At 64.8% G+C, this 45,446-nt stretch carries 43 protein-coding genes and 1 pseudogene; 19 read left to right on the top strand and 25 right to left on the bottom strand.

Annotated elements, in window-relative coordinates:
- Positions 1-94 precede the first annotated feature (94 nt).
- On the bottom strand, positions 95-1,375 hold the full coding sequence (locus tag AC5ZFO_RS42030) for a multidrug effflux MFS transporter (protein WP_282520532.1): 1,281 nt from the start codon (positions 1,373-1,375) through the stop codon (positions 95-97).
- A 301-nt stretch (positions 1,376-1,676) separates the two neighbouring features.
- Positions 1,677-3,506: an aminopeptidase P family protein gene (locus tag AC5ZFO_RS42025; protein WP_282520533.1), complete on the bottom strand. Its 1,830-nt coding sequence runs from the start codon at positions 3,504-3,506 to the stop codon at positions 1,677-1,679.
- A 187-nt stretch (positions 3,507-3,693) separates the two neighbouring features.
- Here AC5ZFO_RS42025 and AC5ZFO_RS42020 point away from each other — a divergent pair, with 187 nt between their 5' ends.
- On the top strand, positions 3,694-3,873 hold the full coding sequence (locus AC5ZFO_RS42020) for a hypothetical protein (RefSeq protein WP_028147633.1): 180 nt from the start codon (positions 3,694-3,696) through the stop codon (positions 3,871-3,873).
- A 177-nt stretch (positions 3,874-4,050) separates the two neighbouring features.
- On the opposite strand, the gene AC5ZFO_RS42015 is transcribed toward AC5ZFO_RS42020, so the two are convergent.
- Complete coding sequence (locus tag AC5ZFO_RS42015; protein ID WP_282520534.1) at positions 4,051-4,938, bottom strand: 50S ribosomal protein L11 methyltransferase; 888 nt, start codon at positions 4,936-4,938, stop codon at positions 4,051-4,053.
- Between the two features lie 163 nt (positions 4,939-5,101).
- On the opposite strand from AC5ZFO_RS42015, the gene AC5ZFO_RS42010 reads away from it, so the two are divergent.
- Complete coding sequence (locus tag AC5ZFO_RS42010; protein WP_404979767.1) at positions 5,102-5,257, top strand: Flp family type IVb pilin; 156 nt, start codon at positions 5,102-5,104, stop codon at positions 5,255-5,257.
- Positions 5,258-5,553: 296 nt separating this feature from the next.
- Here AC5ZFO_RS42010 and AC5ZFO_RS42005 read toward each other — a convergent pair whose 3' ends face one another.
- Positions 5,554-7,164, bottom strand: a complete 1,611-nt coding sequence (locus tag AC5ZFO_RS42005) for a phytoene desaturase family protein (protein ID WP_282520536.1) — start codon at positions 7,162-7,164, stop codon at positions 5,554-5,556.
- Between the two features lie 177 nt (positions 7,165-7,341).
- On the opposite strand from AC5ZFO_RS42005, the gene AC5ZFO_RS42000 reads away from it, so the two are divergent.
- Entirely contained in the window at positions 7,342-9,621 is a 2,280-nt protein-coding gene (locus tag AC5ZFO_RS42000) for a fused MFS/spermidine synthase (RefSeq protein ID WP_282520537.1), read from the top strand.
- Positions 9,622-9,731: 110 nt separating this feature from the next.
- On the opposite strand, the gene AC5ZFO_RS41995 is transcribed toward AC5ZFO_RS42000, so the two are convergent.
- Positions 9,732-10,715 carry a glycerophosphodiester phosphodiesterase gene (locus AC5ZFO_RS41995; RefSeq protein WP_282520538.1) on the bottom strand — a complete coding sequence of 328 codons (984 nt, stop codon included), beginning with the start codon at positions 10,713-10,715 and terminating at the stop codon, positions 9,732-9,734.
- Positions 10,716-10,857: 142 nt separating this feature from the next.
- Here AC5ZFO_RS41995 and AC5ZFO_RS41990 point away from each other — a divergent pair, with 142 nt between their 5' ends.
- A complete protein-coding gene (locus AC5ZFO_RS41990) occupies positions 10,858-12,120 on the top strand; it encodes a zinc-binding metallopeptidase family protein (RefSeq protein ID WP_282520539.1) in 1,263 nt (420 codons plus the stop codon).
- Positions 12,121-12,122: 2 nt separating this feature from the next.
- Here AC5ZFO_RS41990 and AC5ZFO_RS41985 read toward each other — a convergent pair whose 3' ends face one another.
- Positions 12,123-12,902 (bottom strand): L,D-transpeptidase, encoded by a 780-nt coding sequence (locus tag AC5ZFO_RS41985; protein WP_282520540.1) that lies wholly within the window; start codon positions 12,900-12,902, stop codon positions 12,123-12,125.
- Positions 12,903-13,244: 342 nt separating this feature from the next.
- Here AC5ZFO_RS41985 and AC5ZFO_RS41980 point away from each other — a divergent pair, with 342 nt between their 5' ends.
- Positions 13,245-13,568: a hypothetical protein gene (locus tag AC5ZFO_RS41980; protein ID WP_282520541.1), complete on the top strand. Its 324-nt coding sequence runs from the start codon at positions 13,245-13,247 to the stop codon at positions 13,566-13,568.
- A gap of 114 nt (positions 13,569-13,682) precedes the next feature.
- Here AC5ZFO_RS41980 and AC5ZFO_RS41975 read toward each other — a convergent pair whose 3' ends face one another.
- Both AC5ZFO_RS41975 and AC5ZFO_RS41970 read right to left on the bottom strand, forming a co-directional pair.
- Entirely contained in the window at positions 13,683-14,444 is a 762-nt protein-coding gene (locus AC5ZFO_RS41975; RefSeq protein ID WP_282520542.1) for an ABC transporter permease, read from the bottom strand.
- Positions 14,441-15,364, bottom strand: coding sequence for an ABC transporter ATP-binding protein (locus AC5ZFO_RS41970; RefSeq protein WP_231143124.1), 924 nt, complete (start codon positions 15,362-15,364; stop codon positions 14,441-14,443). The genes AC5ZFO_RS41975 and AC5ZFO_RS41970 overlap by 4 nt, the downstream gene beginning before the upstream one ends.
- 286 nt (positions 15,365-15,650) lie before the next feature.
- Between AC5ZFO_RS41970 and AC5ZFO_RS41965 the strand changes: the two genes are divergently transcribed.
- Positions 15,651-16,367, top strand: a complete 717-nt coding sequence (locus tag AC5ZFO_RS41965) for a hypothetical protein (protein WP_496123668.1) — start codon at positions 15,651-15,653, stop codon at positions 16,365-16,367.
- A gap of 118 nt (positions 16,368-16,485) precedes the next feature.
- On the opposite strand, the gene AC5ZFO_RS41960 is transcribed toward AC5ZFO_RS41965, so the two are convergent.
- Positions 16,486-17,337 carry an alpha/beta fold hydrolase gene (locus AC5ZFO_RS41960; RefSeq protein WP_282520544.1) on the bottom strand — a complete coding sequence of 284 codons (852 nt, stop codon included), beginning with the start codon at positions 17,335-17,337 and terminating at the stop codon, positions 16,486-16,488.
- A gap of 129 nt (positions 17,338-17,466) precedes the next feature.
- On the opposite strand from AC5ZFO_RS41960, the gene AC5ZFO_RS41955 reads away from it, so the two are divergent.
- Positions 17,467-18,087, top strand: coding sequence for a CGNR zinc finger domain-containing protein (locus tag AC5ZFO_RS41955; protein ID WP_282520871.1), 621 nt, complete (start codon positions 17,467-17,469; stop codon positions 18,085-18,087).
- Positions 18,088-18,115: 28 nt separating this feature from the next.
- Here the strand turns inward: AC5ZFO_RS41955 and AC5ZFO_RS41950 are convergent, their stop codons facing one another.
- Both AC5ZFO_RS41950 and AC5ZFO_RS41945 read right to left on the bottom strand, forming a co-directional pair.
- Entirely contained in the window at positions 18,116-19,294 is a 1,179-nt protein-coding gene (locus tag AC5ZFO_RS41950; protein ID WP_282520545.1) for a cytochrome P450, read from the bottom strand.
- Positions 19,295-19,313: 19 nt separating this feature from the next.
- Complete coding sequence (locus AC5ZFO_RS41945; RefSeq protein ID WP_282520546.1) at positions 19,314-20,522, bottom strand: ABC transporter substrate-binding protein; 1,209 nt, start codon at positions 20,520-20,522, stop codon at positions 19,314-19,316.
- Positions 20,523-20,632: 110 nt separating this feature from the next.
- Here AC5ZFO_RS41945 and AC5ZFO_RS41940 point away from each other — a divergent pair, with 110 nt between their 5' ends.
- On the top strand, positions 20,633-21,112 hold the full coding sequence (locus AC5ZFO_RS41940) for a MarR family winged helix-turn-helix transcriptional regulator (RefSeq protein ID WP_282520547.1): 480 nt from the start codon (positions 20,633-20,635) through the stop codon (positions 21,110-21,112).
- Positions 21,113-21,121: 9 nt separating this feature from the next.
- On the opposite strand, the gene AC5ZFO_RS41935 is transcribed toward AC5ZFO_RS41940, so the two are convergent.
- Positions 21,122-21,799 (bottom strand): TetR/AcrR family transcriptional regulator, encoded by a 678-nt coding sequence (locus AC5ZFO_RS41935; RefSeq protein WP_282520548.1) that lies wholly within the window; start codon positions 21,797-21,799, stop codon positions 21,122-21,124.
- A gap of 172 nt (positions 21,800-21,971) precedes the next feature.
- Here AC5ZFO_RS41935 and AC5ZFO_RS41930 point away from each other — a divergent pair, with 172 nt between their 5' ends.
- A complete protein-coding gene (locus tag AC5ZFO_RS41930) occupies positions 21,972-22,835 on the top strand; it encodes a DUF3313 domain-containing protein (protein ID WP_282520872.1) in 864 nt (287 codons plus the stop codon).
- A 906-nt stretch (positions 22,836-23,741) separates the two neighbouring features.
- Positions 23,742-24,689, top strand: a complete 948-nt coding sequence (locus AC5ZFO_RS41925) for a LysM peptidoglycan-binding domain-containing protein (RefSeq protein ID WP_282520549.1) — start codon at positions 23,742-23,744, stop codon at positions 24,687-24,689.
- A 183-nt stretch (positions 24,690-24,872) separates the two neighbouring features.
- Here AC5ZFO_RS41925 and AC5ZFO_RS41920 read toward each other — a convergent pair whose 3' ends face one another.
- Together AC5ZFO_RS41920 and AC5ZFO_RS41915 are read right to left on the bottom strand one after the other, a co-directional pair.
- Positions 24,873-25,946, bottom strand: coding sequence for a tartrate dehydrogenase (locus AC5ZFO_RS41920; protein ID WP_166343692.1), 1,074 nt, complete (start codon positions 25,944-25,946; stop codon positions 24,873-24,875).
- 21 nt (positions 25,947-25,967) lie between these two features.
- Positions 25,968-27,266, bottom strand: coding sequence for an MFS transporter (locus tag AC5ZFO_RS41915; RefSeq protein ID WP_282520550.1), 1,299 nt, complete (start codon positions 27,264-27,266; stop codon positions 25,968-25,970).
- Positions 27,267-27,422: 156 nt separating this feature from the next.
- Here AC5ZFO_RS41915 and AC5ZFO_RS41910 point away from each other — a divergent pair, with 156 nt between their 5' ends.
- Both AC5ZFO_RS41910 and AC5ZFO_RS41905 read left to right on the top strand, forming a co-directional pair.
- Positions 27,423-28,340, top strand: a complete 918-nt coding sequence (locus AC5ZFO_RS41910; RefSeq protein ID WP_282520551.1) for a LysR family transcriptional regulator — start codon at positions 27,423-27,425, stop codon at positions 28,338-28,340.
- A gap of 38 nt (positions 28,341-28,378) precedes the next feature.
- Positions 28,379-29,203 carry an aspartate dehydrogenase gene (locus AC5ZFO_RS41905; protein ID WP_282520552.1) on the top strand — a complete coding sequence of 275 codons (825 nt, stop codon included), beginning with the start codon at positions 28,379-28,381 and terminating at the stop codon, positions 29,201-29,203.
- 3 nt (positions 29,204-29,206) lie between these two features.
- On the opposite strand, the gene AC5ZFO_RS41900 is transcribed toward AC5ZFO_RS41905, so the two are convergent.
- Positions 29,207-30,511, bottom strand: a complete 1,305-nt coding sequence (locus tag AC5ZFO_RS41900; RefSeq protein ID WP_282520553.1) for a PQQ-dependent sugar dehydrogenase — start codon at positions 30,509-30,511, stop codon at positions 29,207-29,209.
- Between the two features lie 356 nt (positions 30,512-30,867).
- Between AC5ZFO_RS41900 and AC5ZFO_RS41895 the strand changes: the two genes are divergently transcribed.
- From AC5ZFO_RS41895 to AC5ZFO_RS41885, 3 genes are all read left to right on the top strand, one after another.
- Entirely contained in the window at positions 30,868-31,431 is a 564-nt protein-coding gene (locus AC5ZFO_RS41895; protein WP_282520554.1) for a nucleotide exchange factor GrpE, read from the top strand.
- 323 nt (positions 31,432-31,754) lie between these two features.
- Positions 31,755-31,961: a hypothetical protein gene (locus AC5ZFO_RS41890; RefSeq protein WP_166343682.1), complete on the top strand. Its 207-nt coding sequence runs from the start codon at positions 31,755-31,757 to the stop codon at positions 31,959-31,961.
- 292 nt (positions 31,962-32,253) lie between these two features.
- Positions 32,254-32,460 (top strand): DUF2934 domain-containing protein, encoded by a 207-nt coding sequence (locus AC5ZFO_RS41885; RefSeq protein ID WP_282520555.1) that lies wholly within the window; start codon positions 32,254-32,256, stop codon positions 32,458-32,460.
- A gap of 524 nt (positions 32,461-32,984) precedes the next feature.
- Here the strand turns inward: AC5ZFO_RS41885 and AC5ZFO_RS41880 are convergent.
- The 8 genes from AC5ZFO_RS41880 to AC5ZFO_RS41845 all read right to left on the bottom strand — a co-directional run bounded on the left by AC5ZFO_RS41880 (position 32,985) and on the right by AC5ZFO_RS41845 (position 40,042).
- Positions 32,985-33,362, bottom strand: coding sequence for a hypothetical protein (locus AC5ZFO_RS41880; RefSeq protein ID WP_282520556.1), 378 nt, complete (start codon positions 33,360-33,362; stop codon positions 32,985-32,987).
- Positions 33,363-33,598: 236 nt separating this feature from the next.
- On the bottom strand, positions 33,599-34,225 hold the full coding sequence (locus tag AC5ZFO_RS41875) for a methyltransferase family protein (protein ID WP_063981571.1): 627 nt from the start codon (positions 34,223-34,225) through the stop codon (positions 33,599-33,601).
- Between the two features lie 28 nt (positions 34,226-34,253).
- Positions 34,254-35,285 carry an NAD-dependent epimerase/dehydratase family protein gene (locus AC5ZFO_RS41870; protein WP_282520557.1) on the bottom strand — a complete coding sequence of 344 codons (1,032 nt, stop codon included), beginning with the start codon at positions 35,283-35,285 and terminating at the stop codon, positions 34,254-34,256.
- A gap of 29 nt (positions 35,286-35,314) precedes the next feature.
- Positions 35,315-35,851: an Mpo1 family 2-hydroxy fatty acid dioxygenase gene (locus AC5ZFO_RS41865; protein WP_049802979.1), complete on the bottom strand. Its 537-nt coding sequence runs from the start codon at positions 35,849-35,851 to the stop codon at positions 35,315-35,317.
- A 151-nt stretch (positions 35,852-36,002) separates the two neighbouring features.
- On the bottom strand, positions 36,003-36,659 hold the full coding sequence (locus tag AC5ZFO_RS41860) for an OmpA family protein (protein ID WP_282520558.1): 657 nt from the start codon (positions 36,657-36,659) through the stop codon (positions 36,003-36,005).
- Positions 36,659-37,075, bottom strand: coding sequence for a hypothetical protein (locus AC5ZFO_RS41855; RefSeq protein WP_085399497.1), 417 nt, complete (start codon positions 37,073-37,075; stop codon positions 36,659-36,661). The genes AC5ZFO_RS41860 and AC5ZFO_RS41855 overlap by 1 nt, the downstream gene beginning before the upstream one ends.
- 88 nt (positions 37,076-37,163) lie before the next feature.
- Positions 37,164-37,451, bottom strand: coding sequence for a type II toxin-antitoxin system HicB family antitoxin (locus tag AC5ZFO_RS41850; RefSeq protein WP_496123667.1), 288 nt, complete (start codon positions 37,449-37,451; stop codon positions 37,164-37,166).
- Between the two features lie 8 nt (positions 37,452-37,459).
- A complete protein-coding gene (locus AC5ZFO_RS41845; protein ID WP_496123666.1) occupies positions 37,460-40,042 on the bottom strand; it encodes an ATP-dependent helicase in 2,583 nt (860 codons plus the stop codon).
- A gap of 237 nt (positions 40,043-40,279) precedes the next feature.
- Here AC5ZFO_RS41845 and AC5ZFO_RS41840 point away from each other — a divergent pair, with 237 nt between their 5' ends.
- Entirely contained in the window at positions 40,280-40,453 is a 174-nt protein-coding gene (locus AC5ZFO_RS41840; RefSeq protein ID WP_008556598.1) for a DUF1328 domain-containing protein, read from the top strand.
- Between the two features lie 82 nt (positions 40,454-40,535).
- Here the strand turns inward: AC5ZFO_RS41840 and AC5ZFO_RS41835 are convergent, their stop codons facing one another.
- Complete coding sequence (locus AC5ZFO_RS41835) at positions 40,536-41,030, bottom strand: thioesterase family protein (RefSeq protein WP_282520561.1); 495 nt, start codon at positions 41,028-41,030, stop codon at positions 40,536-40,538.
- An 84-nt stretch (positions 41,031-41,114) separates the two neighbouring features.
- Between AC5ZFO_RS41835 and AC5ZFO_RS41830 the strand changes: the two genes are divergently transcribed.
- From AC5ZFO_RS41830 to AC5ZFO_RS41820, 3 genes are all read left to right on the top strand, one after another.
- Positions 41,115-42,539 (top strand): FAD-binding oxidoreductase, encoded by a 1,425-nt coding sequence (locus AC5ZFO_RS41830; RefSeq protein WP_496123665.1) that lies wholly within the window; start codon positions 41,115-41,117, stop codon positions 42,537-42,539.
- A gap of 89 nt (positions 42,540-42,628) precedes the next feature.
- Positions 42,629-43,975, top strand: a complete 1,347-nt coding sequence (locus AC5ZFO_RS41825) for a Spy/CpxP family protein refolding chaperone (RefSeq protein WP_282520563.1) — start codon at positions 42,629-42,631, stop codon at positions 43,973-43,975.
- 111 nt (positions 43,976-44,086) lie between these two features.
- Complete coding sequence (locus AC5ZFO_RS41820) at positions 44,087-44,449, top strand: hypothetical protein (RefSeq protein WP_496123664.1); 363 nt, start codon at positions 44,087-44,089, stop codon at positions 44,447-44,449.
- A gap of 160 nt (positions 44,450-44,609) precedes the next feature.
- Here AC5ZFO_RS41820 and AC5ZFO_RS41815 read toward each other — a convergent pair.
- Positions 44,610-45,374, bottom strand: a pseudogene (locus AC5ZFO_RS41815) (SulP family inorganic anion transporter); the annotation flags it as partial.
- Positions 45,375-45,446 lie beyond the last annotated feature (72 nt).

The following is a 45,446-nucleotide window of genomic DNA, read 5'->3' as shown; positions in this document are numbered from 1 at the left end:
CAAGGCCTTCTCTCCTGACGTCTTCAGCCTCAAGAGCCGATAACGCAACAGGCCCACAAGGGGAGAAGGAAGAAAGCGTCGCCCAGCGCGCTCCTCACATCATCCCGCTCTCTTCCTCTTCCGCCTGCTCGATCAACTCCTCGCTCACCACCAATTCGCGGCGGGGGACGACGAAGATCATCATGCAGGCGCAGAGCAGCGAGATCGCCAGTACCGCAGAGGTCAGCGGCAGCGTGGTCGCGGAGTGGCCGCCGAGATAGGCGCCGAACTGCGACATCAGCGCGCCGATGCCCTGCTGGAGGAAGCCCATCGCGCCTGACGCGGTGCCGGCGGCTTCAGGGCGGATGCTGATGGCGCCGGCGGCGGAATTCGCCATCACGAAGGCATTGCCGACCATCACGATCATCTGCGTGCCGAATAGCCACGCCGGTGCCTCGTTCCAGCCGGTGAAGCTCCAGAGCAGGTTCAACAGGCTGCCGCAGAGTTGCAAGGCCAGCCCGAACCAGATCAGCTTCTCCAGCGAGTGCCTGGGCGCGAAGCGCACGCAGAGCAGATTGCCGACGAGATATGCAAAGCCGGTGGTTGCGAACCAGGCGCCGTATTCGGCGCTGGTCCGGCCCATCTGCGTCACGACGATGTAGGGGCCGCCGCCGGCGAAGGTGAAGATGATCTGCGACGCCAGCACCTGGCACATCACATAGCCGATGAAGGCGCGACTCTTGATCAGGGTGCCGACGTCGCTGCGAAAGCCGCCGCTGCCGACGGCGCGATCGCGGCGGGTCTCGGGCAGCGCGATCGCGATGCCGATTGCGACCGCGATCGCGCCGATCGTGACGGCGTAGAAGATCGCCCGCCAGCCGAATGCGGTCTCGATCAGGCCGCCGGTGAGCGGTGAGACCATTTGGCCGATCATGAGTGCTGCGATTACGAGGCTGATCATGGAGGCGACGCGGTCGCGCTCGTAGATATCGCGGATGATGGCGCGGCTCACCACCATGCCGGAGGCGCCGCCGAGCGCCTGGAAGAAGCGCGCTGCGATCAGTTGCGGCAGGGTTTCGGCGAAGATGCAGGCGATGCTCGCCGCGACCATCAGCGCGAGACCGCCAAGCAGCACCGGACGCCGGCCGAACTTGTCCGACAGCGGTCCCATGATGAGCTGCGACAGTGCGATGCCGACCATGTACAGCGATACCGTCATCTGCGCGATCGAGATGTCGCGGCCGAACGTCGTCGCCAGCACGGGCAGCGCCGGAACCAGGATGTAGAGCGAGATCGGCGCGATCCCGGTCATGACGACCAGCAGCAGCAACACCACGCGCGAGGTCGCGATGTTTTTCGTCGCCGCGTCCGGCGGCCTGCTGATCATGCCGTGCATAGTCGTCCGTCTTTCGAAGTCGAATCGACTGTAGCGTGCTCGCACAAGACGGATATCGGCGTTTCGGAATGCGGCTATTCGGATTTCGGGACGGTTAGGATGAGGGCACGATGGCGACCGATTGGGCGCGTTGCTGGTGCCACATCACAGGTGTCATTCCCCGCGAAAGCGGGGAATCCAGTACGCCGCGGCTTCTCCGCATACGTTTGCTGCCTCGGGAATACTGGATGCCCCGCTTTCGCGGAGCATGACAATCATGGTGGCGAAGGAGCCGTGCGCAAATCGCGTGGCGCTATGCGCGCTACGCCTTCAGCTCCGCCGTGGCCTGATCGAGCCAGGCCTTCGTCGTCTCGTCCAGCGCCGGCCGCACCTCGGCGCGAACGCGCGCGTGGTAGGCATTGAGCCAGTCGAGCTCGTCCTTGCCCAGCATCGCGACATCGATCAGCCGGCGGTCGATCGGCGCCAGGGTCAGCGTCTCGAACGCGTTCATCGGTTTTTCCGCGCCCTCGATGTCGGCGGCGACCACCAGCTCGAGGTTCTCGATGCGGATGCCGAAGCCGTCGGTCTTGTAATAGCCGGGCTCGTTGGAGAGGATCATGCCGCGCTTCAGCGGCGTCGTGCCGAGCTTCGAGATCCGCGCCGGTCCTTCGTGCACACTGAGATAGCTGCCGACGCCGTGGCCGGTGCCGTGCTCGAAATCGATGCCGGCGGCCCAGAGATATTGCCGCGCCAGCGTGTCGAGCTGCGCGCCGGTGGTGCCGTCGGGAAACACCGCGCGCGCGATCGCGATGTGGCCGCGCAGCACGCGGGTGAAGCGGTCGCGCATCTCGCCGGTCGGTTCGCCAACGGCCATGGTGCGGGTGACGTCGGTGGTGCCGTCTTCATATTGCGCACCGGAATCGATCAGCAGCAGATCGCCCGGCGCGATGCGCCGGTTGCTCTTGCGGGTGACGCGGTAGTGCACGATGGCGCCGTTCGGACCGGTGCCTGATATGGTCGGGAACGAGACGTCCTTCAGCGCGCCGGTGTCACGGCGGAACGTCTCAAGCGCCTCGACCGCATCGATCTCGGTCAGCTTGCCGCTCGGTGCCTCGCGGTCGATGAAGCCGAGGAAGCGCGCCAGCGCCGCGGCATCGCGGCGGTGCGCCGTCCGTGTGCCCTTGATCTCGGTCGCGTTCTTGACGGCCTTGAGCAGTGCAATCGGATCGCTGCCGCGCACCGGCTTGCCGCCGGCGCTTGCGATCAGCCGGCTGAGCGCGTCGGCCGCGGTGGCATTGTCGAGTGCGATCGCGGCGCCGCTCTTGGCCAGCGCCATCAGCGTCGGCGCCATCGCATCGGGCTGGCGCACGTCGGCGGACTGCTCAAGATGGTCCCGCGTCAAATTGGAGAGTTTTCGGTGGTCGATGAACACGGTCGGCCGGCCATCCTTCGGCACCAGCGCGTAGGACAGCGGCAACGGCGTATGGGCGACGTCGGCGCCGCGGATGTTGAAGGTCCAGGCCACGGCGTGGCTGTCGGAGAGCACCAGCGCGTCGACGCCGAGCTTGGCGATCTCGCTTTTGATTTGCGTGATCTTCTCGGCCTCGGCGATCCCGGCATTTTGCAGGCTGTGCACCGCGACCGGGGCCAGCGGCGGCTGCGGCCGGTCCTGCCAGATCGCGTCCACCGGGTTGTTGTCGACCGCGACCAGCTCGGCGCCGGCCTTGGCGCAGGCTGCGGCGAGGCGCTCGGCTGCCGAAGAAGTGTGCAGCCACGGATCAAATCCTAGGCGGTCGCCGGCCTTCAGGTGCGTCGACACCCAGCTCTCCGGCGGCGGATCGATCAGCGATTCCACCGCCCAGGCCTTTGCGTCGACCTGCTTGGCCGCCTGGATCGTGTAGCGGCCGTCGACGAAGATCGCGGCCTCATGCGTCAGCACCACCGCCAATCCCGCCGAGCCGGTAAAGCCGGTCAGCCAGGCCAGCCGCTCTTCCGAGGGGGGCACATATTCGTTCTGCTGCTGGTCGGCGCGTGGAACGACGAAGCCGGTCAGCTTGCGGCGGGCGAGTTCCTCGCGGAGCGCGGCAAGGCGCGCCGTCAATGCGACGCCGGCCTCGGGTTCTTCGAATGTCTGGAAGTGTGCTTCGAACATTGGCTCAGTTTAGGATCATGAGGACTGGTCCGCAATGTAGACGCATTTGGGGGCGGCATTTGGCACGGACTGTGCTTGAAAATGTTCCATTCGAATTGAGTGGAGTACAGGATGCAGCAGTTGCGCTTCGTCCGGATAACAAGGAAATTCGAGCAGGTGGTTCATCTCAACGGCGAGGGGACACACGATGCCAGCGTTCATGTTTGAGAAGATTTCGCCGCCGGCCCACCGCGCCCCGGCCGCAACGACACCGAAGAAGCCGCGCGGCCTCATCAGCCAGATGATCGACCGTTTCGCCGAGCGCCGCGCCAGGCGTGCCCTGCAGGGCAAGCGCGCGACACGTCGGGACGAGAAGCCGGCGGAGTAGCGGCGGTGTTCGTTCGCCTCGCCCCGCTTGCGGGGAGAGGTCGGATTGCGAAGCAATCCGGGTGAGGGGGACTCTCCGCGAGTCCAACTCTCACCGTCGCTGCGGAGGCAGCCCCTCACCCCAACCCTCTCCGCGTAAGAACGGGGCGAGGGGGCGCAGTACCGCCGCGGACGCGGTTCACCCCACCTTCCGCAGCAACAAGCTGCTCCACCCCTCGATCCGCAGGTGCCGCACCGGCACGAGGCCGCGTGCGCGGTAGGCGGCGATCACGGCGGGGGCCTGGTGGGTCAAGAGGCCGGAGAGGATGACGCGCGCGCCGGGCGCGAGGTGCCGCGCCATCGGGCCGGCCAATTGCCTTAACGGGTTGGCAAGGATGTTGGCCAGGACCAGGTCGAACGGGCCGCATCTGGCAAAGTCCGGCGCGGCAAATCCGGTCGCGCGGATCACCCGCACCTGGTCGCCGGCGTGGTTCAGCGTCGCGTTCTCGGCCGCCACCCGCACCGACGGCGGGTCGATGTCGGAGGCGAGCACCTCGCGATGCAGCGCTTTCGCTGCCGCGATGGCCAACACGCCGGTGCCGGTGCCGAGGTCGAGCAGGCTCCTCGGCCGGGAACTCTTCAGGACGTGGTCAAGCAACAGTAAACAGCCCCGCGTGGTGCCGTGGTGGCCGGTGCCGAAGGCGAGCGCTGCCTCGATCTCGATGGCAAGCTTGTTCGGCGCCACGCGGTCGCGGTCGTGGCTGCCGTGCACGACAAAACGCCCGGCCGGCACCGGGACGAGATCTTCGAGGCTCGCCTTGACCCAGTCCTTGGCTTCGACAATGTCGAAGATGAGCGTTTCGGCGATGTCGTTTCCTGCAGTCGTTGCAACGAGTTCGCGCAGCCATGCCTGATCGGGCGCCGCGGCGAAATGGAGCGTGACGTCCCACTGTCCGTCCGGCCGCTCGAAGGCGGCGACCGCCGCATCGCCGTCGAAAAAGACCTCCGTGAGCACGTCGACGACGCGCTTGGCCGCGGCCTCGGTGCCGATCGAAAAGCAGGCGCGATGAGTGGGAGAAAGCTGCATCCTAGGGTTCCGTCAGTTCAATTTTTGGGACTTTTGTTCCCAATTTTCCACATAACTTGCAGGTTCCGATTTAACCTGACTGCAGGTTGTATCCCGTACATTTCCGGGTGTTGGATTCAGCCAACGCATCTTGGAATTGAAACGGAGGCGAGTCTTGAAGAGCATGGTTTTGAAGTTCTGGTCGGACGAATCCGGTGCAACCGCGATCGAATACGGTCTGATCGCAGCGGGCATCGCGCTGGCGATCATCACCGTGGTGAACAGCCTGGGCACCAGCATGAACGACAAGTTCGGTTCGATTAGCAGTTCCTTGAAGTAATTTCCGCCTCCCATTTTCCGGCGGGGGCTGTTTTTCTTTAGAGGCTGTTACCTGACGATTGCCCGCACGGGGAATTGCCCCCCGGCGGGCGAGGTCGTTTTGGGGGCCCGGAATGCCCACAGGCCCTCCACTCGTTTCCCCAAAGTTGTCCACGGCTTTATCCCGCCACTCATCCCCAGCTTTTCCACCGCCTTTTACGCGGCTCGCCGGGCCTGCCGCGCGCAGGCTGCCCACTGCTTTCTCACAGCGTTGCCAACAGACTTGCCAACAGCCTGTCCACAGCTCTTTCCACAGACCTATCCACGGCTTCCGAACGGCGAGCGGTGATCCCTCAAGATCGCCTGCGCAGCGTTATGGCCGGGGGCGCCGGTGACGCCGCCGCCGGGGTGGGCGCCGGAGCCGCAATGATAGAGGCCCTTCAGCGGACCGCGATAGTCGGCATGGCCCAGCATCGGCCGGGCCGAGAACAACTGGTTCAGCGTCAGCGCGCCGTGGAAGATGTCGCCTCCCAACAGGCCGAATTGCCGTTCGAGGTCGAGCGGGGAGAGCATCTGGCGGCCGAGCACGCTTGCCGCGAAGCCAGGTGCGTATTTGTCCACTGTCGCGATCATGAGATCGGCGACCTCCTCGCGATGGTCGTCCCAGGATTGTCCGTCGGGCAGTTCGGGCGCGACGTGTTGGCAGAACAGGCTCGCGACGTGTTTGCCCGCCGGTGCGAGCGTGTCGTCGAGCGTGGAGGGGATCAGCATTTCGACGACAGGCTCCCGGCTCCAGCCTAGCGCGCGCGCGTCGAGATAGGCGCGGTCCATGTAGCCGAGGCTCGGCGCCAGGATGATGCCGGAGGTGAGGTGATCGCCGTCGCCCGGGAGCGCGGTGAAGGAGGGCAGGCGGTCGAGCGCCACATTCATGCGGAAGGTGCCGGAGCCGTTCTTCCAGTGCCGGATGCGGGCGAGAAAGTCGGCGGGCAGCGCGTCGGCCGCGATCAGCCGCGTATAGAGCAGCTTTGGATTGACGTTGGCCGCGACATATTTCGCGCGAATGATCGAGCCGTTGTCCAGCACCACGCCCACGGCGCGGTCGCGCTCGACGATGATCTCGCGCACACCCGCATCCGTGTCGATCGTGACGCCGCGGCCCTGCGCGGCGCGCGCCATCGCCTGCGTGATCGCGCCCATGCCGCCGATGGCGTGGCCCCAGACGCCCTTCTTGCCGTTCACCTCGCCGAAGGCGTGGTGCAGCATCACATAGGCCGAGCCCGCCGCGTACGGGCTGGCATAATTGCCGACGATGGCATCGAAGCCGAACAGCGCCTTGACCAGATCGTGCTCGAAGCGCTCGTCCAGCATCTCGCCGGCCGAGCGGGTGAAGAGGTCGAGCAGGCTGCGGCTTTGCTCCAGCGTCAACCCACGCAGGATGTTGGCGCTCTGGAACGCGTTCACCGCTTCGCGGATCGCGTTCGTGCCAAAACCGTCGAGCAGGTTCGGCGGCGCACGCAGCACGAACTGCCTGAGCACGTCGGCGATGTCTTCCAGCTCGCGCGAGAACCCTTCGAGCGCGCTTGCGTCATGCGTGCTCAGCCGCGCGACGGACTCCTTGGTCCGCCCCTCGCCGGTGAGCAGATAGCTGCCGTCGGGCGCGGGCAGAAAATTCTGGGCGCGCCGCTCGACGATCCGCAGGCCCTGTTCAGCGAGGCCCAAGTCGCGGATCACCTGCGGATTGAGCAGGCTCACCGTGTAGGCGGCGACCGAGTTGCGGAATCCGGGGTGAAACTCCTCCGTGACCGCGGCCCCGCCGACCACCTTGCGGCGCTCGACGACGCGCACGCGCAGGCCGGCCATCGCGAGATAGGCCGCGCAGGTAAGGCCGTTATGGCCAGCGCCGATGATGATGACGTCGGTTTCGGTCATGAAGGATTCAAAATGTTCCACGGTCATTCCGGGATGGTCCGAAGGACCAGACCCGGAATGACATCTGTATATCAAGCAATCGTCGCTGCAACATCACGAGACCCTTTATTGCCCGTTCATGCGCCTTGTGCTCCATTGCGCGCGTCCGGCGCCCGCCGGAGTTCAGCCGGAGCTTCCATGGATTCGATCGTGCAACCCGCCGCCACGGAGCAGCCGTCCTCGTCGCGCAATCGGCTGCTGCTGACGGTCTACACCGCCGCGATCTTCGTCAGCGCGCTGCTGCTGTTCTCGGTGCAGCCCTTGTTCGCCAAGATGGTGCTGCCGCGGCTCGGCGGCTCGCCGGCGGTGTGGTCGGTGGCGATGGTGTTCTTCCAGTCGCTGCTGCTGGCGGGCTATGCCTATGCGCATCTCTTGATGCAAATCAGGAATCGCATCGTTCCGGTCGCGGTGCATCTGGTCTTGCTGATCGCAGCCTTCGCCACGCTGCCGCTCGGCATCGCCACCGCCTACGGCGATCCACCGGCCTCCGGCTATGCATTCTGGCTGCTCGGCCTGTTCGTGGTTTCGATCGGCCTGCCGTTCTTCGCGCTCGCCGCCAACAATCCGCTGCTGCAGGCCTGGTTCGTCCGCACCGGCCATCCTGCCGGACACGATCCCTATTTCCTCTATGCCTCCTCCAACATCGGCAGCTTCCTCGCGCTGTTGTCCTATCCGTTCCTGCTGGAGCCGATGTTCACGCTGCACACGCAGAACCGGTTCTGGACCCTTGGCTATGGCCTCCTGATCCTCCTGATTGCCGCCTGCGGCGCGCTGCTGCTGCGTTCGCCGAAGCTGGCCGTGGTCGACGCAAAAGTCGAGGACGTCAATGCGCCCGCGCCGGACCTGGTGACGCGGCTGCGCTGGATCTTCCTCGCCGCGGTGCCGTCCGGCCTGCTGATCGCCGTCACAGCGCACATCTCGACCGACGTCGCGGCGGCGCCGTTGCTCTGGGTGCTGCCGCTGTCGCTGTATCTGCTCACCTGGGTCGTGGTGTTCCAGTCGCGGCCGCTGCTGCCGCACAAATGGATGCTGATGCTTCAGCCGGTCGCGATCGCGGGCGTCATCGTCCTGCTGGCCTTCGGCGGCGAACAGAATCTGCTGCTGACCCTCGGCGGCCACCAATTGTGCTTCTTCGTCATCGCCATGGCCTGCCATGGCGAGCTGGCGCGGACACGCCCGGCCGCCAAATATCTCACGGGTTTCTATGTCGCGCTGTCGTTCGGCGGCATGGTCGGCGGACTCTTTGCCGGCCTCGTTGCTCCATTCACCTTCTCCTGGATCGCCGAATATCCGATCCTGGTCGCGCTGGCCGCGCTGTGCCGGCCGCCGGCAAACGAGCGGCTGGCGGGCATCGTCAGATGGTACTGGCTGGCACTCGCCGTGCTCGCAGTGGCGCTGGTGGCGCCGTCTTACACGACCGGCGATCTCTCGACCTGGTTCGAGGATCATCGCGTCTGGGTCGCGGGAGCCGTAGGCGTGCTCGCAGCACTTCTGGCGCTCGCGCTCAACGCCAGCCGCTGGAAGATCTTCGCCACCGCCGCGCTCGCGCTGGCGTTGATCCGGGCCTATCCGGCGGACGAAGGCCGCGTCACGACGGTGCGCAGCTTTTTCGGCGTGCACAAGATCGTGGTGACGCCTGGCGGCTATTTCCATGTGCTGATGCACGGCACCACGATCCACGGCGCCGAGCGCTTCCGCAACAATGACGGCACGCCGGTCGTTGGCCGGCCCGAGCCGATCACCTACTATCACAAGGACGGCGGCATCGGGCAAGCCATCACCGCGATCCGCGAGCGCAAGGGCGCGCCGCTGAAGGTCGCCGCAATCGGCGTCGGATCGGGCACGCTCGCCTGCGCCGCCGAGCCCGGCGAAACCTGGACCTTCTTCGAGATCGACCAGTCCATGGTCGACGCGGCGAGCGACCCGAAGAACTTTCGCTACATATCGAGCTGCATGCCGGGCCTGAAGCCGGTGATCGGCGATGCGCGCCTCACCTTCGCGAAAGAGCCCGACGGCGCTTATGACCTGATCATCGTCGACGCCTATTCGTCGGATGCGATCCCGATTCATCTCGCCACCGAAGAGGCGATGAGTATCTACAAGGACAAGCTGGCGCCGCACGGCGCTGTGGTGATGCATGTCTCCAACCGGCACCTCGATCTCGAGACCGTCGTGGTCAGTATCGCCGATGCCAACGATCTGAAGAGCTGGGTCTTCAACGAGGACTCGGGCCGCGATGGCGACTATATCTTCTCGACCGACGTCGTCATCTCCGCGCGCGAGGACGCCGATGTCGGCCGGCTCGCCTCCTCCAAGTCATGGGAGCAGACCGAAGCCGACGACCGGGTGCGGGTCTGGACCGACGACTATTCCAATATTCTGGGCGCGCTGTACCGGCGGTTGAGGGACGGGGAGTAGGGACGTCTTCGTAGCCCGGATGGAGCGAAGCGCAATCCGGGGGCGTTTCCGCGTGGCGACACTGCTCCCGGATTTCGCTGCGCTCCATCCGGGCTACAAGGGGAAGGCTTCTACGGCACGACCGGCGTTCCCGCCGGCAGCGCAATTCCCTTCTCGCCCGCGACTTGCCGCAGCAGGTCCGGCCTGTCCGAGATGATGCCGTCGACGCCGAGCTCGATCATGCGCGCCATGTCCTCACGCTTGTTGACGGTCCAGACCACGATGTGCAGTCCGAGCGTGTGTGCCTCCGAGACGACCGCCTCGGTCACGTCGCCGAAATAGGGCGACCAGACCGTGCCGCCCGCAGCCTTGATCGTCCGCGGCAGCGAGCCGCCGTGATCGGCCGGGCTGAAACCCGCCGTCCAGTTCGTCGCCTTGTCCAACGACACCGTCTGGCCCGAGCCGCGCTGGAGCGTCAAATACACCGTCGGAATGTTGGGCGCCTGTTGCTGGACGAACAGCAGGGTCCGCCAGTCGAACGACTGGATCATGACGCGATCGGAAAACCCCTCGGCCTCGATCAATCCGAGCAGCTTTACGACAAAGCCTCGCGGATCGAGCGATTCGTCCGGATGGTTTGGATCGATCTTGGTCTCGATATTGAAACGCACGCGCGTGTTGCCGGCCTTGCGCACCAGCGCGAACAGCTCGCCCAGGGTGGGAATGCGTGTTCCCGGCACGGCCCGCTGGTCGGGGAATTGCTTCGCGTAAGAACTGTCGGGGCGGATCTGGCCGACGTCATAGGTCCTGACGTTGGCCAACCGCAGCTTCACGAACGGCGTGCCGGGCGCGGCGACATAGGCGCCACCTGCATCGCGCGCGAGGTCGGGATTGAGCCCGCGTTCATGCGAGATGACGACCTCGCCATCGGCGGTGACGCCGACGTCGAGCTCCAGCGTATCCACGCCCATCGACAGCGCGTTCGCGAAAGCCGGCAGGGTGTTTTCCGGCAACAGCGCGCGCCCGCCGCGATGCGCTTCGAGATCAAAGGCCATGGCTTGTCCCGCAGTGAGAACCGAGAGCACGATCAGGATTGTTGCGGCACGTGACGACATCAGGGTTCGCAGCCCGGGTGAAAGGAGGAGCTTATGAAATCTTCGCCCGGTTCGTCCAGCGTCGCGGTCGACTTGTGCTTGACGGCAGCCGGGGAAGGCGGAAACTGGCTCTCAAAAAACAACGGTTCAGGGAGCCATTCCTATGCGGCTTATCTTCATCGCAACGATGGCGGTTCTCATGGTCGGACAGGCGATGGCCAAGGATGTGCTTTCGGGTGCGAGCCTCTATGAAGATGTGGCGCGCTATGCATCCTTCGGTCTGCACCGCTTCGGCTCCGCGGGCGATCGCGCGACGGCCGACTGGATCGCCGGCGAGATGAAGCAGGCGGGTTTCGAAATCAGCTTCCAGCCCGTCGTGCTCGGGCGGCAATATGTCGTCGAGCGGGCCAGCGCCGAAGCTGCCGGCATCTCTGTCGAGGCGACGCCCTTCTGGTGGCCGCCGGAAGACAAGGCCAGCTTCCATCTCGCCGCGCCGCTCGCGCGCGATGGCGATGTCACCGGCAAGATCCTTCTGCTCGATCTGCCGTTCGATCGCGGCGCGTATCTGGGGCCGACCCATCGTGCGGCGATCGCGGAAGCCGCGGCAAGGAAGCCGGCGGCCATCCTGCTGATGATCGGCAATCCCGCCGACGACCGCTTCGCCTATAACGTCACGCAGGAGGATGCGCCCTGGCCGGTGCCGGTGATCGTGGTCGGTGCGGCATCGCGAGCGGTGTTCGAGCGCGCGCTCGCCTCAGGCGCGCCTGTGACCTTCGACGTCAAGGGCCATTACGAGCGCGATGTAGTCGGCCGCAATGTCATCGCCGAGATCGGAGCCGGCCGTGGGCCGGTCATCGTCGTCTCCACGCCGATGACCGGCTGGTACTCGTGCGTCTGCGAGCGCGGCCCCGGCATCGCCAACTTTCTCGCGCTGGCGCGCACCGTCGCCGCCGAGAAATGGCCGGCGCATCTTGTTTTCATCGCCACCGCCGGCCACGAGATCGGCCATGGCGGCATGGAGCTGTTCTTGAAGCACGGAGCGCCGTCACCGAAGGACACGCTGGCGTGGATTCATTTCGGATCGTCGAACGCCTGCTATGCCTTCGCGGAAGGCGCCCGCACCAATCGGCCCGAGCAAGAGCGTTATCTCGTGCTGAGCAAATCCGCCGTCGCGCTGACCGACGAGGCTTTTGCAAAAGTCGAGGCCAAACGCCTAGTGACGGAGAAGCAGGCGGTCGGTGAGCTGCGCGACGTGCATGCGGCGGGTTACGCCAATTTCCTCGGCATGGCTGGGCGCCATCGGACGTTTCATACGCCGTCCGACGATCTCGCCGCGACCGGGCCCGAGATCCTCGAGCCGGTCGCGCGCGCCTTCGTCGATGCTGCGCGAAAGATCGTCGAACGCGGCAACGCCGCGTTCCGGTAGCGTCAGTTCTGATAGTAACCGCGCGGCTGATAGTATTGCCGGGGCTGTGGCTGATAGTAGCCCTGCTGGCCGTAGCCTTGATTGTAGTACTGCTGCGGCTGCTGCTGTTGATAGACCTGCGCGTCATACAGCGGGCGGCTGGCCGAGCGCGGCGCGGGATAGCGCGTGCCGTTGTCACTGCCGTCGGCCGGATAGATGTAATTGTCGTCCTGCGGCATGTAGCGGCGGGCGGGCTGCGCCGGCGGTGCGAGATTCACGGGATCGCCCGAGGTGGCGTACTGCTCTTCGGCCGGCTGCGGAGCGCGGGCCACCGCAGTATTGGCGCGGCCGCGCGGATTGCGGGCCAGAGCCACCTGGGCCGAGCCGGTCAGCGTCACCGTGGTGTTGAGCACGCCCTGCTGCTGCACCAGCGCGTACAGCGTCGAGGCATTCTGGCGCGACAGCCGTACGCAGCCGTGCGACGCCGGCGAGCCGAGCCGGCCGACCGAGTCGGTGCCGTGGATGGCGTGCCCGACCTTGGTGAAGAAGATCGCGTGCGGCATCGGCGCGTCGTCGAATTCCTTGGAGTAGTGATCCTCTTCCATCCGGAAGGCCCGGAAGGCGCCGCCCGGCGTTTCGCGCGAGGGGATGCCGGTCGACACCGGCCAGTGATAGCGCGCGACGCCGTCGACGGCGACGGTCATCTGCTGATTGTCCTTGTCGACGGTGATCTCGACCTTGGCCTGCGCGGCGCCCGCGCTCAAAAACATCAACGAGGAAAAAGCGATGAAAAAGGAACGCATCTGGAAACGCATTTGAGGGAAACGCATTTGAGTTCTGGCCTCCGGCCTGTTCACGCTAGGCGCCGCGGCTCTCCGTCCCCCGGCGTGCAATATGCCTGCAATCCGGCTTTCGTTCCAGCGGACTGGCCGTCCATCGTTAACGCGATGCCGGGCGTAAGCAAGGCCGCTTTGTGCCGCGCGGCTGGCGGCGGCGCTGACATTTTCGCGAGCGTGCCAAGCAGTCACAACGCCGACAATTCGTCACAAAGGCGCAACCATTCGGCCGCTTCAGGCGTTGATCCTGGCTGCCCTCGACGGGCGGCTTCCGCTGCCCTTTCCCCTTTAATTCCCTTGGGACCGAAGATGAACAAAGCCCGTATCGCCGCCGCGCAATTGCCGGCCGGTTTGCCCGTCCGCCTGCTGTTCGCAGCCGCCGCCATCCTGCTCGCGCTGTTGTCGCTGCCGCAAGCCGGCCACGCCCAGGGCATCGTGCGCGGCGCCCAGGAAGGCTCCTACGAAGGCAACCGGATCGCCGGGCCTGTCGGTGGCGTCGTTGGCGGCGCGGTCGGCGCCGGTGTTGGCGGGGCCGTGGGTGCGGTGGAGGGCGTGTTCGGCATTCCGCATCACCGCCATTACCGCTGCCGCGGCTACTATGACGGCTACCATCGCTTCCACTGCTACCGGTGAGTCCACCGTCGTCATTCCGGCGCGCCCGAAGGGCGAGCCCGGAATCCATTCATCCACCAACTCTGCCGCCTGATGGATTCCGGGCTCGCGCTACGCGCGCCCCGGAATGACAGCTCAGTTCTTCAGCCGGTAACCGGTGCGGAAAATCCACCAGATCACGGCGAGGCAGATCAACAGGAACGCCGTCGTCATGCAGATGCTGACGGACACGCTGACATCCGCGATCTCGTAAAAGCTCCAGCGGAAGCCGGAGATCAGATAGACGACCGGGTTCAGCAGCGCCACCGAGCGCCAGCCTGCCGGCAGCATGTCGATGGAATAGAAGCTGCCGCCGAGGAAGGTCAGCGGCGTCACCACCAGCATCGGGATCATCTGCAGCTTTTCGAAGCCGTCGGCCCAGATGCCGATGATGAAGCCGAACAGGCTGAACGTCACCGCCGTCAGCACCAGGAAGGTCAGCATCCAGATTGGATGGTGGATATGGAGCGGCACGAACAGGCCGGCTGTCGCCAGGATGATGAGGCCCAAAATGATCGACTTGGTCGCGGCTGCGCCGACATAGCCCAGCACGATCTCGACATAAGAGATCGGCGCGGAGAGAATTTCGTAGATCGTGCCGGTGAATTTCGGAAAGTAGATGCCGAACGAGGCGTTGGCGATGCTCTGCGTCAGCACCGAGAGCATGATCAGCCCCGGCACGATGAAGGTGCCGTAGCTGACGCCCTCGACCTCGCTGATGCGCGAGCCGATCGCAGCACCGAACACCACGAAATAGAGCGAGGTCGAGACGACAGGCGAGACGATGCTTTGCAGCAGCGTACGCCAGGTGCGCGCCATTTCGAACAGATAGATGGCGCGGATGGCGCGATGATTCATGACGTCCTCACGAGGTCGACGAAGATGTCCTCGAGCGACGATTGCGTCGTGTCGAGATCGTTGAAGCGGATGCCGGCATTGCGGAGGTCGCTGAGCAGGCTGGTGATGCCGGTGCGCTCGCCCTTGGTGTCGTAGTCGTAGACGAGCGTCGCGCCGCCGTCGCAGAGGTCGAGCTCGTAATGGCTGAGGCTGTCCGGCAGCGTCGTGACCTTGCCCTGCAGATGCAGCGTCAGCCGCTTCTTGCCGAGCTTCTCCATCAACGTCGCCTTGTCCTCGACCAGCACGATCTCGCCCTTGTTGATGACGCCGATGCGGTCGGCCATCTCCTCGGCTTCCTCGATGTAGTGCGTGGTCAGGATGATGGTGACGCCGGATTGCTGCAGCGTGCGCACCACCTCCCACATGCCCTTGCGCAGCTCGACGTCGACGCCGGCGGTCGGCTCGTCCAGGAACAGGATCTGCGGCTCGTGCGACAGCGCTTTTGCGATCATCACGCGGCGCTTCATGCCGCCGGAGAGCGTGATGATCTTGTTGTCCTTCTTGTCCCAGAGCGAGAGGTCCTTCAGCACCTTCTCGATATGGGCGGGGTTCTTCGGCTTGCCGAACAGGCCGCGGGAGAAGCTCACCGTCGCCCACACGCTCTCGAAGGCGTCGGTGTGCAATTCCTGGGGCACGAGGCCGATCAGCGAGCGGGCCTTGCGGTACGAGGTCTGGATGTTCTCGCCGCCGACGAGGACCGTGCCTTCGCTTGGGTTGGCGATGCCGCAGATGATCGAGATCAGCGTGGTCTTGCCGGCGCCGTTGGGGCCGAGCAGCGCAAAAATCTCGCCGCGCTTGATGTCGAGATTGACGTTCTTGAGCGCCTTGAAGCCGGACCCATAGGTCTTCGACAAATTGGCGACGGAAATGATGGAGGACATGATGGCCGCAGGCTGAAAGGTAAGGACTGGGGAGGGGAGGCTGGAACCGTCCCGGGAGGAGGTCAGCGGAGCCCTGAAATAGGAATGCACTTGCCCGGCCGCAATTGGCTGGGGAAAAATGGTCTCAAAACAGGCCCTTCGGTGGTGGGTTTCGGGAAAGTGTTGCGCGATGGTCACGGGCTGCGGCTAAGATTGCCGCTCACGCGCCTCTTTGTTGCGTCTGCGAGCGCGCCGTGGCTACGATTCCGGCCAATCGCAAAGCGTATTGTCCCCAGGGAAAAGATCGATGAGACCGAACGGCCGTCACACCGCCGGCGCCAGCCAATTGTCCGCCCTCCGTGTGTGGGCGATCTGCCTGCTCCTGCTGTCAGCTGTTGCCATCAGCCCGACCACCGCCAGGGCCGCGCCCAGCCAGGCCGCCGCCACGACGCATGTCTACCTGCTCCGCGGCGTGCTCAACATCTTCTCGCTCGGCCTCGACACGATCGGCTCCCGCCTCCAGGCGCAGGGCATCCAGGTGACCGTCGCGAACTTCGTGTCCTGGTCCTCGCTCGCCGATGAGGCCGCGGCCAACTACAGGGCCGGTCGCGTCAAGACCATCGTCCTGGTCGGCCATTCCTCCGGCGCGACCGCGCTGCCGGACATGATCGCCAAGCTCAACCAGCTCGGCGTTCCCGTGAAGCTCGCGATCGGCCTCGATTCCGTGTTCAAGACCAGGCTGTCGACCGGAGCCGAACGCTACATCAACATCTATATCGGCGACGGTCCCGGTGAGCCAGTGCGGGCCGCGTCTGGCCTGCGCGGCAAGCTCGACAATGTCGACGTGCGCGGCACCGGCGTCGGCCACATCTCGATCGACAAGAACGAGGCGATCCAGCGCCGCGTCATCGGCGAGATCGACGCCGCCATCATGCGCTCGCGCGCACCGGCAGCTCCGGTCGCCGAGCCCGCCACACCGCGGCGGGCGCGCTCGGCGGCGGCGGCGGCTCCGGCCAGGAACTGAGGCGGTTTGCGCGACCGGCTGCTGTCCGTCGCGCAGCGATCTTTCCGTATTGGCCGGCAAGCGCAGAGATCGCGAGGGGCGGGAGTGAGCGTGTGCGCGTCATCCCCGCGCTCCCTCGTCATCTCATGAAGGCGCGAATGGTGTCCGCGATCTCACTTGAATGCGTTTCCAGCGCGAAATGGCCGGTGTCGAAGAACCGCACCTCGGCGTTGGGATTGTCGCGCTTGAAGGCTTCGGCGCCGGGCGGGATGAAGAACGGATCGTTCTTGCCCCAGACTGCGAGGAACGGCGGCTTGTGGGTGCGGAAATAGTTTTGGAATGACGGATAGAGCGCGACGTTGCTCTTGTAGTCGCCGAACAGGTCGAGCTGCACCTCGTCAGAACCCGGTCGCGCCAGATAGAAATTGTCGAGGTTCTGGCCGTCAGGCGACACCATGGTCGGATCTGGAACGCCATGCGTGTACTGCCAGCGTGTCGTCTCCGGCGTGAGGAAGGCGCGGAGCGCGTCGCGGTTCGCCGGCGAGGGATCCTGCCAATAGGCCTTGATCGGGGTCCAGCCGTCGCTGAGGCCGTCCTCATAGGCGTTGCCATTCTGCGAGATGATGGCCGTGATCCGCTCGGGGTGGCGCAGCGCCAGCCGGAAACCGGTCGGCGCGCCATAGTCGAAGACGTAGACCGCAAAGCGATCGAAGCCGATCACTTCGGTGAAGCGCTCGATGACGCGCGCGATATTGTCGAAAGTATAGGCGAAGGTTTCGCGTGAGGGCATATCGGACTGGCCGAAGCCGGGCAGGTCCGGCGCCACGATGTGAAACTTGTCCGCGAGCAACGGGATCAGATCACGGAACATGTGGCCGGCACTCGGGAATCCGTGCAGCAACAGCAGCTTTGGCCCATCCGAAGGACCCGCCTGGCGATAGAAAACCTTGAAGCCATCGACGTCCGCGGTGCGATACGTGGTCGGGGACATGACCGTTCTCCGTGAGATTAGTAACCTGTATAACGCCAATGAAAAGGTTACATACTACGAGTAACTTGTCAAACGCCATATAAGAGGTTACGCATGTTCGGCCACCTTCAGATCGGCTGGGACCGCTCCATGAACAGACCGCCTGCCGTGTTCATCGCCGACGCGCTCGGCCTCGATTTCCTGAATTCAGTCGCGACGCCGGTCGATACGCCCGTCGATTGGCTCAACGATGGTGATGGTCTGTTCGACTGGCTGGCGCAGGCGGGGCTGGTGCCGACAAACGAGTTGGAGGCGCTGAGGGCGCGTGCGATGCCGGGCGAGTTGGACAAAGTCGCCGATGAGGCCAGGGCCTTGCGCGAGTGGTTCAGGGCTTTCGTTCGCAAGCATGCAGGCCGGCCGCTCGCGGTAGATGCGTTGCGCGAGCTCGGTCCGCTGAACAGCCTGCTGGAGCGCGACGAAGCCTTCAGTCGTATCGAAGCACGGGACGACGACGGCAATCAGTCCCTCGCGCTACGGATGACGCGGCGCTGGGAATCACCTGAATCCCTGCTGCTGCCGCTCGGCGAGGCAATGGCGAAATTCGTCTGCGATGAAGACTTTTCCGACGTGAAGGCGTGCGAGGGTCATAACTGCACGATGCTGTTCGCGGACCACACCCGCAGGCGGGCGCGGCGATGGTGCGCGATGGCGATCTGCGGCAACCGCGCCAAGCAGGCCGCACACCGCGACCGGCTCAAGAGCAGACATTGACCGAGGGCAGCGCCATATGCGGCGCAGCCTAGGCAGCCGTCACGCGGACCGGCATGCTCTCCAGCCCACGCAGGGAATTGTTGAGCCTGCGTCTGGGCTCTGCCGTGAGCTCGATGGTCTTCACGCGCCGTGCGAGCTCGCCGAAGATCAATTCGCCTTCCAGACGTGCGATCATCTGCCCGACACAGGCGTGAATGCCGGCGCCGAAGCCGACATGTCCGGTCGCACTCCGTTCGACCTCGAAGCGGTCCGCGTTGTCCCAGCGCGCGGGATCGCGGTTGGCTGAGGCCATGAACAGCAGCACCTTGCGGTGCGCTGGGATCACGCCGCCACGCGTCTCGACCTCGCGCGAAGTGGTTCGGAAGAACGTCTGCACCGGTGAGTCGTAGCGCAGGCCTTCCTCGAAAGCGTTGCGCGCCAGCTCCGGCTTGTGGTGTAGCTTGCGATATTCATCCGGGTGTGTGGCGAGTGCCAGCAGGGTATTGCCGATGCCATTGACGGTGGTGTCGATCCCCGCGGTGAGGAACGGCCGCACCAGGTGCGTTGCTTCGTGCTCGGTGATCTCGCCGTCGTCGGCCGCCTGGTAGATCATCATGCCGAGCCCGTCGGGCTGCAGCGCGTCCCGAGCGCAGCATTCCATGATCCAGCTCTGTGCGGCGAGGCCCGCCTTGCGCGATGTGGCCAGCATCTCGTTCTCCGGGCCAAAGCTGTCGAACACGAACGTGCTCCAGGCCAGCAATTTCTCGCGGCCATCCGGCCGGATGCCGATCGCATCCGGAAACACTTTCATGGGATAGGCCTCCGCAAGATCGGCCACGGCATCGAAGGTGCCTTTGTCGATCAGCTCCGAGACCTTCCTCTCCGCCTCCTGCTGAAACGTCTCGCGCAGCTTCCTTGCGACGCCCGGAGACAGGGTGCGGCCGAGGACGCGGCGGCCCTTGTCGTGATCGGGAGGATCGATCTGGAGTGTCAGCGGCTTCGGCAGGGCAGGATTCATCCCGTGAAGCCCGACGCCCTCGCCGCTGATGAAGGTCTTCCAGTCCTTCAGCGCCGCCTCGACCCCAGCATAGCCCGCCATGGCCCACACGTCGTAACGCGCGAGAGTGAACACGGGCCCCAGCGCACGCAAGGTTTCGTAGGCAGGATACGGATCGATCAGGAAATCAGGTGCAAACGGGTCGGCCTGGCTACACGCGATGCCGGTCATCGTGAACTCCTGATGCTGCTTATTGACTGGAGAGTGGACACTTGCCTTCGCGCTCCGAGCGGAATGCGTCCTCGCCCTTGATCGTGGCGACGACCTTCAGCAGGTCCCAGGCCGAACTCGACTCCTCGGGCGCCTTGACCTGGAGCAAATAGAGCGGATGGATTTTGCGTCCGTCCCTCCGGATGTAACCTTTGCCGAACAGCGGATCGTCCGTCGGCATCTCCTTCATCGCGGCAACGACGGCCTTGCCGTCCTTGGCGCCGCCGGCCTTGTCGACCGCCTTGAGGTAGTGAATGACCGAGGCATAGACGCCGGCCTGCATGTCGTTGGGATAGGCCTTCGAGGGAATGCGCTCGGCGAAGCGTTTGGCGAAAGCCCGCGTGCCGTCGTTCAGATCCCAGTAGAACGGGTTCATGATCTGCGCACCCTGCGCAAACTTCAGTCCGAGTGAGGGAAGGCCATTCATCCCTAGGATCAATCCGACCAGCTTGTGGTCCTTGGTCAGCCCGAACTCGGCGGCCTGCTTCATCGAGGTGATGGTATCGTCGCCGGCATTGGCGAAGCCGACGACGTTCGCGCCCGAAGCCTGGGCCTGGAGCAGGAAGGAGGCATAGTCGGCCGTTCCCAGCGGATGCCGCACGCTGCCGAGCACTTCGCCGCCGGACGCTTTCACGGCCTCCGCGGCCTGCTTCTCCAGATCGTGACCGAACGCATAGTCGGCGGTGATGAAGAACCACTTCTTGCCGCCCTGCTGCACGATCGCCTTGCCGAGGCCGCGCCCGTAAGCATAGGTGTCGTAGGTCCAGTGTACGGTGTTCGGCGTGCATTTCTCGCCGGTCAACAGCACCGTGCCGGCCCCCGATCCGACGAAGACCTTGTTCTTCTCGGCGCTCATGCCGGCGACAGCGAGCGCGATCGAGGAGTTGGGGATGTCGAAGATCGCGTCCACGCCGTCATTCTCGTACCAGCGCCTGGCGATGCCGATCCCGATGTCGGTCTTGTTCTGGTGATCCGCCGCGACGACCTCGACGGGCTTGCCGGCAGCCTTGCCGCCATAATCCTCGACGGCCATTTTTGCGGCGACGACCGAGCCGATCCCCTGATAGCTCGCGAACGGACCGGATTGGTCGTTCAGGATGCCGATCTTCACGGCATCCTGGGCGAAGCCCGGCGCGGCAACCAGCGTCGAAGCCAAAATGCACAATTTGTGCAGGAATTTGCTGTTCATTGTGTCCCTCCCATGGGCGGTCTTGGTGCCGCTAAATAATAGTTATGTTTTATAGCTATTTTTGAGAGTGTCAATTCGGCTGAGCCGGTGGCCGCCGCGGATTGAGGATCATGAGCTTGAAAACCGTAAGACCCGGGTTGAAGTCCGACCAGCAGCCGGAGAAATCGCTGGACCTGCGCGCGCTCCGGCGGACGCCCGGCTTCATGCTGCGTCTCGCGCAATTGAAGTTCTTCGAAGGCTTTTACGAGGAGTTCGCCGCGTTGGGCCTGACGCCAGCGACCTATGCGATCTTCGCCGTCATTCGTGACAATCCCGGCGTGCCGCCGAGCAGCCTCGCCAGCCTGCTTCGGCTGCGCCTGCCGAACCTGATCAAGATCCTGAACGAGCTCGAATCGTCCGGCTTCATCAAGCGCAATCGCTCGAAGGCGGATCGCCGTGCCGTCGAGCTGATGCTGACGCCGAAGGGCGCAAAGCTCATTGCCGAGGGGGCAAGGCTGACCGAGCCCTACAACGAAAAGATGCTGGCCCCGCTCAGCGCGGCCGAGCAGCGCGCGCTGCTGGAATTGCTGAACCGCCTCCTGCCGCTCTAGGGTCGGGCTCTATCGCTTCCTGACCAGCTTCAGGGGACGACCGGCCTTCTGAATGCGGGGCTTGATCGCAACGCTCTGTGCGTCGGGCGGGTTCAGGAAGCGGACGAGCATCGTTCTCAGATGCTCTACGCTCTGCTTGATATCCAGCTTCGGATTGCGGATCGGCATGGCGCGTGACCCGTCGATGAGGGCGATCAGGATGTTTGCCGTCGCGTCCGGATCGAGTCCCGGATCCACCCGTCCCCGGTCTTGCGCCTGGCGCAGGAAATCGCTCCACATGCGGCGAACCGCCCTGGTGTGGCGTTCGATGATCTCGGCGAATTCCGGATTGCGGGCGGCCTCCGCGAGGCCATCCAGATTGAGGATCTGGGCGGGACGAAATCGCAGGCTGGTTTCCTCGATATCGACGAGCAGCGCCTCGATCACGTCGGGGGCAGCTAGAATTTTTTCGAACTTTTCGGTCGACCGCGCGAGACCGAGGTCGATCATCGCCTCGATGATCGCCACCTTGCTCGGAAAGTAGTGATAGAGGTGGCCCGGACTGATGCCGGCTTCGGTGCAGATATCTGTCGTGCTGGCGCCGCGGAAGCCGTCCCTGATGAAGCAGCGGATCGCCGCGCCGAGGATTTCCCCGCGCTTCTGCTCATGCTTGACGGGATCGACTTTCCTCAAATGGGACATCTCCATTCACACTCGCCCCGTTTAGCACGACGGTCCGCCACGAGAAAATCAAAATTAGAGAGTTCCATCTATTTACGTTGACGGATGTTGCGGGGCGTGAGAAGTGATTATTAGAGCGATCTCTCTAATAAGCTGCCGATGCGGGAATGGGACCATGCGCTTTCCACGGACGGCCCTGATGGGTGCCGCGCTTGCGCTCGGAGGGTGTGCGACCGCGCCGCTCGAACAGGCCGGCTCGCTCAGGAGCTACGACCGGATGTCGGAAGCGAACGGGCTGGTGACGCGATCGAAAATCCGCGTGAACAAGCAGGATGTGCTGGCGGCGAAGACGATCCGGATTGCATCGACCGTCTTTCCCGCGCGCACCGATGTCGTGTTGAACGAAAAGGAACGTCGCCTGGTTGCAAACGCCATCAGCCGCGAGCTGTGTCTCCGCCTGAGCGAGCGCTTCCGTATCGTCTCATCCGATGACGACGCCGATCTCACGGTGCAGGCGACGGTGACGCATGCCGCGCCGACCAGCCCGACCGCCTCCGGCGCATCGAAAGCCCTGTCGATTGCCAAGACCGTTGCGCTTCCCGGCGTGCCTGTACCGGTGCCGAGGCTCCCGGTCGGGCTCGGCAGCCTGTCGGTCGAGGCGGAAGCGCGCGACTTTGCAGGATTTCAGAAGGCGGCCATGGTCTGGGCGCGTGGCGCCAACTCGCTTACCAACTCTCCGCGGGTCGCCAATGAGGGCGATGCCTACGATCTCGCCGCCGATTTCGGCACGGACTTCGCAAAACTGGTTACGACCGGAGAATCGCCGTTCGGCGGCATCCCTGCGCTGCCGCCGATGGACAGCATTCCCGTGCGCTTCGGCGGTGCGCCCAAATATGTCGCCTGCGAAGCGTTCGGACGGTTTCCCGGCATCACCGGCTTCGCGGGGCAGGGGCTCGGCCTGCCGCCGGCCTGGACCGATTCCGGCGCCAAGGAGAGCCCGGCCAACAATGCGGCCCCGCCGCCTGTGTCAGGAGCGAATTCAGAGCAGGCGCTGACACAGTGATGCGGCTGCGCGCCCCGCAACATCCGAGCTCGACATATTGGTCGCCGATCAGAGTCAATGACATGCTGACATCCGGAATAACTCGCCCTTCCCAACACGCTTTGCGTCAAAGCACAGCGCGCGATGATGCGCGGGCGAGCAGCGTTCCCCTGTTCACGGCCGATGAAGCTTGGAGCCGGACGAACGCAGATCGGCGTGCAGTGGATGAGAGGGATGACCAGGACTCGATGCTCGAGCCCGGCTTCTGGATGACGGCCCTGGTCGCGTTCCTGCCCACGGTCGCCGGCTGCCTCTATCTCGTCCTGACCCGGGGATGAGGCGCGCAGCGAGCGCGGCACCGGGGACAAGCGATGCATCCACGATATGAGTTGGCGCGGTGCGGCCAGCGAAGCTCCGTCTTCGGCCGTCGCAGATCGCTGGCGGCCTTGTCCGCCGTCTTGACGCTGCTACTGGCGGGATGCGCGTCGAGCGGGAATTTGCCTCCTGTCTATCATCCTCCGCGTCCGCCTGGTGCCGAGGCGGTGCAGGAGGGCGTCAGGAAGGCAGCCGCCGAAGTCAAGCTGACCGGGGGACTCGAGACATCCGGCGTCCGTCCTACCGACCACGGGCCGGGGTCGTATTTCGTCTGCCTGAGGCAGCGCGGTGGTCCGTCTGACAGACACCCGGCCTATTCGGTCTTTTTCGACGATGACGCCTACAAGGGAATTCAGAGCTCGGTGATCCTCGATACCTGCGAAGCCCAGCCATGGGCTCCGTTCAATTGATGCCGGGGATGCAAGGGGGCAGAATGAGAACCTCGACCGACGGGCGTCACGGGCCCGGTTCCGTGCCCCAAAATCCACCCAATCGGTGGTCACTAAGCCCCCGGAGGGGGCCTTTGCCTCCCATGGTGGGACTGCTGGACTGATGATCGATCTGAGACGGCTGGTCGTGCTGGCGGCGGTTGCGCTGCTCGCCCTGGGCACCGGCATGGCCGTTGCCTCACCTGCGAAGCCGAAGCGCCCCGCGGTCGCGACCGCTGCGCCGCCGCCTCCTGCCCCGCCCGCCGAACCGCTGCCGCCGCCAAAAATCTACCTGTTCCGTGGCGCCATGGGGCCGATCTTCTCGACCGGCATGGACCGGCTCGGCGAAAAGCTGACGAAGGCCGGCTTCTCGGCCGACGTCTATGAATTCACCATCTGCCGATGGGTCGGCGATCGTGTCATCTCCAGCTACAAGGAAACACCGGCGCCGATCGTGCTGATCGGCCATTCCATGGGCGGGCTGTGCTCGGTCGTGATCTCCGAGATGGCGGCCAAGGAGAACATCCGGATCAGCCTCGTCATCGCCATCGATTCCGCGCATGCGACCGGCGACGTGCCGCTCAATGTCGAGCGCTTCATCAACATCTTCCTCTCCGACAGCGTGCTCGGCGGCGGCGACGTCGTGGCCGTGCCCGGCTATCGGGGCCATTATGCGAGCTACGACCTCAAGGAGAACAGCCGCGTCTCGCACATCAACATCGAGAAGTCGGACGACATCCATCGCCAGATCATCGAGATGGTGACGCAGCTGCCACGCATCCCCGCGCAGAGCCAGGCCGATGCGGTGCCGCTGCGCTATCTCGTTCCGGCGAACACGCCGGTCGAATTGTGGGACAGCGGCGTGCGGGTGCCCGTGCGCGCCGGCGACACCATGGAGAGCATCGCCGCCGCCCGCCGCGTGCCGCTGTGGACGCTGGCGCAGAGCAACTCGCTGGCGGAGAACGCGACCCTCACCCCCGGCCAGTCCATCATCGTCCCGCGCCATCTGACGCCGCCCGAGCCTATGGCCGCGATGGCGGCGCCGGCGCCGCCGCCGCAAGGGCGGAAGTAGGGCTCTTCGCCTCTCCCCGCGTGCGGGGAGAAGCCGGATCGCATCGCAGATGCGATCCGGGTGAGGGGGACTCTCCGCGAATCTAACTGTCACCATCCTTGCTGAGGCAGCCCCTCACCCCAACCCTCTCCCCGTAAGAACGGGGCGAGGGGGCGCACTTGCGTTCGCGGCGCTAGCTTGGCCTCAGACGTTCGTCCCGTGGATCGCGTCGATCACGGCGTCCGTGACTTCCTTCGTCGTCGCCTTGCCGCCGACGTCGGGCGTCAGCACGCCGGCCGCGCAGACGCGCTCGACCGCCGACATCAGCCGTATTGCCGCGTCCTTCTCGCCGAGATGCTCGAGCATCTGGGCACCGGTCCAGAAGGTCGCGACCGGGTTGGCGATGCCCTTGCCGGTGATGTCGAACGCCGAGCCGTGGATCGGCTCGAACATCGAGGGGAAGCGGCGCTGCGGGTCGATGTTGCCGGTCGGCGCCACCCCGAGGCTGCCGGCGAGTGCGCCGGCAAGATCGGAGAGGATGTCGGCGTGGAGGTTGGTCGCAACGATCGTGTCGAGGCTCTTCGGATGCAGCGTCATTCGCACCGTCATGGCGTCGACCAGCATCTTGTCCCAGGTGACATCGGGGAATTCGGTCGCGACTTCGGCTGCGATCTCGTCCCACATCACCATGCCGTGGCGCTGCGCGTTCGACTTGGTGACGACGGTCAGGAACTTGCGCGGCCGCGACTGCGCGAGCTGGAAGGCGTAGCGCATGATGCGGGTGACGCCGACGCGGGTGAACACCGCGACCTCGGTGCCGACTTCTTCCGGAAGGCCCTTGTGGGCACGGCCGCCCATGCCGGCATATTCGCCTTCCGAGTTCTCGCGCACGATCACCCAGTCGAGATCGCCGACGCCGACATTGCGCAGCGGCGAGGCGACGCCGGGCAGGATCTTGGTCGGCCGCACATTGGCGTATTGGTCAAAGCCCTGGCAGATCGGCAGGCGCAGGCCCCACAGCGTGATGTGGTCGGGCACGTCGGGCGCGCCGACCGCACCAAAGTAGATCGCGTCGAACTTCTTCAGTTCAGTGAGGCCATCCGCCGGCATCATCACGCCGTGCTTCTTGTAATAGTCCGAGCCCCAGTCGAACGTCTTGACGTTGAAGGCGAGGTCGCCGCTGCGTTTTGCCAGCGCCTCCAGCACGCGGACGCCGGCCGAGATGACCTCGGGGCCGATGCCGTCGGCCGGAATTGCTGCGATCGAATGAGTGCGCATGAAGATGCTCCGTTTGAGATGTCAGTGGGATTGCGGGACGGGTTCGACGGGCGCGGTCTGCGCGCGCGACAATAGCAGGGTCAGGACCGCCGAGAGAACGAGCAGGCCGCTGACGAAATAGAGTCCGCCGACAAAACTGCCGGTCTGGTCCTTGATCCAGCCGATCATGGCCGGACCGACGAAGCCGCCGAGATTGCCGATCGAGTTGATGGTGGCGATCCCGGCCGCGGCCGCGGGGCCGGAGAGGAACAGCGTCGGCATGCTCCACAGCGGCGGTTTTGCGGAAGAGATGCCGATGTTCACGAGAGCGAGCGCGACCAGCACGGCGACGACGCCGGCCGCAAGACCGGCATAGGCGAGCCCCACGGCCGCGAGCAGGCAGGCGAGCACGACGTGCCAGGTGCGCTCGCCGGTGCGGTCCGAATGCCGCGCCCACAGAACCATGGCGACGACGGCGGCGGTTGCCGGCAGCGCATTGAGGAAGCCGACCTGGAGCGTGGACAGGCCGAACTGCTTGATGATCTGTGGCGCCCAGACGCCGAGCGTGTAGAGGCCGGCCGAGGTGCCGAAATAGATCAGCGACAGCGCCAGCACCCGCGGGTCCGCAAGTCCGCGCCAGATGCTGTGGCTCGCGGTCGCGGCTTTGCTGGTGGTCTCCGCGTTCATGGTCTCGACCAGCCAGCGCCGCTCGTCCTCCGCGAGCCATTTCGCCTTCTCGGGGCGATCGGTCAGGAAGCCCAGCACGACGAAGCCGAGCAGCACGGCCGGCACCGCTTCGAGCACGAACAGCCATTGCCAGCCCTTGAAGCCGAGATGGCCGTCCATCTCCAGCAGCGCGCCTGATATCGGCGAGCCCAGCACGGTCGAGAGTGGCGCGGCCGCCATGAACAGCGCGGTCACCGCGGCACGCTGGCGCGCTGGGAACCAGTAGGAGAGATAGAGGATGATGCCGGGGAAGAAGCCGGCCTCGGCGACGCCAAGCAGGAAGCGCAGCACGTAGAAGCTGGTCGCGCCCTGCACGAACGCCATCGCGGCCGAGACGAGGCCCCAGGTGATCATCACCCGCGCGATCCAGATCCGCGCGCCGACCTTGTGCAGGATGATGTTGGAGGGCACCTCGAACAGGAAGTAGCCCCAGAAGAAAATGCCGGCGCCGAAACCGTAGACGGTGGGCGACAGGCCGATGTCCTTGTTCATGGTCAGCGAGGCGAAGCCGATATTGACGCGGTCGATGAAGGCCACGAAGTAGAGCAGCATGATGAAGGGAACGATGCGCCAGGTGATCTTGCGCAGCACGCGCGTCTGAATCTCGCTCGCCACCCTGGCCTCCTCGAGTTCCGGTTTGTTGTTGTATCGGCGGACCCGGAGGTCCACGCCGGCAACGAGCCTAGGCGGGGGAAGGAGGCATACTCAATTGGCGCTGGTTTATACAAAAAAATGATATAATCCTCGCCTGGCGAGACGAGAGGACCTTGAATGGAATTGCATCAGTTGCGATGCTTCGTGGCAGCGGCCGAGCAGCTGCATTTCGGCCATGCGGCGCAGCAGCTCCAGATGCTGCCCTCCGCGCTCGGCCGGCAGATCAGGCTGTTGGAAGAAGATCTGGGAACGCGGCTGTTCGCACGGACCACGCGCGCGGTGTCGCTGACGGAAGATGGTTCGACGCTGCTGCGCGATGCCCGCGCCATCCTCGCCCGGGTCGAGGCGGTCGAGAGCAATCTGCGCAACCGCTCGCGCGCGGGCGCTGCGCGGCGGCTGCGGGTCGGCGCCATCGACAGCGCGGCGGCGGGATTGCTGCCGCCGCTCTTGCGCGATTTCCGCGACAAGCATCCTGAGATCGCGGTGCAGCTGCTCGAAGACAAGACCGTTCGGTTGCTGCCGAAGATTTTGACCGGCGCGCTGGATCTCGCCTTCGTCCGCCCGCCCGACAGCGCGGACAAGCGGCTCGAATTCCGCGATCTGCTCCAGGAGACTGCCATCGTGGCGTTCCCGCAGCGCCATGCGCTCGCCGCGCGCAAGTCGATCACGCTGGCGCAGATCGCCGACGAGGCGATGCTGGTGCCGGACCGCCGCTCGCGGCCGCACAGCCATGACCTCACGATCAAGCTGTTCGAGCAGGCGGGGCTGACGCCGCGCATCGTGCAGGTCGCCGACGAGAAGCAGACCATCATCCATCTGGTGGCAACGAAGCTCGGCGTTGCGATCGTGCCGCGCTGGACCACGCGGATGGCGGTATCAGGCGTGCGCTTCGTGCCGCTGCGGCCGAAGCAGAGCGGACCCATCGGCCGGCTGCCGCTTGCCGCCGCATGGCTGCGCGGTTCGCGCGACCCGGCCCGCGATGCCATGCTGGCGGTGCTGGAGGCGCGCCTGCGCAGCTATGCGCGGGAGGCGTGAGCGGCTATGACATTGGCTTGGCGAGAAGGTGGGACGCGATGACTGGACAGAAAGATTCGAACGAATTGCGGGTTGCCATCGCAGGCCTGGGCTCGATCGGCACCAAGATCGCGTCGGCGCTCGATCAGGGTATCGAGGGCTTGACCCTGTCGGCCGTCGCGGTCCGCAATCCCGCAAAGCATCAGGCCTTTATCGGCGGTCTGCGCCGTCCGCCGCAAATCGTGCCGATCGAGCAGCTCGGCGAAGTCGCCGACATCGTGGTCGAGTGCGCTCCGAGCAGCCAATTGCGCGCGATCGTCGAGCCCGCGGTGAAACGCGGCAAGGCCGCGGTCGTCGTCAGCGTCGGCGGGCTGCTCGATAATTTCGATCTCGTCGATCTCGCCCGCGCCAATGGTGGCCGCATCATCGTGCCGACCGGCGCGTTGATCGGGCTGGACGCCGTCAACGCCGCCGCAATCGGCACCATTCATTCGGTGAAGATGGTGACGCGCAAGCCGATCGACGGCCTGAAGGGCGCGCCCTTCATCGTCGAGAACAACATCGATATCGACAATCTGCGCGAGCCGCTCAAGCTGTTCGAGGGTACCGCGCGTGAAGCCGCAAAGGGCTTTCCGGCCAATCTCAACGTAGCGGTCGCGCTGTCGCTCGCGGGCGTCGGGCCCGACCGCACCTCGGTGCAGATCTGGGCCGATCCGACCGTGTCGCGCAACGTTCACCGCATCGAGGTCGAGGCGGATTCGGCGCGCTTCTCGATGTCGATCGAGAACATCCCGTCGGAGAATCCCAAGACGGGCCTGATCACGGCGCTCTCCGTGATCGCGCTGCTGCGCAAGCAGCGCGCCACGCTTTGTGTCGGAACGTAACCTCTACGCCCCCGTCACGCGCCAGATCACATTGCCGACGTCGTCGGCCATCAGCAGCGACTTCTTGTCCGGGCCGATCACGACGCCAACCGGACGGCCGTAGGATTCCTTCTCGTCCGGGGACAGGAAGCCCGACAGGATGTCGCGACCCGGGCCGGACGGGCGGCCGTTCTCGAACGGGATGAACACCAGCTTGTAGCCCGAGAGAGTGCTGCGATTCCACGAGCCGTGCTGACCGATCACCATGCCGTCGGGGAAGCCGGGCAGCGTGCCCGCCGGCATCCAGCACAGGCCGAGCGAGGCGGTGTGGCCGCCGAGCGCGTAGTCCGGCGTCAGCGCCTTGGCGACCATCGCGGGATCCTGCGGCACGCGATCGTCCACCGTCTTGCCCCAGTAGCAATAGGGCCAGCCGTAGAAGCCGCCGTCGCGCACGGAAGTGAGATAGTCCGGCGGCGTCTCGTCGCCGAGCCCGTCGCGCTCGTTGACGACGGTCCAGAGCACGTTCGTATTGGGCTCCCACGCGAGTCCAACCGGATTGCGCAGGCCCGCACCAAAAATGCGATGCGTGCCGGCGGCGAGATCGAGCTCATAGACCGCGGCGCGGCCTTGCTCGACCTCCATGCCCATCTCGGCAATGTTGCTGAGCGAGCCGACGCCGGCATAGAGCTTCTTGCCGTCGGGGCTTGCGAGCAGGCTGCGCGTCCAGTGGCCGCTCGGCTTGAACGTCGTGAGCCGCTTGCCCGGCGCGGTGATGCGGTCGGCATTGGCGACATAGGGGAAGGCCATCACGCCGTCGGTGTTGCCGACATAGAATGTGTTGCCGACCAGCGCCATGCCGAACGGCTGGCTGAGGTTCTCCATGAAGGCGCCGCGCACTTCCGCGACGCCGTCGCCGTCCTTGTCGCGCAGCAGCGTGATGCGGTTGGCGCTGACGCCGAGCGCTGCGGCGCGCCGCATCGTCGCCTGCATCGCATAGTGAAACACCGACCTCGGCGCGCCCGCAATCTGCGTCGCCTCCGCGATCAGCACGTCGCCATTCGGCAGCACCTCGATCCAGCGCGGATGGTCGAGCGCGGTCGCGAACGCATTGACCTTGAGCCCGGGGGCGACCGTCGGCTTCTGCCCCTCGCTCCAACCCCTGGCCGTCGGCATCTTCAGCGTCGGGATTGCGCCTTGCGGCTTGGCTTCGGGAATGGAGGGCGTCTGGCCCCAGGCCGGCGCAGGCATGGTGCCCGATAACTTCCGCCATTGCAGCGCGATGCCACCGAGGAGCGCAACGAACTGCGCGAAGATGCTGGAAAATGTCATGAGAACCCCTGTCGAACCCTAGGCACAGTGCACAGTCCAACACCGGATCGCACCAAGCCCCGCGCGGGCTCAGGCCTGATCGTCGACCTCTCCAGATCCACGATGAATGTCGTCATGCCCAGTTGCGCGCGCATCCAACTGGGTCGTGGGACAAAGGTCAACCGTTGCGGAACTCGACCAGCGCCTATTCCCGTGGAATGGCAGCCGACCAAATTTGCATGGAGAGAGGAAGATCAGCGGCCGATCTGCCGGTCCAGCCGCCGGCGCGGGCCTCTGCTGCTACGCTAGGCACGCCCAAAGAACTGACTGATTTTCGGTGCCATTGCCCGCCGCGCGCCGTTACGACATCTCCAGGCATGCAACTGGTTAACCATCCGTTAACCACAGCTATTCATGATACTGCCCGTGTATGTGTGTTCGCGACGAGCTTGAACTGCATGGCGCAGCGTGGTTCCAGAGCGCCAGTTGGAGGGGATGAAGGCATCTTGAGCTTTCCCTCACCGCTGGCACCAGACAAGGGAGCAACAGCCCTCGATCTGGTATATCAAGCGGCCGATGTCTTCCGCGATATGGAGAAGCACGCCCGCGAGACCGAAGCCCGTGCCCAATCGCTTTGCACGAGCGCCTTAGAAAGATTGCAACTGGCCGAAGGGCGAGCCGAGGCCGCCGAGCGCGCACAGCGTGAACTCACCGTAACCACCCAACGTAAGCTGCAAGATGCTTGCCGAGCGCTGGAGCAAGCCCAGTGCTGCATTGAAGCTCATAAGGATAAGTTGACGGCCATAGAGCTTCGCGCCGAAGTTGCGGAAGCCGAAGCGCGACAAGCCAAGGAAGCGCTCGCGCTCGTTGAAGAGGCCATTCGCAAGCGTCTGCTTTGCGCAAATCCGCATGCCGATGGCAGGTTGGCAGCGGTAGCCTGATCAATTGCGACTGCAATGGCTCACTGGGGGCTACCGCGCGGACCGGCGCGGCACGGGCGAACTACCCCTGCTGCAAGCCTGGCGGTAGCCACCTCCTTGAGCATTTGAAATCGGCTGGGATTGGGTTCGATCCAAATAGGGGCTGGTGCAGCCTGAGAGGCTCATTTTACTTGCGGGACAAGACGCCGCGTGACCCGCGCGCCAATCCAAATGACAGAGCCAAACGATAACGAACTATTAACCATGTTGGGCTATCTGGAGAATTGGGCATTCGGGGCGCGTGTGCTGGCTTGCGAGCCAGCCGGTAGCGTAGGCGTGGACCCATGGCCTTTGACCCGGAAGAACTCGTCACCCTGACAGATCACGGCTCGATGAAACTGCGCGCGGCGGTATCGCGCGCGATGACGTTGCCACCCAAGGAACGCAAGCGGACGACAATCGTCCGCGAGGGTGAACCGGCGATCCTGCATTTCGAGCAGATCAAAAACCTTGCGGCGCGGTGGAACGCACGGCTCGCGCCAATCGACTGACTAGTTTTGCTGTGCTGGTGTCAATCGAGCCCCGAGCCCCCAAAGAGGCGGCCCGTGCACGGCCTCGTCGACCCTCGGTAAGCACGAGTTTGATGCCGGTCGCCGCATGCGGATTACCGTTCGTTGCGACCTGCGTCCGCGAGCGTTGCCGAGATATCTCGCAATGAGCGCCGACCGCCCTTGAGCGGCACCCGCGCGACGCTTGGCTTCCGCTGCCCGTTAAGATTTCATTAACCTTACGAGAGCAAGTCTTTTGGCTGGGGCCGGGCGGATCATTCGCAAGGAAAATCCCATGCCAAATCTGGAAGAGGCAATTCGCGAGCGCGCCTACCACCTCTGGGTCGCCGATGGTCAACCCGACGGAAAGGCGGAAGTCCATTGGATGCATGCGCAATGCGAAATTCTCGCGACGTCGGTCGCAAGCCCTGCCGCGGCTGACATTGCAGTGACAAAACCCGCCAGAAGGGTGCGATTCCCGAAAAAGCAAAACTCGCGCTGACGGGTCGAGCGCGAGGACGTGCGCCATTCGCAATTCGGTCGGCAGGCTGCCGGTTTTCGTTAGAAATGACATCCAACGATGCGGGAATTGGCAGCCTCGCTAACCCAAATTTCTTCGAGAGGAACAGACAACAACACCTAGACTATTCGTCGGGTCGGCAGTTCAATTGGCATTGGTTGATCGAGTCGGTTTCTCGCACCATCCAGCGCCGAGAGCGACGAGCGCCGACGTGACCAGAGCCGATGGCAACCAGTGTCCGACGGGACCAGCGTCCATAAGGCCAGCGTCAAAGAGGCCAGGGTCCAGAAGGCCAGCGTAGAGCGAGCATCAACCCTGCAAGCAGCCCGCCAAGTCTGCTCGCAGCCCAACTTGGCAAGACACGGCAAGGCCTTTGCCAGCGAAGAGCCTTTGAGGCTTTTGGGACCATCGGTAACTCCGATGGTCCCTTTTCATTGTGGTGCCATTGGCGCGAGACATCGGGCGGCTGGTGCTTCCGCGTTCACCATGCAATCGAGCGAGGAACGCTATTTGATCGTCGCGTGCACAGTGATTACCGACGTGCCAGAAGCTGTCGGTCCCTGACCCGTCGCTTTGATGGCAAAGGTATCGCTACCCTTATATTTGGCCTTTGCCTTGTATTCGAACGTAGACAGGTTGAGCCTTTTCAGCTTGCCGTGTGTCGGCTTTTGAGAGATGTCCGAGCCACTCACCGTGCCGCGCATCTTGATTGGAAATTGGCAACTTCCTCCGGACGTGAGGTCAATGTCGGCCGTCGAGTTCTCGCCCCAATCCGCTAGTGTGCCTGAGATTGAGCATTCAGAAACGGCCGCCGCCCGAGATACAGACAGTAGGCTTGGACAGCTAGCGATGAGCGCCAACGCGGCGACCTTTGACAACTGCATAATAGGCTTCTCCGTAGCGTTGTCAGTTTACGGACATCACTCCTCTGGCACCCCGGCTAGGGCTAGGCCGCATGCCCTCGCAGACCCGCTCTCGTCCTGCGAGATATTTCGTATCGTCGCTTGCTTGGCTGACAAGCAAGCGACTGATGGTAAAGCTTGGATCGAGCGCAAGTCCGACACTAGCAGTAACGTCGTGCAGAGAAAGCGGAACGCAGCGACCGCGCCTTCAGGACGCTTCACCGCGGCGACAGGAACGGAATGATCATCGGCACGCGACGGCAATAGGCGCCGTAGGCGTCTTCGCCGAGCTCCTTGGACAGAAACACCTCTTCCATCCGGCCCTTCTGCCACATGCCGAGCGAGATCAGGATGGCGCCGAGGATCGTCGTTACGAGGCCGATCGCGATGCCGGTGACGAGCATGCCTGCAATCAGTCCCGTGTAGATCGGGTGACGCACGATGCCGTAGGGGCCAGTGTCGATAACGCGGTGGTCTTCCTTGTGGGTGATGGTGTTGGACCAGAATTTTCCGAGATGCAGCCGGCCCCACCAGGCGAAGGCGATGCCGGCGGCCGAGAGGACCGCGGCGATGTAGATGCCCGTGTTGCCGAGCACCCAGAGCGGCTTCCAGCCCAGGACCTGTGCAACCCACGGCGTGTACAGGATTCCGCCGACCAGGATCGGCAGGCGATAGCGCTGCGACTCCAGCGTCATGACCTGCTTCTGGGTGCGGCCCTGCCAGAACGAGGCGCCGACCCAGCTGGCGAGAAAGGCGAGCCAGATCAAGGCCAGGAGTTCGGTCGGCCAGGTCGTGGTCCAGCCACCCCAGGCCACGGAGAGAAGCTTGCTGAAATCGAAGGACATGAAGGTTCTTTGCGTTAGGGCGGCGGCTTTAGCTCGCGCGCGAGGACAGCGCGTGATGCTCGATGGCGCCGGAGGGCCGCTGGCCGTTGCGGGCGAGCAGATGGGTGATGGTTTCGCGCAAGACCGGCTCGATCGGGCGCGGTGCGTAGCCGAGCTCGGTGCGCGCCTTGCCGATCGAGAGGTCGCTTGCGGCAAGCGCGATGCGCACGCCCTCGGCGGTGCCGTTAGGCGGCCGGCGCGTGATGTGATCGGAGATGGATTCGAGCATGATCGCGGAGAGCTCGGCGATCTTGCCGGGCACGACGACTGGAAACTGCCGGCGGCCGCTCATCGCCGACATCATCCGCAGGATATTGCCGAGCGGGACGCAGTCGCCGCCGAGGATGTAGCGCTGGCCGATGCGGCCGCGCTCCATGGTCAGCACGAGTCCCATCGCGACGTCGCGGACATCGACGAGATTGACCAGGAAGTTGAGATGCGGCTGCACCTTCTTCTGGAGGAAGTACCACAGCATCGCCGTCGGCGGCGTCAGATTGTGGTCGGCGGCACCGATCGGCATGGTCGGCGTGCCGATCACGAGCGGGAAGCCTGCGGCTGCGGCCTTCGCGGCGTGGTGCTCGGCGAGCGACTTCGACCGCGTATAGGCGCCGGGCATCGCGTCGGCCGGCTGCAGCGCCTCTTCGGCGGCAACGCCGTTGAGGTCGGAATAGGGGAACAGGATCGATTCCGTCGAGCAGTGCAGGAAGCGCGACACGCCGCGCTTCATCGCCGCGGCCAGCACGATTTCGGTGCCGCGGCAATTGACGTCGTGGAAGTCCTGCTTGTTGGCGACCCACATGCCGGGCAGGCCGGCGAGGTGATAGACCTGATCGACGCCGGCGATCGCGGCCTCGACCGCGGCACCGTCCAGCACCGAGCCGTGGACGTGTTCAACGTCCGCGTTCGCCGCGGCCGGCGCACGGACATCGAGAACGCGTACCCGCTGCCCACGGGCGCGGAGCGCTTCTACGAGATGATGTCCGATGAAGCCACTGCCACCGGTAACCAGTACGAGAGCCATGCAGAAGGTTTACTGTTTCGCTTCTAGAGCTATCGGGTTGAAAGGGAATTGGTCGGAACAGGCGCCAGAATCGCGGCAAGGTCGCGACGGAAGCCCAATGCAATGAATAATTTCGCCATGACAAACATCGGTCCAAGCAGGAAATGCGCGGGGTGGTCGACCATCGACGGCTGCCGTTCCTCGAAAACCCTGTGGCCCACGATCTGCGCTGCGACGCCAAATCCGATCAGCACCGCAAAAATCGACCACATCATGACGATCGAGGCCTGATTGCCGATTGCGGTTGCGACCGAAAGCAGCACGATCATCGCGGCGAGGATGCCGAGTCCGATCCCGGCGTCCAGCATCAGCCAGTAGACCAGTACCGGCAGGGCCGCAACCACGGCCAGGCTTACCTCGATCCCGAAGATGGGAAAACGCACGAGGGTGAGCGGCAGCACGGCGCCGGTGAAGAGCAGGAGGATTCCGACCACGTGCATCGCGCAGTTCCAGGGATCGCGATGATATTCGACGTAGTCGGCCAGTTGGCGTTGAAAATAACCAGCCATCTCGGTCTCGTGCAGCATGGGGTCGGGGAAGGGCGAGAACAGGCTATAGCACCTGATAGGGCAGTGCACAAACCGGCCCGCGTGTCGCGCAAAGCATGGCTGTTGCGCTTTCGACAGGCCACAAAACGGTCGGGACTTCAATGGGTTCCGTCAGGTGAAGCGCTCTCGCTCAACGCTTCTTGGCGGACTTTTTCGCCGCAGGCCCAGGCGCCGCAGCCGGATGCGCAGGCGCGTCCTCCGGCACCTTGGCATAGGTCAGGATCTGCAACTGGCCGTTGACGGCCGAGGTCGGCTTGGCCCGGTCGAGAAACTGCTCCTCGCCGAGGCCGACCGGATGCAGTCGCTTGGTCGAGATCTTGAAGGTGTTGACCAGGACGTCGCGGATCGCGTCGGCGCGTCGCTGGCTCAGGATCGCATTGGCCTCGCGCGTCTTCGCATTGGATTCGACATGGCCGACGATCAGGAACGTGTAAGGCAGCAGCGAGGAATGGACCAGCGCGTCCGCGATGCGGCCAACGGTCTGGTAGGACGCTGGCTGGATGATCGGCGTGTCGGCGTCGAACTGGATCTGCGCGTTGAAGGCCGGCAGGTTGGCCAGATCAGGCGCGATCAGCGGCCGGTTCACCGGACCCGGATCGTTCTTGATCCTGGTCTTGGCGCGCTCCATCACCTGCTGCTTCAGCGCGGGAAGGTCGACCTCGGCGGCCTGTTCGAAATGGTTCAGCTTGCCGACGATGTCGTCACGGGTCGGCGCCGCGGTCTGCGCGCTTGCTGCGCCCGCGAGCATGCCAAGGCCAAGCGTGATGGCAATTCTGGACGCGCGCATCACCGATACCCCGCGTCGTCGACGGCCTTCAGGCAGTTGTTGCTGATGCCCTTGGGCGTCGTGACCAGGCAGGGGATCGACTTGCTGGTCTCCTTGGTCGAGCCGCCGCAGACCTTGACGATCTCGCGCTGGCAGGCGTTCGCGACCGTGACGCGCGCGGCGACGCGCTTCTGGATGGCATCGAAGGCGCCGAGATAGTCGCTCTGGCATTGCTGGGAGAGCACGTCGCGGTTGCGCGACAGGCACTCTTTCAGCCGGGTCGAGTCCGGGTTGACGCCGCGGCAATTGGCGACGATTTCCGCACCGCAGCTCTTGGCCAGGAGCCCGATCGAATCGCCAAAGCTCATGGTCTCCGCCGCCGCAAGCGACGGCATAACCAATGCCAGCAAGATCAGTGTGATGGAGCCCCGGACCATGGGCGCATCTGATACGGGGAAGTTCGCGATGGTCAAGGGCTGTTCGGGCGAGAACCGTCGAACGTCCGGCCAGTGCGGCGAACAGTCCTCACTCGGCGTCGGGGAGGGGCGGCCATTCGATCAGGGCGACCGTGTGTTTCCTGAGGTCGTCGGCCAGATCAGGATCGGCCTTGAGCTCGTCCAATGTCCGCGGCGGGGGAAGCTGGCGGCCGTCCGCGCTCAGCTCCTGCGCATAAAATGCGAGCGCCTCGGGCGCGCTCTCCAGGGCCTCGTCGACGTCGTCGCCGCCGGAAATGCAGCCGGGCAAGTCGGGAAACCACAAGCCAACGGCTTCGTCCGGACCGGCATCTTCGATGATGGCGACGTACTGAGGCATATCAGGCCTCACGCCCGCTGCACAAAGCTGTCCACGACCTTCTTCTCGCCGGCCTTGTCGAAGGCGATGGTGAGCTTGTTGCCGTCGATCTTGGTGACGCGGCCGTAGCCGAATTTCTGGTGGAAGACGCGGTCGGAGAGGGAAAATTCCGAGGTGGTGCCGGTGGATTTGGCGACCAGCTCGCCCTCGATCGTCATCGGCCCGCGGCGGCGTGAGGAGAAGCTGCCGAAATCGGGCGAGGACGACGATGAAGAAAACGACGAGGCTTGTTCCTCGAAGCCGCCGCGACCGCCGCCCCCCCGATTACGGTTGGCTTGGGCGCGCTGCCAGCCCGGGGTCGAATAGGTCGAGCCGAACGCCTCCATGTCGTCGAAACGCGAGGCGCCGTAGCCGCCGGTGCCGCCCCAGGCCGAGCCGCCCTTGGATTCCGTGATCTCGACATTGGCGGACGGCAATTCGTCGAGGAAGCGCGACGGGATCGTGGTCGACCAGGTGCCATGGATCCGGCGGTTGGTCGCAAAGTAGATCTTGGCGCGGCGCCTCGCGCGGGTCAGGCCGACATGGCCGAGCCGGCGCTCTTCCTCGAGGCCGGCGCGGCCCTGTTCGTCCAGCGTACGCTGGCTCGGGAACAGGCCTTCCTCCCAGCCGGGCAGGAACACGTTGTCGAATTCGAGGCCCTTGGCCGAATGCAGCGTCATCAGCGACACCGCGTCTTCCTCGGCGCCGCCGTCGCGGTCCATCACCAGCGAGATGTGCTCCAAAAACCCTTGCAGGTTCTCGAACTCCTCCATCGAGCGCACCAGCTCTTTCAGGTTCTCCAGCCGGCCCGCGGCATCCGCCGAGCGGTCCTTCTGCCACATCTCGGTATAGCCGCTCTCGTCGAGCACGATCTGGGCGAGATCGGTGTGCGCGGTGACCTCGCGCTGGGCACGCCAGCGGTCGAACTGGGCGACGACGTCGCGCAAGCTTCCGCGCGCCTTCGGCTTCAGCTCGTCGGTCTCGACCACCGCGCGCGCCGCCTCGAACAGCGGAATGCGGCGCTTGCGGGCGTGGTCGTGCAGCATCTGCACGGTGGCGTCGCCGAGGCCCCGCTTGGGCACGTTGACGATGCGCTCGAAGGCGAGATCGTCGGCCGGTGAATTGATGACGCGCAGATAAGCCAGCGCGTCGCGGATTTCAGCGCGCTCGTAGAAGCGCGGGCCGCCGATCACGCGGTAAGGCAGGCCGAGCGTGACGAAACGGTCTTCGAATTCGCGCATCTGGTAGGAGGCGCGCACCAGGATCGCGATCTCGTTGAGCTTCTCGCCCTGGCGCTGGAGCTGTTCGATCTCCTCGCCGATGCCGCGGGCTTCTTCTTCCGAATCCCACGAGCCCGTCACCGTGACCTTCTCGCCGTCATGGTCCTCGGTGCGCAACGTCTTGCCGAGCCGGCCTTCGTTGTGCGCGATCAGGTGCGAGGCGGCGGCGAGGATGTGGCCGGTCGAGCGGTAATTGCGCTCGAGGCGAATGACCTTGGCGCCGGGGAAATCGTGGTCGAAGCGCAGGATGTTGTCGACTTCGGCGCCGCGCCAGCCATAGATCGACTGGTCGTCGTCGCCGACGCAGCAGATGTTTTTGACGTGCGGCATGGCCATCGGCGCGCCGACCGCATGCTCGGTCATTCCGGGGCGATGCGCGGCATCGCCTCCGGAATCTCGAGCTGTGGACTCATCTCCAGATTCCGGGTTCGGCTCTTCGAGCCGTCCCGGAATGACGGCGGGCGTGGTTTGCTTCGCCGGCGCCTGCGACAGCAGCCGCAGCCACAGATATTGCGCGACGTTGGTGTCCTGATATTCGTCGACCAGGATGAATTTGAAGCGCTGCTGGTATTGCCGCAGGATGTCCGGGTGCTCGCGGAAGATCCGGATGTCCTCGAGCAGCAGATCGCCGAAATCGGCGGCGTTCAAGATCTTCAGCCGCTCCTGGTAGCTCGCATAGAGCTTGCCGCCCTTGCCGTTGGCGAACACGGCGGCTTCGCCTGACGGCACCTGCGACGGCGTCAGGCCGCGGTTCTTCCAGCCGTCGATCAGGCCGGCCAGCATGCGTGCCGGCCAGCGCTTGTCGTCGATGTTGTCGGCCTGCAGCAGCTGCTTGAGCAGCCGCACCTGGTCATCGGTGTCGAGCACCGTGAAGTTCGACTTGAGCTGCGCCAGCTCGGCATGGGTGCGCAGGATGCGGCCGCCGATGGAGTGGAAGGTGCCGAGCCACGGCATGCCTTCGACCGCGTGGCCGAGCATCTGGCCGAGCCGATGCTTCATCTCGCGCGCAGCCTTGTTGGTGAAGGTCACCGACAGGATCTCGGCGGGGCGGGCGCGGCCCTGACTGAGGATGTGGGCGATGCGCGTGGTCAGCACGCGCGTCTTGCCGGTGCCGGCGCCGGCCAGCACCAGGACCGGGCCGTCCAGCGTCTCCACGGCGTCGCGCTGCTCGGGATTGAGCCCGGACAAATATTTCGGGCCCACGGAGGCGCGCGCACGCGCGGCGATGCCGCCGGCTGCGGGCTGGTGGTCGGGTACGCTGGTGATCTTGCTCGGTTCGGTCATGCGAATCATTGGCCCCACGATGGCACCGCAGGGTGGTGGAAGGGAGCCTTCTTAACAGGGATTGCTGCCTATATGGGGCGCCGGGGCGAGGTTTTCCACGTGCGCGGCGGGCCGATTTGTTCCCTCGGCGAGGGCGAATTTCCAGCTTGCGTGGGCCGGAACCATCGTTCCCGCGTCGAGATTGTCTGGACAGGTGGCGCGGCCAGCCGCGCCGACGCAGACAGACATCAAGACGAGGGTTTGACCATGCTAGGCTGGGTTGTGACGTTTCTTGTTATCGCACTGATCGCCGGCATCCTGGGCTTCGGCGGTATCGCCGGCGCCTCGATCGAGATCGCCAAGATCATCTTCTTCATCGCCGTCGTGCTGTTCCTGGTCTCGGCCGTGGTGGGCCTTGCCCGCGGCCGCAACAGGATATAGCGCGGTCTGATTGGTGCATGATCTTACCGGAAATCCGCTTCACGCTTTGCGCGAACGCGGCCCTTCGGGTCCGGACCATGCACTACCGCTTCGAGGGCATCGCCACGTTCCGGCCGATGCCCTCGGGCTGCGGCACGGCGCCGTGGGCGCCGACGACGGCTGCAATGCGCTGCCGGATATCGGGCGGAAAGGCCGCCACCTTTCGCGAGCCCATGTCGATGTGGAGCGACATGTTTTCGGAGGTCGCCGACAGCCAGCCTTCCGTCGCGTGCCGCAACTCCTGGAACGTGTGCAGCCGCTTGTCGTCGGCTTCGAGCAGCCAGACCGACACCTGCACGGGATCGCCGAGGTGGATTTCGCGCAGATACCGCACATGGCATTCGGCAGTGAAGGTCGAGCCGCCTCGCTCCTTCATGTAGCCCGGCCCGATCCCGAGCTGTAACCACATCTGGTCGATCGCGCGGTCGAACATCACGTTGTAATAGGCCATGTTGAGATGGCCGTTATAGTCGATCCATTGCGGCTCGATCTGCATGATCGACGAGCGGAACGGCTCGGCAGCGGCGGTCTCCGGCATGTGTCTTTCCTGCTATGCGCGCGGTCGCTTGACTTGACCGGTTAGATGTCCTTTGCCACGGTTCTTCTGTCGGGAGGACTATCCGTGGGTACGACCATCACCAATAATCCGCCGCGGGTCGAGCCGAAAGCCCTCGCAAGCGCGCTGGAGCAGCTTGCCGCACGGTTCGGCAACCGCCTCATCACCTCGCAGGCCGTTCGCGAGCAGCACGGCCATACCACCACGTGGATCGTCAACCAGCCGCCGGACGGCGTGGTGATGGCGCAGGAGACCGCCGACATCCAGGACGTGGTGCGGATCTGCGCCAACAACCGCGTCCCCGTCATCGCCTTCGGCACCGGCACCTCGCTGGAGGGCCAGGTCAACGCGCCCGCCGGCGGCATCTCGATCGACCTGCGCGACATGAACAAGGTGCTCGCGGTGCATGCCGAGGACCTCGACTGCGTGATCCAGCCCGGCGTCACCCGCAAGGCGCTGAACGAGCATCTGCGCGACCAGGGCCTGTTCTTCCCCATCGACCCCGGCGCGGATGCTTCGCTCGGCGGCATGGCCTCGACCCGGGCCTCCGGCACCAACGCGGTGCGCTACGGCACCATGCGCGACAGCGTGCTGGCGCTGAAGGTCGTGCGCGGCGACGGCGAGATCATCACCACTGGCACGCGCGCCAAGAAATCATCCGCCGGCTACGACCTGACGCATCTGTTCGTCGGCGCCGAAGGCACGCTCGGCATCATCTCCGAGCTGACCATTCGCCTGCGCGGCATCCCTTACACGATCGCGGCCGGCGCGGTGTCGTTCGAGACCGTGCACGGGGCATGTCAGGCCGTGATCCTGGCGATCCAGACCGGCATTCCCGTGGCGCGTATCGAGCTGCTCAACGCCGCGCAGGTGAAGGCCTGCAACGCCTATTCGAAGCTGACGCTGCCGGAAACGCCGCTGTTGCTGATGGAATTCCACGGCAGCGAGGTCGAGGTCGGCGAGCAGTCCAAGGCCTTCGGCGAGATCGCAAGGGATTGCGGCGGCGGCGATTTCTCCTGGACCACCAAGCCGGAGGATCGCACCAAGCTGTGGCAGGCGCGGCACGACGCCTATTGGTCGGTGAAGGCGCTGCGGCCCGGCGAAAGCATCGGCGTGGTTGCAACCGACGTTTGCGTGCCGATCTCGCGGCTTGCCGATTGCGTCGGCGAGACCGAGGAAGATCTCAAGCGCCTCAACCTGTTGTCGCCGATCGTCGGCCATGTCGGTGACGGCAATTTCCACTGCTCGCTGGTCTGCGACACCAACGATGCCGACGAGATGGCGCGCGGCGAGGAGTTCATGCATCGCCTGGTCGAGCGCGCGCAGGCGATGGACGGCACCTGCACCGGTGAGCACGGCATCGGCCAGGGCAAGCAGAAATATCTTAGGGCGGAACTCGGCCCCGAGGCGATTGATGCGATGCGGGCGCTGAAAAAGGCACTCGATCCGCTCAACATCTTCAACCCCGGCAAGATCGTGCCGGAGGCCTAGGGCTCGGTCGCGGAACTTTCGGCAGTCAGGCCGGTTCCAATCCCGTCAGTTTCCGATGCCTGTATGGCGCGGCTCTGCGGGAGGATGCGATGTTGCGACCTGTCATTGGAATTGCCGTGATGGCGCTTGCCTGCGTGCTGGCGGGCACGGCGCTGGGCAAGGGCGGGCACGGTGGCGGCCATGGTGGTGGGCACGGAGGCGGTCATGGCGGCGGGCATGGCGGTGGCCATCACGGCGGCGGTCATCATGGTGGTGGTCATCATGGAGGCGGCCATTTTGGTGGTCATGGCTTCGGACACGCGCATGGCGGCGGACATCATGGCGGGCCCCGCTTCGCAACTGGCGCGCGACATCGTGGCCCGAACTTCGGCCAGATCCGCAATGCGGCCGTCCGTCCTGCGAATTTTCGCAACGCCCTCAACGCGCATTCCAGCGCCTTCCGCAACGGCCGTCTGATCAGCAATCCGGCCGCGCGAGCTCAGATCGCGGCGGCGGCCGCACTGGCCGGCTGGCACGGCGCCAGCAGCGGGTGGTGGCAACATGCGGGCGGTGGTTATGGCTGGGTCGGACCGCTGTTCTGGCCGTTCGCCTACAACGATCTCTACGACTACACGATCTGGGGCGACGGTCTCGGCTTCTGGGGCTACGGCTATCCGGACATCTATGCCGGCATCTTCGGACCCTACGGCTACGATGGACTTTCCGCCTATCTGCCGCAGCGGCCGCTGGGACGGCGCCAGGCGCGCGGTGTTGCGCTGGATCAGCTTTGCGGCAGCGACCGCCGCGAGATCGCCGGTCTGCCGATCGACCAGATCGCCGCCGCGGTGCAGCCGAGCGAGGCGCAAGGCGCAAGCCTCGACGAACTCGGCAACGCCTCGATCCAGGCGTCCGAGATGATCCGCGCGTCCTGCCCGTCGCAGGTCGCGGCGACAGCGCCAGGTCGGCTGACGGCGATGCAGCAGCGCATCGAGGCGATGGAGAAAGCCGTCGATCTCGTTCAGCCCGCCCTCGATCGATTCTACGGCTCGCTCACCGACGAGCAGAAGGCGCGCTTCAATGCGCTGGCCGAGGATCAGCGTCGTGCGACAGCTTCCACCAACACCGGGGGATCGCTGGTCCAGAATTGCGCGACGCCTGCTGCGCTCGACTGGCCAAGCGCCGATATCGAGGCGAGGCTTCATCCCAACGACACCCAGCGCGCTGCGCTGCAGGTGCTCCAGGATACCAGCGCCAAGGTCAGCGCATCGCTCAAGGCGGCCTGCCAGCCCAGCGACGTGATGACGCCGCCGGCGCGAATGGCGGCGGTTCGCAAGCGGCTCGACACGATGCTCGACGGCGTCAAGTCGGTTCGCGCGGCGCTGGAGGATTTCTACGCCACACTGAATGACGAGCAGAAGGCGCAGTTCGAGGCCATCGGACCACGTCGGACGTCCTGACTGCAGATCGATAATGCGTGGCGGAAAAATCGCCTCGCCGATCCCGATCGGCCTCTCTATGCTGGGCGGGGCGGGAGCGCGGAAATACTGGAAGACCATTGTGGCGGGGCGATGAAGTGGTTCGCGAAGCAGAAGCCGATGGACATATGGGACGAGACGATCGAAGGACCGCTCGGCGACATCGAGGCCGCCGAGCGCATCCGCGCGATCTGTGACGCCGCAGCCGCGAGCGCGACCGGTTCGGCGCGCAACGACAAGCGCGAAGCTGAGCGCTATGAACGCGCGGCCAAGGTCGCCATGGAAATCGCGATGAAGATCTCGGATGGATTGATGCGCGACGCCGCCGTCCAGCGCATCGTCGATCTCTGCATGAAGGCGAACGACCTCAAGACCGCGCAGATCCTGTTTCGCGCGATCCATGCCAGCTGGATCCGCGAGGCCGTGCAGCATGATCACCCCATCCTGGCGCAGTGAGGGCGGCTCTCGTTATCCTCGTTGCACCCAGACCCTCATGGTGAGGAGCGCGTCTTCGCGCGTCTCGAACCATGAAGGCCCGGATCTCGCCCGTGGCCATCCTTCGAGACGCCCGCTTTTCGCGGGCTCCTCAGGATGAGGATCGAGGGCGTAAGCAGGATTATTTCGCCAGCTTGCGCACGGCCTCGTCGACGCTGTGGAAGACGTGGTCGCGGGGCAGGGCGTCGAACAGTCTGAAACGTTCGAACGCGTTCTGCGCGCGCACCGATTCCAGCCGCGCCAGCGCGACGGTGACGCCCTGTTCGCTGCACGCCTTGAAGACGTCGAGCAGGATCTGCGCGGCGGTGAAGTCGATCTCGACCATGCCGCTCGCCTCCAGCACCAGCAATTGCGGTGTCGACGTGCCGAGCACTTTGGCCACATCGCTGCGAAAACCCGGCGCGTTGAGGAAGGACAGCGGCGCCTGGAGCCCGATCACGGCGACGCCGGCGACGTGCTCGCCGGTGATGTGCGGATGTGCCGGCCACCAGATTGTGGTGCCCGGTACGCGCTCGAACTCAACCAGCTTGGCGCGCGTGGTGCTCCAGATGCCGTGCAGCAGCGACAGCACGATGCCGAGGAAAGCGCCCTGCTCGATCGGCAGCACGATGATCAGCGCGGCAGTGGCGACGATCAGCAGGAACTCGCTGAACGATTGCCGGTAGATCATGGCGATCTGCTTCACCCGGATGATCCGCAGCGCCACGAACAGCAGGATGCCGCCGAGCGCGGCGTCCGGAACGTGCTGCAGCAGCCCCGTGCCGAACGCGAGCAGCGCCAGCACGATTGCCCCGGCCGCGAGGCCCGCGAGCTGCGATTGTCCGCCGGTCTCGGCAACGATCCCGGTTCGCGGCGGGCTGGCATTGACTGGAAACGCGCCGAACAGATCCCATGATTGAGGCGCAGAGGAGCTAAGCTGCGTCATCCTAAACCGGAGATCTGATCATGACTCATTCGA

The organism is Bradyrhizobium sp. Unk1, assembly GCF_059512345.1.
This window is presented reverse-complemented; position numbering and strand designations above follow the sequence as displayed.

What these genes read in the sequence shown, in the direction of transcription:
- AC5ZFO_RS41975 (WP_282520542.1), bottom strand. Translation starts at nt 14,444, where the DNA reads ATGAATCATCGCGCCATCCGCGCCATCTATCTGTTCGAAATGGCGCGC.
- AC5ZFO_RS42015 (WP_282520534.1), bottom strand. Translation starts at nt 4,938, where the DNA reads ATGCAGCTTTCTCCCACTCATCGCGCCTGCTTTTCGATCGGCACCGAG.
- AC5ZFO_RS41910 (WP_282520551.1), top strand. Translation starts at nt 27,423, where the DNA reads ATGGAATTGCATCAGTTGCGATGCTTCGTGGCAGCGGCCGAGCAGCTG.
- AC5ZFO_RS41990 (WP_282520539.1), top strand. Translation starts at nt 10,858, where the DNA reads ATGCGGCTTATCTTCATCGCAACGATGGCGGTTCTCATGGTCGGACAG.
- AC5ZFO_RS41875 (WP_063981571.1), bottom strand. Translation starts at nt 34,225, where the DNA reads ATGTCCTTCGATTTCAGCAAGCTTCTCTCCGTGGCCTGGGGTGGCTGG.
- AC5ZFO_RS41950 (WP_282520545.1), bottom strand. Translation starts at nt 19,294, where the DNA reads ATGACCGGCATCGCGTGTAGCCAGGCCGACCCGTTTGCACCTGATTTC.
- AC5ZFO_RS41960 (WP_282520544.1), bottom strand. Translation starts at nt 17,337, where the DNA reads ATGTCCCCGACCACGTATCGCACCGCGGACGTCGATGGCTTCAAGGTT.
- AC5ZFO_RS41840 (WP_008556598.1), top strand. Translation starts at nt 40,280, where the DNA reads ATGCTAGGCTGGGTTGTGACGTTTCTTGTTATCGCACTGATCGCCGGC.
- AC5ZFO_RS41980 (WP_282520541.1), top strand. Translation starts at nt 13,245, where the DNA reads ATGAACAAAGCCCGTATCGCCGCCGCGCAATTGCCGGCCGGTTTGCCC.
- AC5ZFO_RS41945 (WP_282520546.1), bottom strand. Translation starts at nt 20,522, where the DNA reads ATGAACAGCAAATTCCTGCACAAATTGTGCATTTTGGCTTCGACGCTG.
- AC5ZFO_RS41995 (WP_282520538.1), bottom strand. Translation starts at nt 10,715, where the DNA reads ATGTCGTCACGTGCCGCAACAATCCTGATCGTGCTCTCGGTTCTCACT.
- AC5ZFO_RS41955 (WP_282520871.1), top strand. Translation starts at nt 17,467, where the DNA reads ATGAACAGACCGCCTGCCGTGTTCATCGCCGACGCGCTCGGCCTCGAT.
- AC5ZFO_RS41970 (WP_231143124.1), bottom strand. Translation starts at nt 15,364, where the DNA reads ATGTCCTCCATCATTTCCGTCGCCAATTTGTCGAAGACCTATGGGTCC.
- AC5ZFO_RS41885 (WP_282520555.1), top strand. Translation starts at nt 32,254, where the DNA reads ATGCCAAATCTGGAAGAGGCAATTCGCGAGCGCGCCTACCACCTCTGG.
- AC5ZFO_RS41845 (WP_496123666.1), bottom strand. Translation starts at nt 40,042, where the DNA reads ATGATTCGCATGACCGAACCGAGCAAGATCACCAGCGTACCCGACCAC.
- AC5ZFO_RS41940 (WP_282520547.1), top strand. Translation starts at nt 20,633, where the DNA reads ATGAGCTTGAAAACCGTAAGACCCGGGTTGAAGTCCGACCAGCAGCCG.
- AC5ZFO_RS41890 (WP_166343682.1), top strand. Translation starts at nt 31,755, where the DNA reads ATGGCCTTTGACCCGGAAGAACTCGTCACCCTGACAGATCACGGCTCG.
- AC5ZFO_RS42005 (WP_282520536.1), bottom strand. Translation starts at nt 7,164, where the DNA reads ATGACCGAAACCGACGTCATCATCATCGGCGCTGGCCATAACGGCCTT.
- AC5ZFO_RS42010 (WP_404979767.1), top strand. Translation starts at nt 5,102, where the DNA reads ATGGTTTTGAAGTTCTGGTCGGACGAATCCGGTGCAACCGCGATCGAA.
- AC5ZFO_RS41860 (WP_282520558.1), bottom strand. Translation starts at nt 36,659, where the DNA reads ATGCGCGCGTCCAGAATTGCCATCACGCTTGGCCTTGGCATGCTCGCG.
- AC5ZFO_RS41825 (WP_282520563.1), top strand. Translation starts at nt 42,629, where the DNA reads ATGTTGCGACCTGTCATTGGAATTGCCGTGATGGCGCTTGCCTGCGTG.
- AC5ZFO_RS41935 (WP_282520548.1), bottom strand. Translation starts at nt 21,799, where the DNA reads ATGGAGATGTCCCATTTGAGGAAAGTCGATCCCGTCAAGCATGAGCAG.
- AC5ZFO_RS41985 (WP_282520540.1), bottom strand. Translation starts at nt 12,902, where the DNA reads ATGCGTTCCTTTTTCATCGCTTTTTCCTCGTTGATGTTTTTGAGCGCG.
- AC5ZFO_RS42025 (WP_282520533.1), bottom strand. Translation starts at nt 3,506, where the DNA reads ATGTTCGAAGCACACTTCCAGACATTCGAAGAACCCGAGGCCGGCGTC.
- AC5ZFO_RS42020 (WP_028147633.1), top strand. Translation starts at nt 3,694, where the DNA reads ATGCCAGCGTTCATGTTTGAGAAGATTTCGCCGCCGGCCCACCGCGCC.
- AC5ZFO_RS41965 (WP_496123668.1), top strand. Translation starts at nt 15,651, where the DNA reads ATGAGACCGAACGGCCGTCACACCGCCGGCGCCAGCCAATTGTCCGCC.
- AC5ZFO_RS41925 (WP_282520549.1), top strand. Translation starts at nt 23,742, where the DNA reads ATGATCGATCTGAGACGGCTGGTCGTGCTGGCGGCGGTTGCGCTGCTC.
- AC5ZFO_RS42030 (WP_282520532.1), bottom strand. Translation starts at nt 1,375, where the DNA reads ATGCACGGCATGATCAGCAGGCCGCCGGACGCGGCGACGAAAAACATC.
- AC5ZFO_RS41835 (WP_282520561.1), bottom strand. Translation starts at nt 41,030, where the DNA reads ATGCCGGAGACCGCCGCTGCCGAGCCGTTCCGCTCGTCGATCATGCAG.
- AC5ZFO_RS41850 (WP_496123667.1), bottom strand. Translation starts at nt 37,451, where the DNA reads ATGCCTCAGTACGTCGCCATCATCGAAGATGCCGGTCCGGACGAAGCC.
- AC5ZFO_RS41930 (WP_282520872.1), top strand. Translation starts at nt 21,972, where the DNA reads ATGGGTGCCGCGCTTGCGCTCGGAGGGTGTGCGACCGCGCCGCTCGAA.
- AC5ZFO_RS41855 (WP_085399497.1), bottom strand. Translation starts at nt 37,075, where the DNA reads ATGGTCCGGGGCTCCATCACACTGATCTTGCTGGCATTGGTTATGCCG.
- AC5ZFO_RS42000 (WP_282520537.1), top strand. Translation starts at nt 7,342, where the DNA reads ATGGATTCGATCGTGCAACCCGCCGCCACGGAGCAGCCGTCCTCGTCG.
- AC5ZFO_RS41900 (WP_282520553.1), bottom strand. Translation starts at nt 30,511, where the DNA reads ATGACATTTTCCAGCATCTTCGCGCAGTTCGTTGCGCTCCTCGGTGGC.
- AC5ZFO_RS41865 (WP_049802979.1), bottom strand. Translation starts at nt 35,851, where the DNA reads ATGCTGCACGAGACCGAGATGGCTGGTTATTTTCAACGCCAACTGGCC.
- AC5ZFO_RS41895 (WP_282520554.1), top strand. Translation starts at nt 30,868, where the DNA reads ATGCAACTGGTTAACCATCCGTTAACCACAGCTATTCATGATACTGCC.
- AC5ZFO_RS41870 (WP_282520557.1), bottom strand. Translation starts at nt 35,285, where the DNA reads ATGGCTCTCGTACTGGTTACCGGTGGCAGTGGCTTCATCGGACATCAT.
- AC5ZFO_RS41905 (WP_282520552.1), top strand. Translation starts at nt 28,379, where the DNA reads ATGACTGGACAGAAAGATTCGAACGAATTGCGGGTTGCCATCGCAGGC.
- AC5ZFO_RS41820 (WP_496123664.1), top strand. Translation starts at nt 44,087, where the DNA reads ATGAAGTGGTTCGCGAAGCAGAAGCCGATGGACATATGGGACGAGACG.
- AC5ZFO_RS41920 (WP_166343692.1), bottom strand. Translation starts at nt 25,946, where the DNA reads ATGCGCACTCATTCGATCGCAGCAATTCCGGCCGACGGCATCGGCCCC.
- AC5ZFO_RS41880 (WP_282520556.1), bottom strand. Translation starts at nt 33,362, where the DNA reads ATGCAGTTGTCAAAGGTCGCCGCGTTGGCGCTCATCGCTAGCTGTCCA.